Source organism: Actinoplanes sp. DH11, from assembly GCF_020873875.1.
Lineage (GTDB): Bacteria > Actinomycetota > Actinomycetes > Mycobacteriales > Micromonosporaceae > Actinoplanes.
The window spans coordinates 228495-285582 of record NZ_JAHWGU010000004.1; the positions used below are offsets into that span (position 1 = coordinate 228495).

At 71.1% G+C, this 57088-nt stretch carries 54 protein-coding genes (2 of these 54 only partly in view); 14 read left to right on the plus strand and 40 right to left on the minus strand.

Features of this window, described 5'->3' with window-relative positions; all coding sequences use genetic code 11:
* Positions 1-543, minus strand: the 5' portion of a protein-coding gene (locus tag LPA41_RS08160) for an LLM class F420-dependent oxidoreductase (RefSeq protein ID WP_229069327.1). The gene continues 384 nt to the left of window position 1, outside the view; the window shows 543 of its 927 coding nt (coding positions 1-543); the start codon lies at positions 541-543; the stop codon falls past the left edge of the window.
* A 73-nt stretch (positions 544-616) separates the two neighbouring features.
* Between LPA41_RS08160 and LPA41_RS08165 the strand changes: the two genes are divergently transcribed.
* Positions 617-1405: an S-adenosyl-l-methionine hydroxide adenosyltransferase family protein gene (locus LPA41_RS08165; protein ID WP_229069328.1), complete on the plus strand. Its 789-nt coding sequence runs from the start codon at positions 617-619 to the stop codon at positions 1403-1405.
* Positions 1406-1464: 59 nt separating this feature from the next.
* On the opposite strand, the gene LPA41_RS08170 is transcribed toward LPA41_RS08165, so the two are convergent.
* On the minus strand, positions 1465-2244 hold the full coding sequence (locus LPA41_RS08170) for an N-acetyltransferase (protein ID WP_229069329.1): 780 nt from the start codon (positions 2242-2244) through the stop codon (positions 1465-1467).
* 63 nt (positions 2245-2307) lie between these two features.
* Between LPA41_RS08170 and LPA41_RS08175 the strand changes: the two genes are divergently transcribed.
* Positions 2308-3105, plus strand: coding sequence for a DNA-formamidopyrimidine glycosylase family protein (locus LPA41_RS08175; RefSeq protein ID WP_229069330.1), 798 nt, complete (start codon positions 2308-2310; stop codon positions 3103-3105).
* Here the strand turns inward: LPA41_RS08175 and LPA41_RS08180 are convergent.
* From LPA41_RS08180 to rimO, 6 genes are all read right to left on the minus strand, one after another.
* Positions 3059-3856: a hypothetical protein gene (locus tag LPA41_RS08180; RefSeq protein WP_229069331.1), complete on the minus strand. Its 798-nt coding sequence runs from the start codon at positions 3854-3856 to the stop codon at positions 3059-3061. The genes LPA41_RS08175 and LPA41_RS08180 overlap by 47 nt on opposite strands.
* 25 nt (positions 3857-3881) lie before the next feature.
* Positions 3882-4742: a PspA/IM30 family protein gene (locus LPA41_RS08185; protein ID WP_229069332.1), complete on the minus strand. Its 861-nt coding sequence runs from the start codon at positions 4740-4742 to the stop codon at positions 3882-3884.
* Between the two features lie 303 nt (positions 4743-5045).
* Positions 5046-5429, minus strand: coding sequence for a helix-turn-helix domain-containing protein (locus tag LPA41_RS08190; protein ID WP_229069333.1), 384 nt, complete (start codon positions 5427-5429; stop codon positions 5046-5048).
* A 159-nt stretch (positions 5430-5588) separates the two neighbouring features.
* Positions 5589-6074 (minus strand): CinA family protein, encoded by a 486-nt coding sequence (locus LPA41_RS08195; protein ID WP_229069468.1) that lies wholly within the window; start codon positions 6072-6074, stop codon positions 5589-5591.
* A 16-nt stretch (positions 6075-6090) separates the two neighbouring features.
* On the minus strand, positions 6091-6681 hold the full coding sequence (pgsA, locus tag LPA41_RS08200) for a CDP-diacylglycerol--glycerol-3-phosphate 3-phosphatidyltransferase (protein ID WP_229069334.1): 591 nt from the start codon (positions 6679-6681) through the stop codon (positions 6091-6093).
* A complete protein-coding gene (gene rimO / locus LPA41_RS08205) occupies positions 6678-8135 on the minus strand; it encodes a 30S ribosomal protein S12 methylthiotransferase RimO (RefSeq protein ID WP_229069335.1) in 1458 nt (485 codons plus the stop codon). Before rimO ends, pgsA begins: the two co-directional genes overlap by 4 nt.
* A 194-nt stretch (positions 8136-8329) precedes the next feature.
* Here rimO and LPA41_RS08210 point away from each other — a divergent pair, with 194 nt between their 5' ends.
* Genes LPA41_RS08210 through LPA41_RS08220 form a run of 3 tightly spaced genes read left to right on the plus strand, consistent with a single transcriptional unit; the run spans position 8330 to position 10736 of the window.
* Entirely contained in the window at positions 8330-9565 is a 1236-nt protein-coding gene (locus LPA41_RS08210) for a glycosyltransferase 87 family protein (RefSeq protein WP_229069336.1), read from the plus strand.
* Entirely contained in the window at positions 9562-10203 is a 642-nt protein-coding gene (locus LPA41_RS08215) for a metalloregulator ArsR/SmtB family transcription factor (RefSeq protein WP_229069337.1), read from the plus strand. The genes LPA41_RS08210 and LPA41_RS08215 overlap by 4 nt, the downstream gene beginning before the upstream one ends.
* Positions 10204-10235: 32 nt before the next feature.
* Positions 10236-10736, plus strand: coding sequence for a DUF3291 domain-containing protein (locus tag LPA41_RS08220; RefSeq protein WP_229069338.1), 501 nt, complete (start codon positions 10236-10238; stop codon positions 10734-10736).
* On the opposite strand, the gene LPA41_RS08225 is transcribed toward LPA41_RS08220, so the two are convergent.
* A complete protein-coding gene (locus tag LPA41_RS08225; RefSeq protein ID WP_229069339.1) occupies positions 10681-13203 on the minus strand; it encodes a DNA translocase FtsK in 2523 nt (840 codons plus the stop codon). The genes LPA41_RS08220 and LPA41_RS08225 overlap by 56 nt on opposite strands.
* Positions 13204-13366: 163 nt before the next feature.
* Here LPA41_RS08225 and LPA41_RS08230 point away from each other — a divergent pair, with 163 nt between their 5' ends.
* Positions 13367-13780 (plus strand): YbjN domain-containing protein, encoded by a 414-nt coding sequence (locus LPA41_RS08230; protein WP_229069340.1) that lies wholly within the window; start codon positions 13367-13369, stop codon positions 13778-13780.
* A gap of 145 nt (positions 13781-13925) precedes the next feature.
* Here the strand turns inward: LPA41_RS08230 and LPA41_RS08235 are convergent, their stop codons facing one another.
* The 5 genes from LPA41_RS08235 to LPA41_RS08255 form a co-directional block, all read right to left on the minus strand.
* Positions 13926-15491, minus strand: a complete 1566-nt coding sequence (locus LPA41_RS08235; RefSeq protein WP_229069341.1) for a S1 family peptidase — start codon at positions 15489-15491, stop codon at positions 13926-13928.
* Between the two features lie 87 nt (positions 15492-15578).
* Positions 15579-17267, minus strand: a complete 1689-nt coding sequence (locus tag LPA41_RS08240) for a ribonuclease J (protein ID WP_229069342.1) — start codon at positions 17265-17267, stop codon at positions 15579-15581.
* Positions 17268-17280: 13 nt separating this feature from the next.
* Positions 17281-18174, minus strand: coding sequence for a 4-hydroxy-tetrahydrodipicolinate synthase (dapA, locus tag LPA41_RS08245; RefSeq protein WP_229069343.1), 894 nt, complete (start codon positions 18172-18174; stop codon positions 17281-17283).
* Positions 18175-18200: 26 nt separating this feature from the next.
* Positions 18201-18752 carry a DUF2752 domain-containing protein gene (locus LPA41_RS08250; protein WP_229069344.1) on the minus strand — a complete coding sequence of 184 codons (552 nt, stop codon included), beginning with the start codon at positions 18750-18752 and terminating at the stop codon, positions 18201-18203.
* A gap of 5 nt (positions 18753-18757) precedes the next feature.
* Positions 18758-19978: a winged helix-turn-helix domain-containing protein gene (locus LPA41_RS08255; RefSeq protein WP_229069345.1), complete on the minus strand. Its 1221-nt coding sequence runs from the start codon at positions 19976-19978 to the stop codon at positions 18758-18760.
* A gap of 40 nt (positions 19979-20018) precedes the next feature.
* Here LPA41_RS08255 and LPA41_RS08260 point away from each other — a divergent pair, with 40 nt between their 5' ends.
* The gene (locus LPA41_RS08260; protein WP_229069346.1) at positions 20019-20594 is read left to right on the plus strand and encodes a GNAT family N-acetyltransferase; all 576 of its coding nucleotides are present in this window, start codon (positions 20019-20021) and stop codon (positions 20592-20594) included.
* Between the two features lie 4 nt (positions 20595-20598).
* Positions 20599-20985 carry a DCC1-like thiol-disulfide oxidoreductase family protein gene (locus LPA41_RS08265; protein WP_229069347.1) on the plus strand — a complete coding sequence of 129 codons (387 nt, stop codon included), beginning with the start codon at positions 20599-20601 and terminating at the stop codon, positions 20983-20985.
* Between the two features lie 1120 nt (positions 20986-22105).
* Here the strand turns inward: LPA41_RS08265 and LPA41_RS08270 are convergent.
* The 18 genes from LPA41_RS08270 to rimP all read right to left on the minus strand — a co-directional run bounded on the left by LPA41_RS08270 (position 22106) and on the right by rimP (position 41491).
* A complete protein-coding gene (locus tag LPA41_RS08270; protein ID WP_229069348.1) occupies positions 22106-22945 on the minus strand; it encodes an MFS transporter permease in 840 nt (279 codons plus the stop codon).
* Entirely contained in the window at positions 22942-23379 is a 438-nt protein-coding gene (locus LPA41_RS08275; protein WP_229069349.1) for a hypothetical protein, read from the minus strand. Before LPA41_RS08275 ends, LPA41_RS08270 begins: the two co-directional genes overlap by 4 nt.
* Before the next feature lie 137 nt (positions 23380-23516).
* Entirely contained in the window at positions 23517-24275 is a 759-nt protein-coding gene (gene dapB, locus LPA41_RS08280; protein WP_308036526.1) for a 4-hydroxy-tetrahydrodipicolinate reductase, read from the minus strand.
* Positions 24276-24279: 4 nt separating this feature from the next.
* Entirely contained in the window at positions 24280-25248 is a 969-nt protein-coding gene (locus LPA41_RS08285) for a phosphatase PAP2 family protein (RefSeq protein ID WP_374238127.1), read from the minus strand.
* 15 nt (positions 25249-25263) lie between these two features.
* Positions 25264-26550: a pitrilysin family protein gene (locus LPA41_RS08290; RefSeq protein WP_229069350.1), complete on the minus strand. Its 1287-nt coding sequence runs from the start codon at positions 26548-26550 to the stop codon at positions 25264-25266.
* Between the two features lie 90 nt (positions 26551-26640).
* Entirely contained in the window at positions 26641-28983 is a 2343-nt protein-coding gene (locus LPA41_RS08295; RefSeq protein WP_229069351.1) for a polyribonucleotide nucleotidyltransferase, read from the minus strand.
* A 194-nt stretch (positions 28984-29177) separates the two neighbouring features.
* Positions 29178-29447 (minus strand): 30S ribosomal protein S15, encoded by a 270-nt coding sequence (rpsO, locus tag LPA41_RS08300; protein WP_229069352.1) that lies wholly within the window; start codon positions 29445-29447, stop codon positions 29178-29180.
* A gap of 114 nt (positions 29448-29561) precedes the next feature.
* Entirely contained in the window at positions 29562-30494 is a 933-nt protein-coding gene (locus LPA41_RS08305) for a bifunctional riboflavin kinase/FAD synthetase (RefSeq protein ID WP_229069353.1), read from the minus strand.
* 46 nt (positions 30495-30540) lie between these two features.
* Complete coding sequence (gene truB, locus LPA41_RS08310) at positions 30541-31428, minus strand: tRNA pseudouridine(55) synthase TruB (RefSeq protein ID WP_308036527.1); 888 nt, start codon at positions 31426-31428, stop codon at positions 30541-30543.
* 9 nt (positions 31429-31437) lie between these two features.
* Positions 31438-32751, minus strand: a complete 1314-nt coding sequence (locus LPA41_RS08315) for an MATE family efflux transporter (protein WP_229069354.1) — start codon at positions 32749-32751, stop codon at positions 31438-31440.
* Between the two features lie 510 nt (positions 32752-33261).
* A complete protein-coding gene (locus LPA41_RS08320; RefSeq protein WP_229069355.1) occupies positions 33262-34266 on the minus strand; it encodes a bifunctional oligoribonuclease/PAP phosphatase NrnA in 1005 nt (334 codons plus the stop codon).
* Positions 34263-34721, minus strand: coding sequence for a 30S ribosome-binding factor RbfA (rbfA, locus tag LPA41_RS08325; RefSeq protein WP_229069356.1), 459 nt, complete (start codon positions 34719-34721; stop codon positions 34263-34265). The genes LPA41_RS08320 and rbfA overlap by 4 nt, the downstream gene beginning before the upstream one ends.
* Before the next feature lie 72 nt (positions 34722-34793).
* Positions 34794-35087 (minus strand): DUF503 domain-containing protein, encoded by a 294-nt coding sequence (locus LPA41_RS08330; RefSeq protein WP_229069357.1) that lies wholly within the window; start codon positions 35085-35087, stop codon positions 34794-34796.
* Between the two features lie 33 nt (positions 35088-35120).
* Positions 35121-36143: a TRM11 family methyltransferase gene (locus tag LPA41_RS08335; protein ID WP_229069358.1), complete on the minus strand. Its 1023-nt coding sequence runs from the start codon at positions 36141-36143 to the stop codon at positions 35121-35123.
* 162 nt (positions 36144-36305) lie between these two features.
* Complete coding sequence (infB, locus tag LPA41_RS08340) at positions 36306-39383, minus strand: translation initiation factor IF-2 (RefSeq protein WP_229069359.1); 3078 nt, start codon at positions 39381-39383, stop codon at positions 36306-36308.
* 107 nt (positions 39384-39490) lie between these two features.
* Positions 39491-39817: a YlxR family protein gene (locus tag LPA41_RS08345; protein WP_229069360.1), complete on the minus strand. Its 327-nt coding sequence runs from the start codon at positions 39815-39817 to the stop codon at positions 39491-39493.
* A gap of 37 nt (positions 39818-39854) precedes the next feature.
* The gene (gene nusA / locus LPA41_RS08350) at positions 39855-40871 is read right to left on the minus strand and encodes a transcription termination factor NusA (protein ID WP_229069361.1); all 1017 of its coding nucleotides are present in this window, start codon (positions 40869-40871) and stop codon (positions 39855-39857) included.
* Entirely contained in the window at positions 40868-41491 is a 624-nt protein-coding gene (rimP, locus tag LPA41_RS08355; protein ID WP_229069362.1) for a ribosome maturation factor RimP, read from the minus strand. The genes nusA and rimP overlap by 4 nt, the downstream gene beginning before the upstream one ends.
* A gap of 170 nt (positions 41492-41661) precedes the next feature.
* Here rimP and LPA41_RS08360 point away from each other — a divergent pair, with 170 nt between their 5' ends.
* From LPA41_RS08360 to LPA41_RS08370, 3 genes are all read left to right on the plus strand, one after another.
* The gene (locus LPA41_RS08360; protein ID WP_229069363.1) at positions 41662-42162 is read left to right on the plus strand and encodes a hypothetical protein; all 501 of its coding nucleotides are present in this window, start codon (positions 41662-41664) and stop codon (positions 42160-42162) included.
* Positions 42163-42220: 58 nt separating this feature from the next.
* Positions 42221-42646, plus strand: a complete 426-nt coding sequence (locus tag LPA41_RS08365) for a ferritin-like domain-containing protein (RefSeq protein ID WP_229069364.1) — start codon at positions 42221-42223, stop codon at positions 42644-42646.
* 105 nt (positions 42647-42751) lie between these two features.
* Positions 42752-43468: a nucleotidyltransferase domain-containing protein gene (locus LPA41_RS08370; protein WP_229069365.1), complete on the plus strand. Its 717-nt coding sequence runs from the start codon at positions 42752-42754 to the stop codon at positions 43466-43468.
* A gap of 17 nt (positions 43469-43485) precedes the next feature.
* Here the strand turns inward: LPA41_RS08370 and map are convergent, their stop codons facing one another.
* A complete protein-coding gene (gene map / locus LPA41_RS08375) occupies positions 43486-44343 on the minus strand; it encodes a type I methionyl aminopeptidase (RefSeq protein WP_229069366.1) in 858 nt (285 codons plus the stop codon).
* A 67-nt stretch (positions 44344-44410) separates the two neighbouring features.
* Here map and LPA41_RS08380 point away from each other — a divergent pair, with 67 nt between their 5' ends.
* Positions 44411-44710: an STAS domain-containing protein gene (locus LPA41_RS08380; RefSeq protein WP_229069367.1), complete on the plus strand. Its 300-nt coding sequence runs from the start codon at positions 44411-44413 to the stop codon at positions 44708-44710.
* On the opposite strand, the gene LPA41_RS08385 is transcribed toward LPA41_RS08380, so the two are convergent.
* The 7 genes from LPA41_RS08385 to LPA41_RS08415 all read right to left on the minus strand — a co-directional run bounded on the left by LPA41_RS08385 (position 44697) and on the right by LPA41_RS08415 (position 54956).
* Entirely contained in the window at positions 44697-48227 is a 3531-nt protein-coding gene (locus tag LPA41_RS08385) for a SpoIIE family protein phosphatase (protein WP_229069472.1), read from the minus strand. The genes LPA41_RS08380 and LPA41_RS08385 overlap by 14 nt on opposite strands.
* An 82-nt stretch (positions 48228-48309) precedes the next feature.
* The gene (locus LPA41_RS08390) at positions 48310-49044 is read right to left on the minus strand and encodes a gamma-glutamyl-gamma-aminobutyrate hydrolase family protein (protein WP_229069368.1); all 735 of its coding nucleotides are present in this window, start codon (positions 49042-49044) and stop codon (positions 48310-48312) included.
* Complete coding sequence (locus LPA41_RS08395; RefSeq protein WP_229069369.1) at positions 49029-49751, minus strand: gamma-glutamyl-gamma-aminobutyrate hydrolase family protein; 723 nt, start codon at positions 49749-49751, stop codon at positions 49029-49031. Before LPA41_RS08395 ends, LPA41_RS08390 begins: the two co-directional genes overlap by 16 nt.
* Positions 49752-49920: 169 nt before the next feature.
* The gene (locus LPA41_RS08400) at positions 49921-50685 is read right to left on the minus strand and encodes a 3-oxoacyl-ACP reductase (protein WP_229069370.1); all 765 of its coding nucleotides are present in this window, start codon (positions 50683-50685) and stop codon (positions 49921-49923) included.
* 2 nt (positions 50686-50687) lie between these two features.
* The gene (locus tag LPA41_RS08405) at positions 50688-52043 is read right to left on the minus strand and encodes an aldehyde dehydrogenase (protein WP_229069371.1); all 1356 of its coding nucleotides are present in this window, start codon (positions 52041-52043) and stop codon (positions 50688-50690) included.
* 29 nt (positions 52044-52072) lie between these two features.
* On the minus strand, positions 52073-53419 hold the full coding sequence (locus LPA41_RS08410; protein WP_229069372.1) for a glutamine synthetase family protein: 1347 nt from the start codon (positions 53417-53419) through the stop codon (positions 52073-52075).
* Between the two features lie 13 nt (positions 53420-53432).
* Positions 53433-54956 (minus strand): amino acid permease, encoded by a 1524-nt coding sequence (locus LPA41_RS08415; RefSeq protein WP_229069373.1) that lies wholly within the window; start codon positions 54954-54956, stop codon positions 53433-53435.
* A 1261-nt stretch (positions 54957-56217) separates the two neighbouring features.
* Here LPA41_RS08415 and LPA41_RS08420 point away from each other — a divergent pair.
* Complete coding sequence (locus LPA41_RS08420) at positions 56218-56625, plus strand: MerR family transcriptional regulator (protein ID WP_374238128.1); 408 nt, start codon at positions 56218-56220, stop codon at positions 56623-56625.
* A 120-nt stretch (positions 56626-56745) separates the two neighbouring features.
* Positions 56746-57088: the start of a sensor histidine kinase gene (locus LPA41_RS08425; RefSeq protein ID WP_229069374.1), read on the plus strand. It continues 950 nt past the right edge of the window; 343 of the gene's 1293 nt are visible here — the first part of the coding sequence; the start codon lies at positions 56746-56748; its stop codon lies beyond the right edge, outside the window.

The window sequence follows — 57088 nt, forward strand, 5'->3', positions numbered from 1 at the left end:
CTTGCCGTGGCCACCGATGATCACCGGGAGGGGCGACTGGACCGGCTTGGGCAGGGCCGGGGAGTCGGTGAGCTGGTAGTGCTTGCCGGCGAAGCTGTAGGTCTCACCGGCCGGCGTCTTCCACAGGCTGGTGATGATCTCGAGCTGTTCCTCGAGCCGGTCGAAACGTTCGCCCAGCGCCGGGAACGGGATGCCGTAAGCCTGGTGTTCGGCCTCGAACCAGCCGCCGCCGAGGCCGAACTCGATCCGGCCGCCGGACATCGCGTCCACCTGCGCCACGGCGATGGCCAGTGGGCCGGGCAGGCGGAACGTTGCCGAACTGACAAGCGTGCCCAGGCGGATCCGGGACGTCTGCACGGCCAGCGCCGCCAGGGTGACCCAGGCGTCGGTGGGCCCGGGCAGACCGGACACGTCGCCCATCTTGACGTAGTGGTCGGAGCGGAAGAATCCGTCGAAGCCGCCGTCCTCGGCAGCCTTGGCCACCCGCAGGAGATCGTCGTGCGAGGCGCCCTGCTGGGGTTCGGTGAAGATCACGAGACGCATGGACCAACCCTGCCACGGCGGCGCGGCGCGCCTGCCCCGCACCCCGAAACAACAGGCAGTAACGTGACCGACCATGGCCGGTTATGAATGGATCAGTTTCACGACCGATTACGGCACGTTCGACGGTTTCGTCGCGGCCTGCCACGGGTCGATCGCGCGGGTCGCCCCGCAGGTCAGAGTGATCGACGTCACCCATCATGTGCCGCCGGCCGACGTCATCCGGGGCGCGGCGGTGCTGGCGCAGACCGCGCCCCACCTCCCGCCGTCGGTGCATCTCGCCGTGGTCGACCCCGGTGTCGGCACGGCCCGGCGCGGTGTTGTCCTCACCACCCCGAACGGTCTGCTCGTCGGGCCCGACAACGGCCTGCTGATCTGGGCCGCCGAAGCGCTCGGCGGCGTCGAGGCCGCGCACGAGCTGGGCAACAAGGACTGGGCGCTCGGCGAGGTTTCCCGCACCTTCCACGGGCGGGACGTCTTCGCGCCGGCCGCGGCCCGGCTCGCCGCCGGCACCCCCGCCGCCGAGGCCGGACCGGCGGTGGATCCGGCGACACTGGTACGCCTGCCGGACCCGCTCGTGACGGTCGGGGACGGCTGGATCGAGGCCGAGGTGCTGACCGTGGACCGGTTCGGCAACGTGCAGCTGGCCGCGGGCGGGTCCCTCCTGACCGGCCTCGGACCCGAGCTGACCTTGAACGGCAGCGTGCGGGCCCGGCGCGGCGCCACCTTCGCCGACGTGCACGCCGGCGAGCTGCTGGTCTTCGCGGACTCGGCGGACCGGGTGGCGATCGCGGTGAACAACGGCCGCGCCGTGGTGGTCCTCTCGGTCCGCCCGGGCGACACGATCCGGATCACCGAACGCTGAGATCAGGCCGGAACGCTGGGATCAAGCCGGGACACTGAGATCACGCCGGGACACTGAGATCACGCCGGGACCGGGCCACGCGAAGATCGGCCCGACACGGGCTGGATCGGGTGGTGGATCCAGACGTTCGGTTCCACGTAGACGGCGTGGTCCTGTTCGACGTCGCAGTGCACCGGCGACAACGCGCCCGGCACCTCCACCGGCCCGGTGGTGTCGAAGGGCAGGCCCGTCCAGGTACGCCACTGCGCGAGCGTCCCGCCGAAGACCACGCTGGTGTGTGCCACGTTCACGATGCGGCCGCCGGCGCGGACGTGCACCCGGAGCCACGGGTCGGCGGGGAGGCCGTTGGTGCGCTGCTCGTACGCGTACACGTCGATGGGCTTGGTGATCTGAGCGGCCTTGCCGCTGGGCCGCACCGGCGCCACCAGGTCGGTGTATCCGCGCTCGGCCGCGTTGTCCCGCATGGCGCCCAGCATGATGCCGGACAGGCCGGTGCCGCGCAGATCCGGGCGGATCAGGATCTCGAGGGCGGAGACGATCGTCGGCCGGGCGCTGGTGAGGCGGTCGTGCACGGCGGCCCGGATGGCCCAGTCCCAGCCTGCTTCGGGCAGTCCCGCGGTGATGTCGCCGTCGAAGGCGATCGGCACGGAATGCGCCTTGGCCACCGCGCGTCCCGTCTCCCGGTCCACGGCGAGCAGCGTGAACTCGGGCCAGAACTCTTCGGAGTAGCGGTAGTAGAAGGAGGCCGTGGGGTCTTTCGTCATGAAAACCGGCCAGCCACCGTCGAGGTCGTCGAGGAGCGCGGTCCGCTCCCCGACGGGGGCGATGTCGAGTTCCATGCGCGACAGGATCTCAATCGGGCGAGCAGGAGTCACTCGATTTGTACGGGGCACGATAGACGCATGCCGGAAGGGGACACTGTCTGGAACACCGCCCGCGTGCTGGAGAAGGCGCTCACCGGCGAGGTGCTCACCGGTTCCGACTTCCGGGTGCCGCGGCTGGCCACCACCGACCTGGCCGGGTGGACGGTGGCCGAGTCGGCGAGCCGGGGCAAGCATCTGCTGCTGCGCCTCACCCGGGACGGCCATCAGCCGCTCACCCTGCACTCGCATCTGCGGATGGAGGGCGCCTGGCGGGCGTACGCCCCGGGGGAACGCTGGACGGCGCGCCCGGCGCACCTGATCCGCGTGGTGCTGCGCAGTGCGCGGTCGGTGGCGGTCGGGTACCACCTGCACGAGGTGACGCTCGTCCCGACCGCCGAGGAGGTGTCACTCGTCGGGCATCTGGGGCCGGACCTGCTGGGCGCCGACTGGGACCCGGACGAGGCGGTCCGCCGGATCAGTGCGAAGCCGTCGGCGTCGATCGCGGAGGCGTTGCTGGACCAGCGGAACCTGGCCGGCGTGGGCAACCTCTACAAGGCGGAGACGCTGTTCATGCGCGGGTTGTGGCCGTGGACGCCGGTGGAGCGGGTGCCGGACCTGCGCGGAACCGTCGTGATGGCGCAGAAGCTGGTCGCCTCGAACCGCGGGCGGTGGACGCAGACCACGACGGGTTCGCTGCGGCGCGGGGAGACCAGCTACGTCTACGGCAGGCGCGCCAAGCCGTGCCGCCGGTGCGGCAGCGCCATCCAGAAGGCCGAGCAGGACGAGCGGGTCACCTACTGGTGTCCGCGCTGCCAGCCCGATCCGACGGGATCTTGATCTCGGTGGTGCGCAGCTCGGCGAGTCCTTCCGCGAAGCCGCGCAGCCGGTCGGTCGCCTCGATCAGGCCGAAGTAGGCCGGGTGGCGGCTGTCCGCGACCGGGTGCCCGTCCTCCGCGACGTAACTCGCCGCCGCCGCCACCAGGCGCTCGTATTCGGTGACGCCCTCGGTGAACTGCACGGTCAGGCCGGCGTGCGACTGCTCCAGGCCGTCCCGTTGATCGGCCGGGCTCAGTGGGATGGCCCGTTCGACGCTGGCGACCCGCTGCCCGAGGTCGCGCAGCCACTCCTCGGCGGTGGCGCCTTCCAGCAGGGCGGCCTCGCCGGGACCGGTCATCCGGCCGGCGAGACCCGCCATCGTCTGCGAGGCCCGGTCCAGCCGGTCCCAGGCGTCGGCGATCGCGGAACCGCGCAGGGCGTAGCGGCCGCGCTGCCGGCGGACCTCCTGCATCACCGTGCGACCGGCCGGGAAGCGTTCCAGCGCCGCCGCCAGTTTCGGCGAACCCATCACCGGGGGCGGCGGCGGGGGCGCGGGAGTGGCGGCGAGCTCACGGTGGTCACTCCAGCGGAACCAGGCGAGCACGGCCGAACCACCTGCCGCGGCCGCCCAGGCCGCGTCGGCGATGCCGATCCCCGCGTACGGCGTGAGGACCACCGCGGCACCGGTCAGGCCGCCACCGAGCACACTCCACCGGCGCGCGGCGCCCTTCAGCCGCCTGAGCCGCCGGAAGTACCTGGTTCGCTCGTCCACCCGTCGCTCCTTGCGTCGATGACCCTCAGCCTGCGGCGGTGGTGTCGCCCCGCTTCTGGTTCATGCTGGCCCGGATCTCGTCGAGCCGCGCCACGCTCGCCGGGTCGGCGGCCGGCGCGGTGTTCTGGCTGACCGCCGGCTGCGCCGCGGTGCCGCCCAGCTTCTCACCGGCCATGCTGGCGCGGATCTGCTCCAGGCGCGACGAACCGGCCAGGTCCAGACTGGATTTCTGCACCTCCAGCATCCGTCCCTCGACGGAGTTGGAGGCGAGCTCGGCGCGGCCCATGGCGTTCGCATACCGCTGCTCGATCTTGTCGCGCACCTGGTCCAGCGACGGGGTGTTGCCCGGCGCGGCGAGCTGCGACATCGACTCCAGCGACTTGGCGACGGTCTCCTGCATCTTGGCCTGCTCGAGCTGGCTGAGCAGGCGGGAACGCTCGGCGATGCGCTGCTGGAGCACCATCGCGTTGTTCTCCACCGCCTTGCGCGCCTGGCCGGCCGCGGCAAGCGCCTGGTCGTGCAGGGTCTTCAGGTCTTCCATCGACTGCTCGCCGGAGACCAGCTGGGTCGCGAGCGTCTGGGCGGTCGCCTCGTACTTCTGAGCCTCCGCCTCGTCGCCACCGGACCGGGCCCGGTCGGCGAGGACGAGCGCCTGGCGCGCCATGCCCTGCAGCTTCTCGACCTCGGTCATCTGGCGGGACAGCTTCATCTCGAGCTGCCGCTGGTTGCCGATGACGGCGGCGGCCTGCTGCACGAGCGCCTGGTGCTGTCGCTGCGCGTCCTCGATGGCCTGCTGGATCTGGACCTTGGGATCGGCGTACTCGTCGATTTTCGCGCCGAAGAGCGCCATCACGTAGTGCCAGCCCTTGACGAACGGATTCGCCATATCGTGGTGTCCCCTCAAATGTCGCTCGGCCGGACGGCCCCCGGCTGACGGCAAGTCCGCCGGTGGCGCAGAACCCATCGTGTCAGCCCGACGCCAGTGACGTCACGTGACCTACGGGGGATCTCAGGGTCTCCCCTGGCTTCGAGGCTACGCTGCCCCGAGCCGTGTCGGCACGCGCTGAACGCCCCCAAGACGCCGACCGGCACGCGCTGAACGCCCCCAAGACGCCGACCGGCACGCGCTGACGGCCTGGAATGCACGCAGGGCCGCCCGCAAGGACGGCCCCGGTCACGTTCAGCATGATCAAGCGGCGTAGACGACGTCCCGCTTCTTACGTGTGGCGTGCAGGGTCGCCTTGAGCGGCGAGTCCTGGCGCACCGAGACGGAGACGTTCCCGTTGGTGGCCACGGGCTGCGGCTGGTCGTCGACCGGCACGAGCACGCCCTCCATGTTCTCCGCGAGGGACAGGGTGTTGCTGACCTCACTGAGCAACTCGGAGAGCCGGGCGCCGAGAGCGTCGCAGATGGCCGCCAACAGCTCGCTGGATGCCTCTTTCTGACCGCGCTCGATCTCGGAGAGATAGCCCAGACTGACGTTCGCGGCCGTCGACACCTCGCGCAGCGTGCGGTGCTGTCCCTGCCGGCGCGCACGAAGAGCATCACCGATGACGCGGCGTAGCAGGACCATGGCACCTCCTCCTGCGGGCGGGGCCGCCGGCACACGCCGGAGGCTTCCCGCAACCGTACCTGGCGCGAGCCATGCCGACATCCCGCCCCGCCGAATTCCCGATCCCATCGGCCGGCGGCATTACCGGACAACGATCACCATAGGGCGGAAATTCCCAGCTCACACCGAAGCGGAGGTGCTGCGCAGGGAGTCGGTGAGCAATTGCAGGACGGCCGTCACACTTTCGGTGCGCACGTCCGTGCGGTTACCACTCAGGTGCAACTCGCGCACCTCCACCCCGGCCGGACCGGCGACCGCGACATAGACCAGCCCCACCGGCTTGCCGTCCTGCGGCTCCGGGCCCGCGACACCGGTGGTGGCCAGGCCCCAGTCGGCGGCGCAGCGTTCGCGCGCCCCGGACGCGAGCGCTGCGGCCACGTCCCCGTCGACCGGGCCGCGTTCTTCGAGCAGATCCTCGGGTACGCCGGCGAGCAGCGCCTTGAGCTCGGTCGCGTACACCACCATCCCGCCCCGGTAGACCGAACTCACCCCGGCGATCTCCACGATGGTCGCGGCCACCAGCCCGCCGGTGAGCGACTCCGCGGTCGCCAAAGTCTCCCGCCGTTCCACCAGCGCATGTACCGCCGCCGCAGCGGCCACCGACATCTCCACGACGAAACTCCTACCTCTGAGCACTCGCGCGGAGGCGCACCGCCTCCACCAGGTAAGCCACGCCGGTCACCACGGTGACCACGAGCGCGGCGCCCATGAGGCATACCCCGATCCAGTGCGCCGATTCCGGGACCGGCCACAGATACCAGGCGATCGCCACGATCTGCAGGCCGGTCTTGAGCTTGCCACCCCGGGAGGCCGGGATGATGCCGTATCGGATCACCCAGAACCGCAGGGCGGTGACTCCCCACTCGCGCACCAGGATGGCCACCGTGACCCACCAGGGCAGGTGGTCGTAGGCGGAGAGCAGAACCAGCGCCGTGCCGGTCAGCGCCTTGTCCGCGATCGGGTCGGCGACCTTGCCGAACGAGGTGACGAGCGACCACCGGCGGGCGATCCAGCCGTCCACGAAGTCGGTCGCCGAGGCCACGCAGAAGGCCAGGCACGCCACGATCCGCCAGTCCGGGTCGGTCATCTCGGAGACGACCACCAGCGCCAGGAACACCGGGACCAGCACGATCCGGACAACGGTCAGCGCGTTCGCCGCGTTGTAGAGCGAGACCACGCGCGGCGCGGGCACCGGAGCCGGCTCGTGGGTCACCGCGGCACCGGGGCGGCGGAGATCATCTCCATCGGGACCGCGATCAGGTCGACCCCCTCGGTGCCGGTGACCCGGGCCCGGACCAGGTCGCCGGGGCGCAGGGCGGAGACGTCCACCCCGGCCTCACCGGCGACGAGCGTGGTGGAGCCGTCGACCTCGGGCGCCTGGTGCCCGGCGCGGCCCTCGACCTCGCCGTCCTCGACCGTGTCGACGAGCACCTCGACGGTGCTGCCGAGCCGCTCCTCGGCGCGCTGGGCACACAGCTCCTCGACGAGCGCGGTGACCCGGTCGTAGCGCCGCTTGATCGCGGCCTCGCTGACCTTGCCGGGCAGACCGGCGGCCTCGGTGCCGTCCTCGTCCGAGTAGTCGAAGATGCCGACCGCGTCCAGGCGGGCCTCGGTGAGGAAGCGCATCAGCTCCTCGACGTCCTGCTTGGTCTCGCCGGGGAAGCCGACGATGAAGTTGCTCCGGGCACCGGCCGCCGGGGCCAGCTTGCGGGCCGAGTCGAGCAGTTCGAGGAAGCGCTCGGTCGAGCCGAACCGGCGCATCCGGCGCAGCACCGGCTCGCTGGAGTGCTGGAAGGAGAGGTCGTAGTAGGCGGCGACGCCGGGCGTGGTCGCGATCGCCTCGACCAGGCCGGGCCGGGTCTCGGCCGGCTGCAGGTAGCTCGCGCGCACCCGCACGATGCCCTCGACCGCGGCCAGCTGGGGCAGCAGCTTCTCCAGCAGGCGCGGGTCGCCCAGGTCCTTGCCGTACGACGTGCTGTTCTCGCTCACCAGGACGAGCTCCCGGACGCCGGTCTTGGCCAGCCACTCCGCCTCGGCCAGCAGCTCCTGCGGGTCGCGGGAGACGAAGGCACCGCGGAACGCTGGGATCGCACAGAACGCGCAGCGCCTGTCGCAGCCGCTGGCCAGCTTCAGCGACGCCACCGGGCCGCTGTCCAGCCGGCGACGCAGCACGGTGCGCAGGTGGGCCGGGGTGTGCTCGTCGACCGTCGCGTGGCCGGGCACGACCACCTTGGCGGTGTGCCGCTTCACCGGGGTGATCGGGAGCAGCTCGCGGCGGTCCCGCGGGGTGTGCGCGTCCAGGCTCTCGCCGCGCAGGACGGCGTCGAGCCGGTCGGTGATGTCGGTGTAGTCGTCGAAGCCGAGCACCGCGTTCGCCTCGGGCAGGTTGTCGGCGAGCTCCTTGCCATAGCGCTCGGCCATGCAGCCGGCGGCCACCACCTTGGCGCCGGTGTCGGCGGCGGCGAGCAGGGTGTCGATCGAGTCCTGCTTCGCCTTCTCGACGAACCCGCACGTGTTCACCACGACCACGTCGGCGCCCTCGGCGTCGGTGCCCACCTCCCAGCCCCCGGCGTCGAGACGGGCAGCGAGTTCTTCCGAGTCGACCTCGTTACGGGCGCAGCCCAGGGTCAGGAGGGCGACACGGCGGGAGGATGGGGTTTCGGGCACCTGGCAAGGTTACCGGGCGGCAGGCGGGTGCCCGTCGTCCGCTCGGCTGGTAACCGGGACACCCGGACGTCTGTGACCCGGACGTCCGGGTTCGGCAATTCCGACGTCTGCGCCCGGTAACCCTGATGCCCTACACTCCCCGGCTCGTGACGAGATTCCTTACACGGGGGAAGAATCCCGAAACGTTGCTGCTGGTGGCTTTGATCGGTGTTGCCGCCGCCATCCGCTGGGTCGGGTTCAGCAACGAGACAGGCGACTGGGTGTCGTTCCTTCGCCCGTGGAGCATTTATATCGCCGAGAACGGCTATTTCGGCGCGCTCGCCGACGAGTTCGCCAACTACAACATGCCGTACCTGTATCTGCTGACCGCCCTGACCTGGCTGGACCCGCACGTACCGGGGACCGTTCTGCCCCTCATCAAGCTCAGTTCGGTGTTCTTCGACGCCGTCACGGCCTTCTACGCCGCCCGGATCGTCGGATTGCGCTGGCCGGACCGCCGGGTCGGCCTGATCGCCGGCGTGGGGGTGCTGCTGCTGCCGACCGTGGTGCTCAACGGCTCCTGGTGGGGTCAGTGCGACACCGTTTACACCGCGTTCACCGTGGCCGGCGTCTACTACCTGCTGCGCGAGCGGCCGTGGCTGGCCGCGCTGCTGTTCGGGATCGGCGTCTCCATCAAGCTCCAGGCGTTCTTCCTGTTCCCGGTGCTTTTCGTGCTGCTGATGGCCGGCCGCATCATCAAGCTGCGGCACCTGCTCGTCATCCCGGCCGTATTCCTCGGCCTGCTGGTGCCGGCCTGGCTGGCCGGGCGGCCGTTCCGCGATCTGCTGATGATCTACGCGGAGCAGGGCGGCCAGTACGACGCGCTGACGCTCGGGGCACCGTCGATCTACGCGTTCGTCAACCCGCAGCCACAGTTCCTCAGCCTGATCCGTACCGGTGGGCTGGTCTTCACGGTGGCCGCGGTGCTCGTCCTGACCTACGTCGTCCTGATCCGCCGGACCGTTCTCGACGCCAAGCGCATCGTGCTCCTCGCCGCCGCCTTCAGCATCCTGGCGCCGTTCCTGCTGCCCGGCATGCACGAGCGCTATTTCATGCAGGCCGACGTCTTCACCCTGATCGCGGCGTTCTGGGTGCCCGTCCGGCTCTGGTTCGTGCCGCTGCTGGTGCAGGTGGCCTCGATCTCGAGCTACATCCCGTACCTGTTCATCGCGCGCGCCAATCCGCCGATGGACAAGCGGATCCTGGCGCTGATGATGTTCGCCTCGCTCCTGGTCCTCGTGATCACCCTGCTGCGCCGCGACCCGGCGGAGCCGGTGGTGCCGCGGCAGGCGGCGCCGGTGACCCGGGTGCCCGAGCCTCGGCCGGCGGACGAGCCGGAGACGCTCTCGCTTCTAGTGCCAAAGCCGGTTGGCAATACGATTGCCGGGTGACGACCCCGGATGACCTGACCGATCTCGCGGCCGTGGCCGCCCTGACCGACGGCGTGCGCCGCAACGCCTACCGGGTGGTGGCGGCCGCGCGCCCCGGTCCGATCGGACGCGACGAGGTGGCCGAGGCGCTCGGCATCGGCCGCACTCTCGCCGCCTTCCACCTGGACAAACTGGTGGACGCGGGACTGCTGGAGATCTCGTACGCCCGCCGCTCGGGCCGCACCGGTCCGGGCGCCGGGCGGCCCGCCAAGCTGTACCGTCCGGCCGCCGCCGAGCATGCGGTGAGTGTGCCGCCGCGCGCCTATCGCGCCGCGGCGGAGTTGCTGGCCGAGGCCCTGGAGCGGGTGGGCGCCGACGAGGCCCTGGCCAAGGTGGCGCGGGCACACGGTCGGTCGCTGCGGGACGGTGACGTGGCGGAACGACTCGCCGGCCACGGTTACGAACCCGACTTCTCCCAGGACATCGTCACATTCCGGAACTGTCCTTTCCACCGCTTGGCGGAGCAGTTCCCCCCACTCATCTGTGGCATGAACCTGGCCCTGATCGACGGCCTCGTCGAGGACAGCGGGTGGACCGCCCGGATGGACGCCGCTCCCGGCCGCTGCTGCGTGACGCTCTCTAAAAAGCAATCTGATTGACATTAGAAGGCGCGCCTGGTGAGCTGAGTGCCATGACCGACTTCCACCTGGCCCAGATCAACACCGCGCGCCTCCGAGCCCCGCTGGAAGACCCGTCCATGGCCGAGTTCGTCACCGGCCTCACCCTGATGAACGCCCTCGCCGACCGCTCACCCGGCTTCGTGTGGCGGCTCGAAGGCGAGAACGGCGACGGCACCATCGCGGCGCCCGCCGACCCGATGCGGATCTACACGCTCTCGGTCTGGGAGTCACCCGAGCACCTGCGGGCGTACGCCTACCAGAGCGAGCACCTCGACTACCTGCGCCGCCGCCGCGAATGGTTCGTCCCGCACGGGCACGAGGCCGCACTGGTGATGTGGTGGATCCCCGCCGGTCGCACCCCGACCCTGCGGCAGGGCATCTCCCGGCTGGGCCGGCTGGCCGCCGCCGGGCCGACGCCGGAGGCCTTCACCTTCCGGCAGTCGTTCCCGGCGCCCGTCAGTCCCCGTCCACTCGCAACGACGCCAGAGTCTCCTCGAGCTCGTCCGGCTTGATCAGCACGTCCCGGGCCTTCGAGCCCTCGGACGGTCCGACGATGCCGCGGGTCTCCATCAGGTCCATCAGCCGGCCCGCCTTCGCGAACCCGACGCGCAGCTTGCGCTGCAGCATCGAGGTGGAACCGAACTGGCTGGTCACGACGAGCTCGATGGCCTGGATCAGGAGCTGAAGATCGTCGCCGATCTCCTCGTCGATCTCCTTCTTCTTGCTCGGCGGCGCGTCGGTGACACCCTCGGCGAACTCCGGCTCGCGCTGGTCCTTGCAGAACTTGACGACCGCGTGGATCTCTTTCTCGTCGACCCAGGCGCCCTGGATGCGGACCGGCTTGGACGCGCCCATCGGCAGGAAGAGACCGTCACCGCGGCCCAGCAGTTTCTCCGCACCCGGCTGGTCCAGGATGACCCGCGAGTCGGCGAGGCTGGAGGTGGCGAACGCCAGCCGGGACGGCACGTTCGCCTTGATCAGACCGGTCACCACGTCGACCGACGGGCGCTGCGTGGCGAGCACCAGATGGATGCCGGCGGCCCGGGCCAGCTGGGTGATCCGGACGACCGAGTCCTCCACGTCGCGCGGCGCCACCATCATCAGGTCGGCCAGCTCGTCGATGATCACCAGCAGGTACGGGTACGGCTTCATCTCGCGCTCGACACCGGGCGGCGCCGTGATCTCGCCACTGCGGACCTTGCGGTTGAAGTCGTCGATGTGCCGGACCCCGTTGGCCGCGAGATCGTCGTACCGCTTGTCCATCTCGGCGACGACCCACTCGAGAGCGTCGGCGGCCTTCTTCGGATTCGTGATGATCGGCGTGACGAGGTGCGGAATCCCCTCGTACGCCGTCAGCTCCACCCGTTTCGGGTCGACCAGCAGCAGCCGCACCTCGTCCGGCGTGGCCCGGCTGAGCAGCGACACCAGCAGCGAGTTCAGGCAGCTCGACTTGCCCGCGCCGGTGGCGCCGGCGATCAGGATGTGCGGCATCTTCGCCAGGTTCGCCACCACGAACCCGCCCTCGATGTCCTTGCCGAGCGCGACGAGCATCGGGTGGTGATCGGCGGCGGCGGCGCGCGAGCGCAGCACGTCACCGAGCGACACGTTCTCCGGGTCGGTGTTCGGGATCTCCACGCCGACGGCGCTCTTGCCGGGGATCGGGCTGAGGATCCGCACGTCCGGCGACTTCACCGCGTACGCGATGTTGCGCGACAGCTGGGTGATCCGCTCGACCTTGGTGCCCGGGCCGATCTCCACCTCGTAACGGGTGACTGTCGGCCCCCGGGTGAAGCCGGTGACCAGGGCGTCCACGTTGAACTGCTCGAAGACACCGGTGAGCGCTGCCATGATCTCGTCGTTGGCGCGGCTGCGGGCCTTCGCCGGCGGGCCGGTGGCCAGGATGTTCGCCGGCGGCAGGCGGTAGTCGCCCTTGACCGCCGAGATCTCCAGCTGCTCGGCCCGGGTCGGCGGCATCGGCGTGTGCTCGGGCGGCGGCTTCTTCCGGCTCACCGGAACCTTCGGCAGCGCCACCGTGTCGTGCAGGATGATCTCTTCGTCGAAGTCGTCCGGCGGCTCCGGAGCGACCTCGGCGGGTTCCGCGAGGGCGGCCTGGCGGCGGCGCGGCGACGGCCGGCGCGGTTTCGGCGCGGGCTCCTCGTCCTCCTCCTCGATCACCGGCGCCGGCTGGTGCGGCGCGGCGCGGCCGGAGACCAGGTCGAGCACCTGGACGATCCGCTCCGGGATCCGCGCGATCGGCGTCGCGGTGATCACCAGGAAACCGAAGACGAAGAGCAGGACCAGCAGCGGTACGCCCACCCAGGCGGTCACCGCTCGTTCCAGCAGGCCGCCGACGCCGTACCCGAGAAGGCCTCCGGCCTGGTCCACGGCGAGACTGTCGGCCGGCCGCTCGGAGATGTGCATCAGTGACGCGGTGGCCACCGTGATCGCCGTCCAGCCGACCAGGGTGCGCCCCCGGTGGTCGGGGTCGGCGGGTTCCCGCATCAGCCGGATCGCGCCGTAGAAGAGCAGCAGCGGGAACAGCGCCGCCAGGCTGCCCAGGAAGAGCCGGATGGTGTCGGCCAGCCAGATGCCGACCGGCCCGCCGCTGTTGGCCCAGACCGCCACCGAGACCAGGATGGCGAAGCCGAGCAGCAGCAGCCCGGCACCGTCACGGCGGTGCTCGGGGTCGATGTTGCGCGCGGTCGCTGCCTGCCGGCCCACCCCGCGGAACACCCAGCCGACGCTGTGCGCCGCCCCCATCCAGACCGCGCCGACGCCGCGGCCGAGGCCGGATGCGAGCGTGGCGCCGGCCGTGGAGCGGCGCGCGACCGGGCGCTTACGGGGCGCGGTCGCCTTACGTGTGGTGCCGGTGCGTGCCGCCGGCTTGCGTGCCGCCGGTTGCCGGGCACGGTTGACTGCGGCGCCGCGCGGTGTCGACGCGGCACGGCCCCGGCTCGCCGGAGGAGTACGGCCCGCCATGGATGTCACCGTAGCCCGCCCGAGCCATCCTGCAGAGAAGGCGCACCGTGACAGCTTCTCGCTTTCCGGTGCCCGGGATTGCCCGGTGCCGAGGCCGAGCCGCTGACCTGCGGCTGAGCGCAACTCGGGGTAGGCACTGATCAACCCTCGATACCATCACGAGGTGCAGCCTCTCGATAACGACATGATTAAGGCCGCGCTGGACGCGCGTGGCTTCTCGTACTTCGTCGATGCCGACGGGGACATCGCCGGCAACTTCCAGGGCAACCTCATCTACTTCTTCCGGCTGGGCGAGCGCCAGGAGATGCTCCAGATCCGGGCGATGATGCAGCACGTCTTCTCGGTCGAGGACGTACCGAAGCTGTACGAGTTCTGCAACGCCTGGAACCGCGACCAGCTGTGGCCGAAGTCGTACGTGCAGGTCACCGACGACGGCAAGGCGATCGTCATCGGTGAGGTCTCCGCCGACTGGGAGCGGGGCGTGACCCCGGAGCAGCTGGACCAGGTGCTGCTCTGCGGCATCGCGACCGGCTGCCGGATGGGCGAGGCGCTCGGCGAGCTGAAGTCCGGCTCCTGACCCCGGGCACCTGAAGGACCTCCGTACCGCCGGCGTCCCGGGCACCTCTCGGGCACACGACAAGGGCCCCGCTCGTGCGAGCGGGGCCCTGATCGGTGCTGCCGGACCCGGTCACCCGGCCGGGTGGAGGTGCCGGGGACGGCCGTCAGGAGACGTTGAACCCGAGCTGGTAGGCGCCGGAGCCGGCGGTGGCCACGACCACGTACCGGTAGGTGCCGGACCGGCCCTCGAAGGTCAGCGTCTTGTCGCCCGCACCGGTCGCGCGGGCCACCGCCCGGAACTGGCCGCGGCTGTTCTGCCGCTGGAGCACCAGGTCGAAGTCGGCGCCGTCCGGCGCGTCCAGGCAGGCGGTGTGCGTGCCGGCGCGGGCCCGGTAGGCCCCGCCGTCCGGCTGTGCCTGCGCCGAACCGGCACGGGAGACGCTGCCCTGGCGCTGAACCGGGAGCGCGTCACAGGCGGACGCGGCCGGCTCCTCCTCGGCGGGCGGCTCCTCGGCCCCGCCACCGGCGGGAGGCTCAGCACCGGCGGGCGGCTCGGCACCGCCACCGGAGGTGACAAGGGTCAGGTCGCTCGCCGCCAGGATCTCGTTGAGCGGCTGGAAGAACGTCTCGCCGCCGGACGTGCAGTCGCCGGAACCGCCCGAGGTCACGCCCTGGGCCTGGTCGCCGGAGAGCCACGGACCACCCGAGTCGCCACCCTCGGCGCACACGTCGGTACGGGTCAGACCGGTGACCGCGCCCTCCGGGTACCGGACGGTCTGGTTCTTCGCGAGAATCGTGCCGCAGAACGTGCCGGTGGTGGAACCCGACCGGCAGATGGCCGCGCCGACCGGCGCCTCGGTGTTGCCGGCCACCGGTAGCTCGTTGCCCCGGAAGTCGTTGACCACCGCCCGGGGCGTCCAGTCGCCGTTCACCGCGACGAAGCCCATGTCCGCCTCGCCCGGGAAGACCGACGCCTCCACGGTGCCCTGCGCCGCGTTGTTGAAGCCGGTCGTCTGCGAGCCCTCGGCGCCGCAGTGTCCGGCGGTCACGAAGCCGCCCTCCACCGAGAAACCGATGGAGCAGCGGGCCTGCCCGCCACCCACGTTGATGAAGTAGGGGTCACCGCCCCGCACGTCGAAGAGCGGCTTCGGCTGCGCCTTGCTGACCTTGACGGTCACCGCGGCGGCCGGCACCCCGGCATCGGTGGCGAACTCCAGGGCCTCGTCCTTCGCGCCCGGCTTCGCCACCACGACGACCTTGTTGGTGGCGACGTCGACATACCAGCCGGTCAGCTCGTCGGCCTCGGCGACCGCCGCGTCCAGCTTGGACTTCGCCGCGTCGAGTTGCGCCTCGCTCCGCTTCACAAGCACCGGCACCGCACCGGCGGCCTTGACCGCCTTCGCCGCGCCCGAACCGGTCACCGCGACCTTCAGCGTGGTGCCGTCCTCGGCCAGCCAGGCGCCGCCGAAGCCGGCGCCGGTCTGCATGGCCAGCGTGGCCGAGACACCGCCGGCCCACTCGGAACGGGCAAGCCGGGTACGCGCCTGGTCACCGTCGAGGCCCATGTCGCGCTTCATCGCCGCGAGCAGTTCCGGTGCGACTCCCCCGGAACTCACCCGCGCCGGTTCGTCCGGCTCGTTGGTGCCGGCCATGGACGGCAGGGTGAAAGCCACCGCCGCCCCGGCCGCCACCACCACCGCCGCCGTCACGGCGATCGGTCTGCGCTGCATCTGGAGAACTCCCTCCGCCACGGGTGCCGTGGGGGCGGCACCGGTGACTGGGAATACGCAGCTCGACCGAGAACGGTTTAAAAAGTGTCAGACTTCCACCACAGTGGGGACAATCATCGGCCGCCTGCGATATGCGTCGTTGACCCAGCGGCCCACCGTCCGGCGCACCACCTGCTGCAACTGGTGCGGGTCGGTGATGCCGTCCTCCGCCGACCGGTGCAGCGCCGCGGTGAGCAACGGGATCACCGGGTTGAAGGCGTCCGGGTCCTCGGAGAAGCCCTTGGCCGAGATGCTCGGCTCCCCGACCACCTTGCCGGTCACCGAGTCGATCACCACGGTGGCTGCGATGAAACCGCCGTCACCGAGGATCCGCCGCTCGGTCAGCAGCGACTCGCTGACGTCGCCGACCGCGAGACCGTCGACGTACACATACCGGCTCTTGACCCGGCCGACCACGCGGGCGTGGCCCTCGACCAGGTCCACCACGTCGCCGTCCTCGCAGAGCACCACCCGGTCCGGCGCGACGCCGGACTCGATGCCGAGCTGGGCGTGGGCGCGCAGGTGCCGCCACTCGCCGTGCACCGGCATCAGGTTGCTCGGCCGGACCACGTTGAGCAGGTAGAGCAGCTCCCCGGCGGGCGCGTGCCCGGAGACGTGCACCTTCGCCGTCTCCTTGTGCACCACTGTCGCGCCGGCCCGGGCCAGCTGGTTGATCACCCGGTAGACCGAGGTCTCGTTACCCGGGACCAGCGAACTCGCGAGCACCACGGTGTCGCCGGACGTGATGCTGATGTGCCGGTGGTCGCCGGTGGACATCCGGCCGAGGGCGCTCATCGGCTCGCCCTGTGAACCCGTCGACATGAAGACGATCTCGTCGGGCGGGAGCCGGGTCGCCTCGTCGAGACTGACCAGCAGGCCGTCCGGGATGCGCAGCAGGCCCAGGTCACGGGCGATGCCCATGTTCCTGACCATGGAGCGGCCGATCAGGGCGACCTTCCGGTCGTACTCCCAGGCGGCGTCCATCACCTGCTGGACCCGGTGCACGTGCGAGGCGAAGCTGGCCACGATGATCCGGCCGCGGGCCTTGCCGAAGATCGAGCTGAGCACCGGGCCGATGTCCCGCTCCGGGGTCACGAACCCGGGGACCTCGGCGTTGGTGGAGTCGGAGAGCAGCAGGTCGACGCCCTCGGCACCGAGCCGGGCGAACCCGGCCAGGTCGGTGATCCGGCCGTCCAGCGGCACCTGGTCCATCTTGAAGTCGCCGGTGTGCAGGACCAGACCCGCCGGCGTGCGCACGGCGACCGCCAGCGCGTCCGGGATCGAGTGGTTCACCGCGAAGAACTCGCACTCGAACGGGCCGAGGCGCTCGGTCTGGCCCTCCCGCACGGTGAGCGTGTACGGGTCGAGGCGCCGCTCCGCCAATTTCGCCTCGATCAGCGCGAGCGTGAACTCCGACCCGACCAGCGGGATGTCCGGCTTGTGGGCCAGCAGATAGGGCACCGCACCGATGTGGTCCTCGTGCCCGTGGGTCAACACGATCGCCTGAATGTCGTCGAGCCGGTCCAGGACGGGCGCGAAGTCGGGCAGGATCAGGTCGACGCCGGGCTGCTCGACATCGGGGAACAGCACCCCGCAGTCGACAACGAGCAGTTTCCCGTCGTACTCGAAGACCGTCATGTTGCGGCCGATGGCGCCGAGTCCGCCGAGCGGGACGACGCGCAAGGCGCCTTCCGGCAGTGGCGGCGGCGGACCCAGCTCCACGTGAGCTTGACTCATTCGCCTCTTCCTGTCAGAGAACGATGCCGGCGGCGGCGGCGTCCTGGCGCAGTTGGTTAAGTTCGTCCTCGCCGGCGTCGACCAGCGGCGACCGGACCGGCCCCGCAGGCAGGCCGGAGGCGTTCAATCCGGCCTTGACCAGCATGGTCCCCGGCGATCGGAAGATGCCGGTGAACAGCGGCAGAGCCTGCCGGTGCCGGGCCAGCGCGGTGGCGGTGTCGCCCCGCTCGAAGGCCTCGATCAGCTCCTTGGCGAGCACACCGGTGAAGTGCGTCGACGTGCCGACCAGGCCGACACCGCCGATGGAGAGCAGCGGCAGCGTGGCCGCGTCGTCCCCCGAGTAGTAGGCCAGATCGGTCCGGGACAGCACCCAGGACGTCGCGATCAGGTCACCCTTGGCGTCCTTGACCCCGACGATCCGCTCGTGCTCGGCGAGCCGCACCAGCGTCTCGGTGTCGATCGCCGTGCCGGCCCGGTGCGGAATGTCATACAGCATGATCGGCAGCCCGGAGGCGTCGGCGACCGAGCGGAAGTGCCGCTCGACGCCCGCCTGCGGCGGCTTGTTGTAGTACGGCGTGACGACCAGCAGGCCGTGCGCCCCCGCCTTCTCCGCGACGTGCGCGAGCTCGATGGTGTGCGCGGTGCTGTTGGTGCCCACCCCGGCGACCACCTTGGCACGATCGCCGACCGCGTCGATGACGACCCTCAGCAGGGTCTCCTTCTCCGCGTCGGTCGTGGTGGGTGACTCCCCGGTGGTCCCGCTGACCACGAGCGCGTCGTTGCGCTGCTCGTCGACGAGGTGTGCGGCCAGCCGGGCCGCGCCCTCGAGGTCCAGGGAGCCGTCCGGGGTGAACGGTGTCACCATGGCGGTCAGCAGCCGTCCGAAGGGCCGCGGGTCGTGCGTCATACCTGACAACCTATCGGACGCCCCGGTCACACGTAGAAAGCGGTGAACGGGACCCAGGGCAGGTTACGCAAGACGCTCCAGACAGCCCAGACCCCCATGAATCCGATCATGGCGGCCGGACTGACGGACAACTGGGGCAAGCGCCACCGGAACAGCCGGCGCCCGGCCCACGCCACGTAGACATAGAGCAGGAACGGCACCGCGAAGACGAAGAGGGCGTGGTGCCGGGCCGCCGCCGGCAGGTCGCCGTGCAGCAGGAACCAGGCGGCACGGGTGCCGCCGCAGCCCGGGCAGACGAAGCCGGTCGCGTATTTCAGCAGGCACGTCGGCTCGGCACCGGCCTGCGCCGACGCCGGATCGCTGACGAGCGTGTAACCCGCGGCCGCGCCCATGCAGGCGAGCAGTGCCACCGGGGCGAGCCAGATCGGCGACCGGGCCGCGACGCGCTCCACGAACCGGGTGATCCGGTCCTGCTGGGGCGGCGGGTAGGGATAGGCCAGCCACTCCGGCGGCAGCGGCGGGCCCTGCACCGGCTGGTCGGCCAGCCACGGCGGGAGCTGACCGGCTGTGCTGCTCATGGCCGTCACGCTACACCCGCGAGGCTCGCCTTCAGCGGGGCCGCGAGGTCGCCCCGCTCCGGCATCCCGACGCTGGTCAGGCCCAGCCAACCGGCCAGCCGGACCAGCTCGGCGGCGAGCGCACCGGCCGTCTCCTCCGGGTCGGCGCCCGGCTCCAGCCAGGCCGCCGGGATCTGCAGCTCACCGGTGCGCCGCTCGGCCTTGAGGTCGACCCGGGCCACGAACCGGTCACCGAGCAGGAAGGGCAGGACGTAGTACCCGTACACCCGCTGCGGTTTTGGCACGTAGATCTCGATCCGGTAGGTCATGTCGAACAGCCGCTCGGTGCGGGCCCGCTCCCAGATCAGCGGGTCGAACGGGCTGATCAGCGTGGCCGCCCGCACCCGGCGCGGCAGCCGCGCCTCGGCGTGCAGGTAGGCCCGCGGCCGCCAGCCCGCGACCGTCACCGGCAGCAGCACCCCGGCCGACACCAGGTCCGCGATCGCGTCCCGGGTCGCCTGCAGCGGCAGCCGGAAATAGTCACGCAGCTCCGTCTCGGCCGCCACCCCGAGCGCCCGCGCCGACAACTCCACCAGGGACCGGAACGACTCCTCGGGTGACGGCGTCGGCGCCTCCAGCACGGCCCGGGGCAGCACCCGCTCCGGCAGGTCGTAGCGGCGGGCGAACGAACTCGTCCGCTCCGACGCGGTGACCTGACCGGAATAGAACAGCCACTCGAGGGCCTGTTTCACCACCGACCAGTTCCACCCCCAGTGGTCCTTGCTGCGCGGGGCGTCGTGCTCGATCTCGGCGGCCGTGATCGGCCCGCGCTCGCGCACCTCGTCGAGCACCCAGGCCACCAGGTCGGGCTGCTCCACCACGATGCGCCTCATGTTGCCCCACGCCAACTCGCCGGCCCGGGCCATCCGCCAGCGGAACAGCGGCTGCAGGTCGGCACGGATCAGCGACGCCTCGTGCCCCCAGAACTCGAACAGCTCCCGGGGCCGGCGGTAGGCCGCCCGCTCCAGCAGCCCGGCCGGGTAGGGCCCGAGACGGCTGTAGAGCGGCATGAAGTGGGCGCGCTGCAAGACGTTCACCGAGTCCATCTGGATCAGGTGCACCCGGCGCAGCACCCGGCGCAGGTGGCGCAGGTCGGTGACGCCACCCGGCGCGGGGTCGGTGAAACCCTGCGCGGCCAGGGTGATCCGGCGGGCCTGTGCGACGGTGAGCGAATCGGGGACAGCCACGTGAAGCACCGTAGGACACGGGTGTGACAAAGTTGCGGCCATGGCTCTCGGCTTCGTCCGCCCCGCGCGTCCCGAGGACGCCGCGGAGATCGCTCGCATCCAGCTCACCACCTGGCGCACCGCCTACCGGCGGATGTTCCCGGCACACGTGCTGGCCAACCTCGACGAGTCCTACCTGGCCCGCGGCTGGACCGAGGCGATCACCGCGCCGCCGTCGGCCCGCCACCGCGTCCTGATCGCCGTCGAACAGGGCGAGACGACCAAGACCGTGGTCGGTTTCGCGGCCGCCGGCCCGGCCGACGAGCACGCCCTCGCCCCGTCCGAGAAACCGCTCGCCGACGACGTCGCCGCGATCACCGACCTGCTGGTCGAGCCGCGCTGGGGACGACGCGGCCACGGCAGCCGGCTGCTCGCCGCCGCGGTCGACCACTGGCGCGAGGACGGATTCGGATCAGCGGTCGCCTGGGCCTACGAGTCCGACGACGTGATGCGCAAATTCCTCGAATCCACCGGCTGGGCGCAGGACGGCGCGAGCCGGGCGCTCGACGTGGACGACCTGCTCGTACCCCAGATCCGCCTGCACGTCGCACTCGACCTCGACCCCGCCGGAGAATAGAAGAGTGACAACCTCCGCATCCGCCCCCGCCACCTTCGTCTTCGACGGCGACTGCTCCTTCTGCTCCCTCTGCGCCGAGTTCATCGAGCGCCGGATCCCCACCACCGCCAAGGTCGTCCCCTGGCAGTTCGCCGACCTCGACGCCCTCGGCCTCACCGCCGAACAGGCCGAAGCCGCGGTCCAATGGGTCGGCGCCGACGGCGTCATCGCCTCCGGCCCCGACGCCATCGCCCTGATGCTGAAAGACGCCGGCCGATTCTGGTCACTCCCCGGCGCGGTCCTCGGCCTGCGACCGGTCAGCCGGCTGGCCTGGCCCGCCTACCAGTGGGTGGCCGACCACCGCCACCTCATGCCCGGCGGCACGGCGGCCTGCGCGGTCCCCCGACGCTGAATCCCCTCGGGTACGCCTCTCGCAGCACCCAACCCCAGCCACCCCGTCCCCCACCCTCAAACACTGACGTCCATGCCCCGGCGCACCCCGCCGCCGGCCCCGGCGCAACCGGACGCGGAACCGGACGCGGAACCGGGCGCGGAACCGGGCGCGGAACCGGGCCCGGCGGCCCCCTCGACCGGCCGCGAACCACCCGCCGGGACCGAGCCGACGCGGACGCGGACGCGGACGCGGACGCGGACGCGGTGACCCTCGAACGCCGCACCCCGGGTCGCCAGCCCGCCGATACCGCCCGCGCATCAGCCGCGCGTCCCCCGGTTCCGCCCCGGTAGCGCCGGACACACCGTGCATGCCGAGATGTTGATCTGCTAGCGCTACGAAATCGCTGTGATCAAGGGGTCTAAACCACGATTTCGCACCGCTAGCAGATCAACAACGCCACGCGGACCCACCCCAGCGGGACACGGCTGGCCATCCATTGGCCGCAGACGGGACGAAAGCCACGAAACCCAAGTCACCGCCGGCCCCAGTTCCAGCCCTTTCGCCCGGGTATTCCCCGCCTGCCGCCGGCCCGACATCCTGCGCACCGAAGCTCCGGACCGCGCCCTGGCCAGAACAAAGCATCGGGAAAGCGGCAAACGATGCTTCACTGGTCACAGGGACGGCCCGGATCGGCGCCGCGGCCGTCGACCGGACAAGCGCAAAGGATTTGGTGCGCCACCGAACGCGCGGACAGGAGCCGAGCCGCCAGGAACGCGGTCTGCGCTGGACGGGGCACTGGAACGACGCGCAAGCGAGACAACGGTCACCCGGCTCGTGCCATCGACGCGCAGCGAGCCCGGCTCGTGCCATCGACGCGCAGCGAGCCCGGCTCGTGCCATCGACGCCCAGGCGAGCCCGGCTCGTGCCATCGACGCCCAGGCGAGCCCGGCTCGTGCCATCGACGCCCAGGCGAGCCCGGCTCGTGCCATCGACGCCCAGGCGAGCCCGGCTCGTGCCATCACGGAGGCCGCACCGACCGGCGGATTCCGGCCGCCCTCCCACCCAGCGCCGAAGAGACATCGCCGCAGTGGACGGCCGTGATGGACGGGAGGGGCGGAAGCCGTACGCCCGGAAGCTCTCAGGGCGGGGACGGAGTCCTGTGGCGGCGCCGGAGACGGGCCGGCGGGCGCAGTTTCTCGAGTGGCAGGAAGCTTGCCATCGCCACCAGGTGGGGGGCGAACGAGATCGTGATCGTGGCGAAGGTGATCACGTGGAAGGAGTAGAAGAAGGCGACGATGGCGTTGCGCCAGCGCTGCGGGACCAGGAAGACGGCCGGGCTGAGGAGTTCGAAGGCGATGATGCCGAACTGGGCGAGGATCAGCAGGCCGGGTACGACGGCGATGGCGTCGGCCAGGTCGGTGCCGCGCCGGATGATCGCCTGGGCGAGGACCGAGCTGGTCAGCCAGTCCAGGCCGCCGAACCGCAGTTTCGCCAGCGCGGCCAGGAAGTAGGTGCAGACCACCGCGATCTGGGTGACGCGCAGGGCCCAGCCACCGGCTTCGGTCCGCTCCTGATCGCCGTGCCGGGCCCGGCCGGCGGTGGGCAGGACCGCCAGTGCCACAAGCAGGCCGACCCGGTCGTGGTCGACCTTGCCGTAGCTCATCGCGACGATCATCCACTCGAAGTAGAGCAGGAAGACCGCCCAGCCGAGCAGGCGTGGCGCACGGCCGGTGGCGGCGGCCGCGGCGAGGACGAGCAGAGTCCAGAAGATGCCGTGCACCAGCAGCGGGGTCGGGGTCGGCAGGTGCAGCAGACGGCCGATCAGCAGGGGCTCGTAGAGCTCGCCGGGAGTGTTCGCGTGCGAGCGCACCCACGGCGTGAAGATCACCAGGTCGGCGGCGACGAAGAGGTAGACGAGGGTACGGAAGGCGGCGATCCGCCCCTTCGGTACCGGTTCGAAGAGCCAGCGCATGATCATGGGCGGATCCAGTCGGCGACGACCTCGTCGGTGAACGTGCCGGTCGGGCGGCTGTCGCGCACCGGGTGCCAGCGGACCACGATCCGTACCTCGCGCAGCGCGGGTGCGCCGGGCGTGTGCTCCTCGTACGCCTGCGCGACCTGTTCCAGGCGGGACGGGTCGGCCTCGTACGCCCCCTGCTGTCCTTCGATCTCGGCGCGGCGGATGCCGCTGTTCGCCTCGGTGATCGCCACGACGGCGCCCGTCACGTCGACGCCCTCGACTCGGGTGTCCTTGGCGGCGCCGTTCGGGTCGGGGGCTGTCGCATACATCCGGAAGGGGCCGAACGGGAAGTCGTCGTCCGCACCCCAGAACGTGCCGGCGAGCAGCAGCAGGAACGCGGTGCCGGTCGCCAGGACCCGGACCCGGCGGCCACGTGTCGTCAGCTCGGTCATCGACGACAAGGTAGCCGCCCACTCCAAGCCGGCGCAGCACCGGGTCGAAACCCGGGCCGGCGGCTCAAAACAGCACCGGGTCGGAAACCCGGGCCGGCGGCTTGAACCAGCACCGGGTCGGAACCGGGGCTGGCCGCTCAGCCCAGCAGCGGGTCGAGCCCGATGGTCAGGCCGGGCCGCTGCCGCACGTTGCGGACCGCCAGCAGCACACCCGGCATGAACGAGGACCGGTCCAGCGAGTCGTGCCGGATGGTGAGGGTTTCGCCGGTGGTGCCGAACAGCACCTCCTGGTGCGCCACCAGGCCGGAGGCGCGGACCGAGTGGATCCGGACGCCGTCGACGTCGCTGCCGCGGGCGCCCAGCTGCTCCTCCTTGGTGGCGTCCGGCATGGGCGGGCAGTTCGCCGCCGCGCGGGCCTCGGCGATCACCTTGGCGGTGTGCATGGCGGTGCCGCTGGGCGCGTCCAGCTTGCGCGGGTGGTGCTGCTCGATGATCTCGACGGACTCGAAGTAGCGGGCGGCCCGGGCGGCGAACTGCATCATGAGTACGGCGCCGATGCCGAAGTTGGGCGCGATCAGGACGCCGACGCCGGGCTTCTCGGCGAGCCAGCCGCGGACCTGGTCGAGCCGCTCCTCGCTGAAGCCGGACGTGCCGACGACCACGCTGATGCCCTGCTGGATCGCCCACCGCAGGTTGTCCATCACCACGTCGGGGTTGGTGAAGTCGACGAGGACCTGAGCACCCGTGTCGGAGGCCTGGAAGAGCAGGTCCCCCTGGTCGATCATGGCGACCAGATCGAGGTCGGCGGCGGTGTCGACCGCCTTGCACACCTCGAGGCCCATGCGGCCCCGGGCACCGAGAACACCGACACGAATGGGTTCAGCCACGTCTGTCACACCGTCAATTTACTGTACGGCGACGCGCCTCCCACCACCGCTCCGCGACCCCCACGACCAGGAAGACCACCCCGACGTACGCCCAGCCGACGAGCACGTCGATCACCCAGTGCTCGGCCGAGTAGACGAGCGTGAACGTCATCGCGAGGGGGTAGGCCAGGAGCAGCGGCCACCATCGCCGGCGGACCACCGGCAGGAAGAAGACCACTGCCATGAACGCGAAGCCGGTGTGCAGCGACGGCATCGCGGCGACCGGGTTCGCCGCCTCCACCTGGAGGGCGTTGAGGGTGTTGCCAGCGCCGTGCAGGCCGATCGCGTCCCAGCCGTTCGTCGAGATGCGGGTCGCCGTGATCAGTGAGCCGTGCTGGGGCTCCGCCGCCCACCAGGGCGGGGCGGCCGGGTACAGGAAGTAGGTGATCAGGCCGAAGACGCAGAGCGTGAACCAGCGGCGCATGAACCGTGCCCATTGCGGGCGCGACCGCATCCAGAGCACCACGGCGATGGTCGGCAGCGTCAGGAAGTGCGAGAAGTAGACGATCGACGTCACCACCTCCCACCACTGGACCGTGTCCGGCTGGTAGAGGTGGTTCTGCAGCCACTCGGTCGGGGTGAGGCCGCCGGTGAACCAGCCGAACATCCACTTGTCGAAGGCGATCAGCTCGGTGACGTGCGGCGCGAACAGGCCGTCGGCGTAACCGCGGGACACGTTGTAGATCACCAGGAGCAGGCAGATCGGCAGCCAGTCCCGCAGGAACCGCAGGTGCGTCTTCCACGGCTCGTAGTTGCGCCACGCGATGGTGGCCAGCCACAGCCAGCCGAAGGCGATCAGCGGATCGCTGGTGGGCACGCCGGTGAACCAGACCCCGACGGCGAAGACCACCGCCCAGATCAGCATCCCGATGATCCGCCGCTTCCGGAGTTCCGGTGGTGGCGGGGTCGCGGATGTCTCGGGCGGTGTCTCCAGGGTCGTCACGGGGTCCAAGGGTAGCTACGCGGGAAAGTCGTCCTCGCCGAACGGTCCCACCACGGCCAGCGAGCGCTCCCCACCGAAGAGTTCGGCAGCTATCGCGTTCACTTCGTCGACGGTCACCGCATCGACCCGGGTGAGCAGTTCGTCCACGGTCATCAGGTCGCCGTGCAGCAGTTCTGACTTGGCCAGCCGGCTCATCCGGGAACCGGTGTCCTCGAGGCCCAGCACGTAGGCGCCCTTTACCATCCCCTTGCCGCGGGACAGTTCCTCCAGCGTGATGCCCTTCTCCGCCACCCGGTCCAACTCCACCCGGATGAGATCGAGCACCTCGGCCGCTTTGGCCGGCGCACAGCCCGCGTAGACGCCGACGAGGCCGGCGTCGGCGTGCTGGCTCGCGTACGAGTAGACCGAGTAGGCCAGGCCGCGCTTCTCCCGGATCTCCTGGAACAGCCGGCTCGACATGCCACCGCCGAGCACGTTGTTCAGCACGCCCAGCGCGAACCGCCGGTCGTCGTGCCGGCCCAGCCCGGGCCCGCCCAGCACGATGTGCGCCTGCTCGGTGTCCCGGTGCACGACCGCGGTCCGCGGCTTGCCGGAGCGGACCCGCCGGTCGGAGCGGCGGGTGGCGGCAGGTGCGGCCGGCCCGGTGTCCAGCGGGCTGCCGGCGAGGGCCTTGCGCACCAGCTTCACGACGGTGGCGTGGTCCAGGTTGCCGGCGGCCGCGACCAGGATCTCCGGGGCCGTGTAGTGCTTGCGGTAGAACCGGTTGATCTGGTCCCGGGTCATCGGCGTGATCGACTCGGGGGTGCCCGAGATCAGCCGGCCGAGCGGGTGATCACCGAAGATCACCTCGGCGAAGACGTCGTGCACCTCGTCGCCGGGCTCGTCCTCGTGCATGGCGATCTCCTCGAGGATCACGCCACGCTCGGTTTCCACGTCCGCCGGCTCCAGGATCGAGTCGGCGACCGCGTCCACCAGCACGTCCACCGCGAGCGGCAGGTCGGCGTCGAGCACCCGCGCGTAGTAGCAGGTGTACTCCTTCGTGGTGAAGGCGTTCGTCTCGCCGCCCACGGCCTCGATCTCCGCGGAGATGTCCAGCGCGGAGCGCTTGTGGGTGCCCTTGAAGAGCAGGTGCTCGAGGAAGTGCGAGGCGCCGTGCAGCGACGGCCGCTCGTCCCGCGAGCCGATGCCCACCCAGATCCCGAGCGAGGCGCTGCGGGTGGTCGGGATCGCCTCGGTGACGATACGCAGGCCCGAGGGGAGAACGGTGCGGTGCACGCCCTCTTGGAGGGAGGCGGTCCTCATCCGTTTCGGGGCGGCGGTGGGGTGGTTGGACGGGGTTATGGCGCGGGCCGGCCTCTCGGCCGGCCCGCGGTCATTCGCTGTCACTGAGGATTACTCGCGGCGCTCGCCACGGTCACTGCGCTCGCCCGCCGGGCGCGACCGGCGGCGGCGGGGCTCGCCACCACCCTCACGCGGACCGCGGTCCTCACGCGGCGCCCGCTCGGGACGGCCCTCGGCGGACTCGGCGGCCGGCGCGGCCGGTGCCTCCTCGCCCTCCGGGCGGACCTTGTCGAGGTAGATCTTGCCGCGGGCGTCGATGTCCGCGATCGAGACCTCGACCTTGTCGCCGACGTTGAGGAAGTCCTCGACCTTCTCGACCCGCTTGCCGTCGCCCACCTTGGAGATGTGCAGCAGGCCGTCGCGGCCGGGCAGCAGCGAGATGAACGCGCCGAACGCGGCCGTCTTCACCACGGTGCCGAGGAACTTGTCGCCGGCCTTCGGCATGGTCGGGTTGGCGATCGCGTTGATCCGCTCGACGGCGGCCTCGGCGGCCGGGCCGTTCGTCGCACCGACGTAGATCGTACCGTCGTCCTCGATCGAGATGTCGGCGCCGGTCTCGTCCTGGATCGCGTTGATGGTCTGACCCTTCGGGCCGATCACCATGCCGATCTTGTCGACCGGGATCTTCACGCTGGTGACGCGCGGCGCGTACTCGCTCATCTCGGCCGGGGCCTCGATCGCCGCGTTCATCACGCCGAGGATCGTCGCGCGAGCCTCGTGCGCCTGCTGGAGCGCACCGGCCAGCACGTCCGACGGGATGCCGTCGAGCTTGGTGTCGAGCTGCAGCGCGGTGACGAACTCGCTGGTGCCGGCGACCTTGAAGTCCATGTCGCCGAACGCGTCCTCGGCGCCGAGGATGTCGGTGAGCGCGACGTACTGCGTCTTGCCGTCGACCTCGTCCGAGATCAGGCCCATCGCGATGCCGGCGACCGGCGCCTTCAGCGGGACACCGGCGGAGAGCAGGGCCAGCGTCGAGGCGCAGACCGAGCCCATCGAGGTGGAGCCGTTGGAGCCGAGGGCCTCGGAGACCTGGCGGATCGCGTAGGGGAACTCCTCACGCGACGGCAGGACCGGGACCAGCGCCCGCTCGGCCAGCGCGCCGTGACCGATCTCGCGGCGCTTCGGCGAACCCACCCGGCCGGTCTCACCGGTCGAGTACGGCGGGAAGTTGTAGTTGTGCATGTAGCGCTTGGTCTTCTCCGGGGAGAGGGTGTCAAGCGCCTGCTCGAGGCGGAGCATGTTCAGCGTGGTGACGCCCAGGATCTGGGTCTCGCCACGCTCGAACAGCGCCGAGCCGTGCACCCGCGGCAGCACGCCGACCTGGGCGATCAGCGGGCGGATGTCGCGCGGGCCGCGGCCGTCGATGCGGACCTGCTCGCGCAGGACCCGCTGACGCACCTCGGACTTGGTGATCGAGCGGAAAGCCGCGCTGACTTCCTTCTCCCGGCCCTCGAACCGCTCGGCGAGCAGCTCCTGAGCCTTCGCCTTGACCAGGTCGAGGGACTCCTCGCGCTCCTGCTTGCCGGCGATCTTCAGAGCCTCGGCGACCTCGGCCCGGACGGCCTCGCTGACGGCCTGGAACACGTCGTCCTGGTAGTCCAGGAAGACCGGGAAGTCGGCGACCGGCTTCGCGGCGACCTCGGCCAGCTCGCTCTGCGCGCGGCAGAGCTCGCGGATGGCCGGCTTGGCGGCCTCGAGACCGCTGGCGACGACCTCCTCGGTCGGCGCGGTGGCGCCGGCCGCGATCAGCTTGATCGCGTGCGGGGTGGCCTCGGCCTCGACCATCATGATCGCGACGTCGCCCTCGGCGGTGACCCGGCCGGCCACGACCATGTCGAAGGTGGCCCGCTCGAGCTCCTCCAGGGTCGGGAAGGCGATCCACTGGCCGTCGACGTGCGCGACCCGGGTCGAGCCCACCGGGCCGCTGAACGGCAGGCCGGAGAGCTTGGTGGACATCGAGGCCGCGTTCATGGCGACCACGTCGTACGGGTGGGCGGGGTCGAGGGCCAGCACGGTCTCGACGACCTGGACCTCGTTGCGCAGGCCCTTGGTGAACGACGGGCGCAGCGGCCGGTCGATCAGGCGGCAGGTCAGGATGGCGTCCTCGCTGGGACGGCCCTCGCGGCGGAAGAACGAGCCGGGGATCCGGCCGGCCGCGTACATCCGCTCCTCGACGTCGACGGTCAGCGGGAAGAAGTCGAAGTGTTCCTTCGGCTGCTTGCTGGCGGTCGTCGCGGAGAGGACGGTGGTGTCGCCCAGCTGGACGATCACGGAACCGGCGGCCTGCTTGGCGAGGCGGCCGGTGGAGAAAACGATCTCGCGGGTGCCGAACGATCCGTTGTCGATGACGGCGGTGCGGGACTCGGTGCCGAGAGCGGTGTTCTGCTCTGTCATGAAGTGCGGTACTCCTTCGTCGAGGACCCGGCGGTCAACAGCGCGGTTTCAGTCGAGCCGGTCTTCGATCGAAGTGCCCAGGACGTTGGCCTGGGAACCACTACCGAGGACCGGTGCTTCGGACGGTGGTGATCCGCGCGGGTCCGTGGGGTGGAAATGTGAGGGAGCGACCAGCGGCCGCTCCCTCGGTAAAACTATCGGCGCAGACCGAGGCGCTCGATGAGCGTCCGGTAACGCGCGATGTCCTTCTTCTGAACGTAGTTCAGCAGGCGACGACGCTGACCGACCAGCAGCAGCAGGCCGCGCCGGCTGTGGTGGTCGTGCTTGTGCACCTTGAGGTGCTCGGTCAGGTCGGCGATCCGCTTGGTCAGCATCGCGACCTGAACCTCGGGCGAACCGGTGTCGCCGTCCTTGGTCGCGTACTCACCCATGATCTTGGTCTTGGTCTCTTGATCGAGCGCCATACTCTCCGGACTTCTGTGTTGCCGATTGCACGGTTACCCCGCGACCCGCGGCGTCGGGCAGGCATGCGGGACCGGTGTCGGATATTCCAACGACCATTCCACCCTACCAGCAGGTCAGGTGAGCATCGCCCGGGTCTGTTCGACGTCGGCCTCGATCTGCGCGATCAACGGCTCGATGCCGTCGTATTTGCGCTGCTCACGGAGGTGCGCGACGAAATCGATGCTGACCCGCTCACCGTACAGGTCGGCGGAGAAATCGAGCACGTACGCCTCGACGCGACGCTCCCGCCCGGAGAAGGTGGGATTCGTGCCGATCGACACGCTGGCCGGCCAGCGTCCCGCGTGCTCCCCGGTCCGGGTCAGCCAGGCCGCGTAGATGCCGTCGGCCGGGACCGCCGCGTACCGGTGGACCATCAGGTTGGCCGTGGGGTACCCCAGCTCCCGGCCGCGCGCGTCACCGCGGACCACCACGCCGGAGAGGCGGTGCGACCGGCCCAGCGCGACCGCCGCGGCGCGCACGTCACCGGCGTCGACGCAGCTGCGGATGTAGGTGGAGGAGAATACCAGCCCGCTCTCGGCGACCAGCGGCGCGTCCTCCACGGTGAAGCCGAAGGTGCGGCCGAGCGTCTCCAGCATCGTCAGGTCACCGGCCGCCCGGTGGCCGAAGCGGAAGTTGTCGCCGACCACCACGACCGCCGTGTGCAACGCCTCCACCAGCACGTCGTGCACGAACTCGTCCGGCGACAGCTGCGAGAAGGCCGGCGTGAACGGCACCACGCAGAGGGCGTCGACGCCCAGCTCCTCGATCAGCTCCGCCTTGCGCACCGGCTCGGTCAGCACGGCCGGGTGCGAACCGGGCCGGACCACCTCGGCCGGGTGCGGATCGAAGGTCATTACCACCGACTGGAGGCCGAGGTCACGGGCCCGCTTCACCGCGTGCCCGATGATCGCCTGGTGCCCGCGGTGCACGCCGTCGAAGACGCCGATCGTCACGACCGACCGGCCCCAGCCACCGGGGACCGACTCGAAGCCCCGCCACCGCTGCATCGAAAACACTCCCGTCGACGTTCGTTGCCCGGCCTACAGTATCGATTCAGGCCGGTGCCAGGACGATCTCGGCCCGGGCCTTTCCGTCCCGCTCGCTCACGATCGCGAGAAGGGTGCCCTCCGGGTCGAAGACGGCGTACGGCCCGTCGATGCCTGCCGCCGGAAGCGGACCGCCGTGCCGCAGCGTCCTGGTCTCCTCAGGATCCGCGACACGCTGCGGGAACGCCCGCCGGGCCGCCTCCGCCATCGGCAGCGACACCACGTCCGGCGCGCGCTCCTCCAGCTCGGCCAGGGTAGCGGCGGCGTCCAGGGTCATCTCGCCGACCGCGGTGCGGCGCAGCGCGGTGAGGTGGCCGCCGACACCGAGCGCGGCGCCCAGGTCGCGGGCGATGGCCCGGATGTACGTCCCGGAGGAGCAGGTCACGTCGATGTCCACGTCGACCACGTCCCGGCCCTCGGGGCGCCGGATCGCCAGCACGTCGAGCCCGAAGACGGTGATCCGCCGTGCCGGGATCTCGACGGCCTCGCCGTCGCGCACCCGCTTGTACGACCGCACGCCCTTGATCTTGATGGCGCTCACCGCGCTCGGCACCTGGTCGATCTCGCCGACCTGCGCGGCCAGCCCGGCCCGGACGGCGTCGTCGGTGACGGCGCCGGTTCCGAAGACCGCCGTGACGTCGCCCTCCGCGTCGTCGGTGACCGTGTTCTCACCGAGCCGGATCGTCGCGGAATAGCTCTTCCGGGCGCCGATCACGTAGGTGAGCAGCCGGGTCGCCCGGTTCACCCCGATGATCAGGACGCCGGTGGCCATCGGGTCGAGCGTGCCGCCGTGCCCCACCCGCCGGGTCTTCGCCAGCCGCCGGATCCGGGCGACGACGTCGTGCGACGTCATGCCGGCCGGTTTGTCCACCACGATCAGTCCGTCCGCGTTCACCGGAAAACCCTAGCGGGTGGCTCCGACTACCACCCATCGCGGCGAGCGCCATCGCCACATCAGGGTCACGAAGCGGGCCAGGGTGAACAGTCCCAGGCCGGCCCAGACGCCGCCGAGGCCCAGGTCCAGCGCGTACGCCAGCCAGATCGCCGGCAGGAAGCCGAACAGCGCGGACAGCACCGTGACGGTCCGCAGGAACGCCACGTCACCGGCGCCGATCAGCACGCCGTCGAGCGCGTAGACGACGCCGGCGAACGGGAGCAGCGCCACGAACCAGGGCCAGACGACCGCGGCCTGCTCCAGCACCGCCGGGTCGTCGGTGAACCAGCCCGGCACCACCCCGGCGCCGGCCAGTGCCAGCAGCGCGAACGCTACCGCGGACACCCCGCCGGCCAGGGTGACCCGGCGGGCCACGTCCCGGGCCTGGTCCGTGTCGCCGGCCCCGAGGGCCGCCCCGACCAGCGACTGCGCGGCGATCGCCACCGCGTCCAGGGCGAGCGCCGCGAAGAACCAGAGTTGCAGCCCGATCTGGTGGGCGCCGACGGCCGCGATGCCGAACCGGGAGGCGACGGCGGTGGCGGAGAGGAAGCACGCCTGGAAGGCCGCGCCGCGGATCAGCAGGTCCCGGCCGAGGACGACCTGACGCAGGATGATCGACGGGACGGGCCGCAGCGCCCGGGTCTCGCGGATCAGGGCGATCAGGAAGAGCGCGCCGCCGATGCTCTGCGCGGTGACGTTGGCGATCGCCGAGCCGGTCAGGCCCAGACCGAGCGGGTAGACCAGGATCGGGCAGAGGACCGCGGAGAGCACATTGGCCCCGAGCACGATCCAGAGTGGTCGCCGGGTGTCCTGCACGCCGCGCATCCAGCCGTTGCCGGCGGCGGCCAGCAGCAGGCCGGGCGCACCGAACGCGGCGATCCGCATCCAGCCGGCGGCCGCCTCGGCGGTCTGCTCGTTGCCGGCCAGCAGGTTCGCGACCGGGCCCGCGCCGACCAGCCCGAGCAGGGCCAGCAGCAGGCCGGCGCCGAGTGCCAGCCAGGACGCCTGCACGCCCTCGGCGACGGCGGCCGGCCGGTCACCGGCGCCGAAGCGGCGGGCGGCGCGACCGGTCGTCCCGTACGCCATCAGGGTGCCGAACCAGGCGGCCACCGACATGACGGTGCCGCCGACGGCTATCGCGGACAGCTCGACCGGGCCCAGATGGCCGACCACCGCGGTGTCCACCAGGACGTAGAGCGGCTCGGCGGCGAGCACCACGAGCGCCGGCAGAGCCAGGGCGGCGATCCGCCTCGGTGTGGCGGTGGAGACGGCAGGCGGGCTCATGGTGTCCCATGATGCCCGCCCCGCCGTAAGGGCCGCAACGCGACCCGTCACTTACAACTACTGGCGCGTGCCCGGCTTGGGACCGTCGGCGCGCGCCGGGCGAGCGACTACTGACGCGTGTCCAGCGAGGCCTGCAGGGCGCGGCGCGCCTGCTCGCGGGCGTCGTCGGATGGCTTGGGCTGGGGCTTCGGCTTGGCAGCCATGACATTCCTCCACGGTGGGTGTGGGCGCTCCGCCCACGCGGGCGCCCGGAATCGGTCGAGCGGGGCGTCACGGGAACCGATCCGGGATCGCCGGATCTCTGGCGGCGTGACGCGACCCGGGGCGGTGGACCCGGGTGGCTCGAGGTCTCACGGAGAGGCGGTGGTGGCAGCCGCGTGAAACCAAATCACCGTTCAGCACCCAAACTAACGTTCACTCACCGCCACCGTTCGGCGATCCCGTCATACGGGACAACGAAGATAGGGGCCACCCGTTCGGGTGACCCCCATTCAACTGGGAAAACGTCGATCAGTTCAGGAAATCGTCCAAAAGGCGGCGCACACCGGCGACCACGTCGGCCGGCTCGCCGTACCCGGTGAAGCCCGCCGCCAAGCGGTGACCGCCGCCGCCCTGGGAGATCGCCACCCCGCTCACGTCGACCGCGCCCTTGCTGCGCAACGACACCGCCCACTCGTTCGCGGCGACCTCTTTCACCAGCACCGACACGTCCGCCTCGGCCACCGAGCGGACCGGGTCGATGAGGGTGTCCAGCACGTACGGCGGCTGGGCGTGCCGTTCCAGGTCCGCCAGCGTCGCCCAGGTCCAGACCATGCCGCGGCCACCGGCCGCCGCCGGGTCCAGCACCGCGCGGCCCAGCACCTCACCGGTCAGCTTCATGGCGCCGAACGGCCTGGTGTCGAAGACCCGCCGGGAGATGTCGCCGGGCCGGATGCCGGTCGCGATCAGCCGGGCCGCCAGCTCGTGCACCGCCACCGTGGTCATGTCGAACTTGAACGAGCCGGTGTCGGTGGCCAGCGCCACATAGAGACACTCGGCGATCTCCGCGTCCAGCGGCACGCCGAGCCGGTCGAGCAGCTGCTCGGCCACCACCGAGGTGGCCGCCGCCAGCGGGTCCACCAGCCGCACCTGGCCGAAACCGGTGTTCGTCGCGTGATGGTCGAGCACCACACTGCACGGCGCGCCGGTGAGGCGCCCGGCCAGCGCGCCGAGACGCGACTCGGCCGCCACGTCGAAGACCAGGACCAGGCGCGGGTCGGCGAACGCCGCCGACTCCGGCACGAGAAGATCAAGGCCGGGGAGCGACGCGTACGGCTCGGGGACGTCGAACCGGCCCGGGAAGGTGGCCTGGAGCCGGGTCAGCCCGAGCCGTCGCAGACCCAGGCCGAGGCCAAGCATGCTGCCGAGCGCGTCCCCGTCCGGGTTGACGTGGCAGATCAGCAGGACCTCGTCGTCGGGCCCGGCCGAACGGACCGCCGCCACCGCGGCGGCCCATTGCTCGGCAGTCGGACTCACCCCTGATCCTCAGCGGCGCCCACCCGCTCGTCCTCGTCCTCGTCCTCGCTCTTGTAGGGGTCCGGGTCGCCGGCGTACTTCTTGCCGGCCGCCAGCCGCTGGACCTCCTCGTCGCGGTGCTTCGCCGCGGCCAGCAGATCGTCGATCTCCTTGGCGTGGTCGAGGACGTTGTCCATCACGAACGCCAGGCTCGGCGAGTGCCGCAGGCCGAGCGCGTGACCGACCCGGCTGCGCAACATGCCTTTCGCGCTCTCCAGGGCGGCCGCCGTCGAGGCCTGCTCCGTCACGTCCCCGAGCACCGTGTAGTAGACCGTCGCCTCGCGCAGGTCGCCGGTGATCCGGGCATCCGTGATCGTCACCATGCCGAGCCGGGGATCCTTGATCTCCCGCACCAGCGAAGCCACCAGTTCACGGACACGCTCCGCGTGCCGCCGTGTCTTGGCCGGATCCGACATCTCGCCCACCTCCGACTGTGGTTCCCGCGGGTCAGCACCGCCCCCGCTCTCAACTGCGCAAGCCTACCTACGTCAGTCATCGTCCCCGTAGAGCCGTCGCTTGACGGAGAGCAATTCGATCTCGGGGCGGCCGGCCATCTGGTGCTCGCAGGTGTCGATCACGCTGCGTGCCTGTGCGGGATCGCCGGCCACCGCCGCGACGCCGATCTGCGCCCGGCCGTGCAGATCGTGGAAACCGACCTCGGCGACGCTCACCTCGAACTTCTTCAGCATCGCGATGATCGGCCGGACGTAGGAGCGCTTCTGCTTCAGCGAACGCGAGTCACCGGGCAGGAGCAGGTCGAAGACTGCGGTCTCGGTATACATCAGCGAGCAGGTTACGCCCCGGCGCGCCGGGGATCAGCCGGTTTTCCGGGCGACCAGCACATCGCGGTCGATCCCCTGGTCCACCCGGTGCTCCAGGGGCAGATGCTCGACCAGGGTCAGGCCGTTCGCCAGCAGGATGTCCTCGGCCAGCTCGCGCTTGGCAACCTTGGTGTTCCAGGAGAGGCCGATCGCGCCACCGGGACGCAGCAGCGGCAGCCACTGCGGCACCGCCCGCTCCAGCAGGTCCAGCGGACGCCGCGAGATGCCGCCGGCGTCGTCGTAGCTGCCGTGCGCGACACCGTACGGCAGGTCGGCCACCAGCACGTCCGCCACGTTGCCGCGGATCAGCCCGTCCAGCCCGGTGGTGTCGGCGTGCAGCACCGTCAGCTTCTGCACCGCGCCGGCCTTGTGGTCGTCCTTACTCGGCGCCAGCGTCACCTCGAGCCGGCGGGCAGCCCGGCGGCCCTGCCGGCGCACCGGGACCAGCTCCGCGGTGTGCTTCAGCCGCTTGCGCTTCAACCAGGTCTGGAGGAACAACTTGTACGCCTCGACGTCCTTGCCGTCGATCTCCACGCCGATGCCGTCGTAGCCGTACATCAGGGCCTGGTTGAGCGTGGTGCCGCGGCCGCAGAGCGGGTCGAGGACGGTCAGCCCGCCGCCGAGCATCCGGCCGGCCGAGGCGGAGGCCAGCAGGGTCAGGTTGAGCACCAGCTTGGTGAACTGCTCGTTCGTCTTGCCGGCGTACTTCGGGATGGTGATCAGGTCACTGTCGTACCGGGCCAGCGGCGTGAGCGTGAGCGGCCGCAGCAGGTCGTCGACGAGTTCGAAGAGCGCGTACGCGGCGGACAGGTTCGACAGGTACGCGATGTCGGCGGTGGAGAGGCCGGCGGTGAAGGTGAGGTACTCCACCCCGCCGATCGTGGTGACGTCGATCTCGTCGAGCGGCGTGGAGAGCACCGGAGCGAAAGCGGCCAGTTCCGCCTGGGACATGCGCGACGCCTGATCGGCGTAGACGCGGTTGGCGGACGGAGCGAGCAGCATGGCATACCGGGACATGCCGACATCCTCCCAGTCCATGACCTGCCGCCGCGCCGCGGCCTCGGCCCGGCATTCTGCCGGTGCGCGTCCGGGAGGCACGGTGCGCGTAGCCCGTACTCCGGTGCATGAAAGAGCGGCCCCCACGCAAGCGTGGGGGCCGCTCTCAGCTCAGCCGGGGGATCAGGCCCGCGGCTTCTCCCGCATCTCGAACGTCTCGATGACGTCGCCGATCTGCGGCGAACCGTAACCGCTCAGGGTCAGACCACACTCGAAGCCCTCGCGGACCTCGGTGGCGTCGTCCTTGAACCGCTTCAGCGAGCTGATCGTGACGTTGTCGGCCACGACCGTGCCCTCGCGGATGATCCGGGCCTTGGCGTTGCGCTTGATCAGGCCGGACCGGACGATACAACCGGCGATGAGACCGATCTTGGACGAGCGGAAGACCTCGCGGATCTCCGCCGTTCCCTGCTCGACCTCTTCGTACTCCGGCTTGAGCAGGCCCTTGAGCGCCGCCTCGATCTCCTCGATGGCCTGGTAGATCACGCTGTAGTAGCGGATCTCCACGCCGGCGCGGTCGGCCATCTCCTTGACCTTGTTGCCGGCCCGGACATTGAAGCCGATGATCGTCGCGGTCTGCTCCGAAGAGGCCGACGCCAGGTTGACGTCGCTCTCGGTGATCGCACCGACGCCGCGGTGGATGACCTTGAGCTGGATCTCCTCCGGAATCTCGATCTTGAACAGCGCCTCTTCGAGGGCCTCGACCGAACCGGAACCGTCACCCTTGATGACCAGGGTGAGCGACGCCTTCTCGCCCTCCTTGAGGTCACGCATGAGCTCGTCGAGCGACTTGGCGCGACCCGAGTTGGCGAAGGTCGCCGCACGACGGCGAGCCTGCCGCTGCTCGGCGATCTGCCGCACCGTGCGGTCGTCCTCGGCAGCGAGGAACGTGTCACCGGCACTCGGCACCGAGGTGAGACCCAGGACGAGGACCGGACGCGCCGGACCCGCCTCGGGCACCTGGTTGCCGTTCTCGTCGAGCATGGCCCGGACGCGACCGTGCGCGCCACCCGCCACGATCGAGTCACCGGCACGCAGCGTGCCCTTCTGCACCAGGACGGTGGCCACGGCACCGCGACCCTTGTCCAGGTGCGCCTCGACCGCGACACCCTGGGCGGGACCGTCGATCGGGGCGGTCAGCTCGAGCGCCGCGTCGGCGGTCAGCAGGACCGCCTCCAGGAGCTCGTCGATGCCGATGCCCGGCTTGGCCGCCACGTTGACGAACATGGTCTCGCCGCCGTACTCCTCGGCGAGCAGGCCGTAGTCGGTCAGCTGCTGACGGACCTTGTCCGGGTTGGCATCCGGCTTGTCCACCTTGTTGACCGCGACAACGATCGGCACCTCGGCGGCCTTGGCGTGGTTGAGCGCCTCGACCGTCTGCGGCATCACGCCGTCGTCGGCAGCCACCACCAGGATGACGATGTCGGTCACCTGGGCACCACGAGCACGCATGGCGGTGAACGCCTCGTGACCCGGGGTGTCGATGAAGGTGATCGCACGCTCTTCGCCCTGGTGCGGCACGACGACCTGGTAGGCACCGATGTGCTGGGTGATGCCACCCGCCTCGCCGGCGACCACGTTGGTCTTGCGGATCGCGTCGAGCAGCTTCGTCTTACCGTGGTCGACGTGACCCATGACGGTCACGACCGGCGGACGGGTGACGAGGCGATCCTCGGCGACCTCCGCGTCGAGGTCGATGTTGAACTGCGCCAGCAGGGCGCGGTCCTCGTCCTCGGGGCTGACGATCACCACGGTGAAGCCCAGGTGCTCGCCCAGCAGCTGGAGGGTGTCGTCGGACACCGACTGCGTGGCGGTCACCATCTCGCCCAGGTTGAACATCTCCTGGACGAGCGAGCCCGGGTTGGCGTTGATCTTGTCGGCGAAGTCGGAGAGCGATGCGCCGCGGGAGAGCCGGACCTCCTGGCCGTTTCCGCGCGGAGCACCGGAGCTCATCTGCGGAGCGGACAGGTTGTCGAACTCTTGACGCCGCTGCTTCTTCGACTTGCGGCCACGGGTCGGCCGGCCGCCGGGACGCCCGAAGGCACCCGCCGCGCCACCGCCGCGACCACGACCGCCGCCACCGGGACGACCCGGAGCACCGGCGCCGACCGGGCCGCCGCCACCGCCACCGGGACCGCCGGGACGGAAGCCACCGCCGCCGCCGCCGCCGCCACCGGGACGGAAGCCACCGCCACCGCCACCGCCGCCACCGGGACGGAAGCCGCCACCGCCGCCGCCACCGCCACCGCGGTAACCGCCGCCGCCACCGCCGCCACCGGGACGACCTGCGCCGCCACCGGGACCGCCGGGACGACCTGCGCCGCCACCGGGACCCGCGGGACGACCCGGGCGCTGCGCCGGCATGGACGCCGGGCTGGGCCGCGGGGGCATCGACGCGGGGCTGGGCCGCGGCGGCATGCCGGGCTGGTTGGGACGCGGCATCGACGCCGGGCTCGGACGACCGCCCGAGGCACCGCCGGAGACACCGAACGGGTTGTTGCCGGGACCACGCGCCGGCGGACGGGGTGCGCCACCGGCGGGGCCGGGACGGGGACCACCGGGCGCGCCGGGACCGGGGTTGGGGTTACGACCGGCGGCGGGCGAACCCGGCCGCGGCGGAACCATGCCCGGACCCGGACGCGGTCCACGCGGGCCACCGTCGGCCGGCGGCTGCCGGCGCTCGGCGTCCCGAGTGGTGCGTGCGGCCTGGGCCGCCTTGACGGCAGCCTCCTGCTCGGCCTTCAGCGCCGAGGCGCGCGCCTCGGCGGCGGCCACCTCGATGTCGTGCGCGCTGGCCGGCTTGGCGACCGGACCGGGCGTCGGGCCCGGACGGCCGGGGGCCGGCTTCGGCCGGGCGAACTGCCCGGGCGAGGGAGCCGGCGAAGTAGGGGCGCTGCTCGGCGCACCGGTCGGGGGCCCGGGCCGGCGTGGCGGCTGAGGCCGCCCCATCGGGGGACCCGGACGCGGCGCCGAGGAGCCGCCCGGGGCGCTGGTAGCGGAGGGACTGGGCGCCGGGGCAGCGGACGCCGGAGCGGAACCGCCGGCCTCCAGGGCGCCACGGAGCCGCCGGGCCACCGGGGCCTCGACGGTGCTGGATGCGGACTTGACGAACTCGCCCATTTCTTTCAACTTGGCGAGCACGGTCTTGCTGTCGACCCCGAGCTCTTTGGCGAGCTCGTGAACGCGGGCCTTGCCTGGCACTGCACTCCTCACTTCGAGGTCGTGCGAGCAGTACCCGCACAGACCTCACTCGTGCACTAGAAGCCTTGTCATTTCAGGGACTTCATCGTGTGCTCATCTGAGTCGTCCTACCTTGCTGGGTCGTGACGAGACGCTGACGCCTCGTCATCGGTGGGTCCGGGCGGCACGGAGACCGCTCGGATGTGCTCGGCAAGCAACTCGGTGTCAGCAACACCGGTGAGACGTAGCGCACGCCCGAAGGCGCGACGCCGCTCTGCTTGCGCAAAGCAGGCCGGATCGGGATGCAGATGCGCTCCCCGTCCCGACAATCGGCGGCCCGGATCGGGCAGGAGCCGGAGATTAACCCCGGATCCGGCCGCGACGAACCGCAGCAATGATGCGGCCGGCGCGCGATTACGACAGCCGACGCAGGTTCGCGTCGGGCCGACCGTCATTGAGTCTACCCCTCGATCGCGCCGGACGCGTATCCGGTCAGTTCCCCGCCTCGGCCGCACCACGGTCCGAGACTCCGGCAGGTTCGTTGTCCGGCCGGATGTCGATGCGCCATCCGGTCAGCCGGGCGGCCAGCCGGGCGTTCTGTCCTTCCCGGCCGATGGCCAGGGAGAGCTGGAAGTCCGGCACTGTCACGCGGGCCGTCCGGGTGGCCGCGTCGACCACCTCGACCCGCAGCGCCTTGGCCGGCGACAGCGCGTTGCCGACGAACTGGGCCGGATCGTCGGACCAGTCGATGATGTCGATCTTCTCGCCGTGCAGCTCGCTCATCACCGCGCGGACCCGCTGGCCCATCGGACCGATGCAGGCGCCCTTGGCGTTCACGCCGGAAACCGTGGACCGCACCGCGATCTTGGTGCGGTGGCCGGACTCCCGGGCGATCGCGGCGATCTCCACGGTCCCGTCCGCGATCTCCGGCACCTCGAGAGCGAACAGCTTCTTCACCAGCGCCGGGTGCGACCGGGACAGGGTGATCTGCGGGCCGCGGAAACCCTTCGCCACGTGCACCACGATGCAGCGGATGCGGGAACCGTGCTCATACGTCTCGCCGGGCACCTGCTCGGACTGCGGCAGCACCGCCTCGAGCTTGCCGAGGTCGACGATCACGATGCCCTTCTCGGCGCGGGCCGCGTCCGCCTGCACCACGCCGGTGACCAGGTCGCCGTCGCGTCCCGCGTACTCACCGAAGTGCTGCTCGTCGGTGGCCTCCCGCAGCCGCTGGAGGATCACCTGCTTGGCGGTCATCGCGGCGATCCGGCCGAAGTCGTGCGGGGTGTCGTCCCACTCGCGCACCACCGAACCGTCCGCGTCGAGCTCCTGTGCCAGGACGGAGGCCACACCGCTCTTGCGGTCGATCTCCACCCGGGCGTGGCTCTCGGCGCCCTCGGTGTGCCGGTACGCGGTCAACAGCGCGGTCTCGATGGCCGCAAGGATCGTCTCGAACGGGATCTCCCGCTCGCGCTCCAGGGCGCGCAGCGCCGCGAGGTCGATGTTCATTCCTCGCCCTCCCCTTCGTCGTCGTCATCTTCGTCGTCGTCTTCGTCGCCGAAGTCGGCCTCGTCCAGTCGTTTGAACTCGATCTGGACCTTGCCCGGTCCGAGCTCGGCGAAAGCCAGCTCGCGCTCCGTGCCGTCCACATCGAGCACCACGCCGGTGTCGGTGGTGCGGACCACCCGGCCGGTCAGCCCGTTCACCGCGACCAGCCGGCCGGCGTTGCGCCGCCAGTGCCGGGGCTCGGTGAGCGGCCGGTCCACGCCCGGGGAGCCGACCTCCAGCTGGTATTCGCCGGCCAGCAGCTCGCCGCCGGTCTCCTCGGCCGCGTCGAGCGCGTCGGAGATGGCCCGCGAGACGATCGCCACGTCGTCCAGGCTGATCCCGCCGTCGGTGTCCACCAGGATCCGCACCACGAACCGGCGGCCCGCCCGGGAGAGACCGACGTCCTCCAGGTCGTAACCGGCGTCGGCGACCACCGGCTCGATCACGGCGCGGAGCCGGGCGCGGGCCGCGGTCAGGTCGATGCGGGGAACCGGAGGGTCCTGGGTCTCGGCCTCCGGCCGGGAACGGCGGCTGCCGGGGCGCCCACCGGGCCGGGCCCCGGCGCGACCACGCTGCGTCATCGGGCTCGACCTCTCGCTAGCTTTGCGCTGGAACGACTATATGCCGCCGGGCAGCATGCGGCCCCGCGGCTGACGCAGAGCGTAACGCGCCCGGGCCCCGGCCGGAGCGGCGCCGCTCCGATTCCACCCCATCCGCAGGTCAACGGCCGGTGCCGGACACCCTCGAACGGATGGTGTTGACTGGCCCGGTGCGGATGAGCGATTCGGGACACACTCGCCGGCGGATACTGACCGCGACCGGCGCGATCATGGCGGGTGCCACCCTGGCCGGCTGTGGGCTCCTCGACGACGAGCCAGACCCGGTCCCGGCCCCCGACCCGCTGGAGCCGCTGCTGGCCGAGGCCCTGTCGCTGGCCGGCGCGTTCGATGCGGCGATCCTCGCCCAGGCGGCCCTGGCCGAACGCCTCACGCCTCTCGCCGAGGACCACCGGGCGCACGCCGCCGAGCTCGCCAAGGTGATCGGCAAGCCGCTGCCCTCCGGCGGGGCAGCGGGGCCGTCGGCGGCGGCACCGCCCGGATCGGCGGCCGAGACGCTCACCGCCCTGCGCACGGCGGAGCAGGCCGCGCAGAAGACGGCCGTGGCCGCCTGCGTGGCGGCGCCGGCGGAACGGGCCGCGCTGCTCGGCTCGATCGCCGCGTGCCGGGCCATCCACGTCCTCGCCCTCCGCTGACTGCCGGCCCCTTCTCGAGTCCCTGTCCCGATCCCCCCTTTCGGAACGAGGAAACCACGTGAACGAACAACTGGCCGGGGCGCTCGCTGCCGAGGAGGCGGCGATCTACGCGTACGGGCTGATCGGTGTGCACCTGACCCGGGTGAGCGAGGTGAGCGGCGCCCGGGACAGCGAGCAGGAGCACCGGCGGCGGCGTGACTACCTGGTCGACCGGCTGGACGAACTGAAGACCGGCGCGCCGCCGGCGCCCGCGGGTTACCGGCTGCCGTTCGAGGTCACCAACCGGGCCAGCGCGCTCAAGCTCGCGGTGCACGTGGAGGACGGCGTGGCACAGGCCTGGCGGGCCGTGCTGCCGGTCACCGAGAAGAACGCGCGCAACGACGCGCTGTCCGCCATGACGGATTCGGCGGTCCGCGCGACAGCCTGGCGCCGGTTCGCCGGTATCACGCCACTGACCATGGCCTTCCCGGGCCGGCCGAGCTGAGCCGACCAGGCCGGCCGAGCTGAGCCGACGGGATCGCGGCGGCCGGGAAAGGTGGGCACCGGGCGATCGGAAAGGGGCGCACGGACCGGGCGTTCGTGTCGGACAATGGGGCACGTGATCGGCGAGCTCGACCCCTCCTCAGTCCGCGGATCGCTGGCGATCCGGCTGCGCGACACCGTCCAGCAGCGGTGGCCGGCCGAGGTGCAGGCCGTCGGGGTGCGCGGGTCCGTCGCGCACGGCGACGACGTGGCCGGCAGCGACATCAACCTGATCGTGGTGACGTACCGGCCGAAGACCGGGCCCAAACCCGCCCGCCGCAAGGTTGACGGCGTGCCTGTCGACCTCGCGGTGATCACCGGCGAGGACGGGCTGGGCCAGGCCCGGGCGCTGACCGCGCGCTGGCCCCTCGTCGCGGACACGTTCCTCACGACGCTGCCGCTCTACGACCCGCACGACTGGTTCGCCGACCAGCGCGAGGCGCACCTGAGCCTGCTGTCCGAGGCGCGCCCGGTCGAGTTCACCCGGCTGGCCCGGGACGACTGGGCCCTGGCCAGCGCCGCGCACGCACGGGCGGTGCGGCTCACCGAGTGGTACGACACCGACGCCGCCCTGGTCCTGATGGCACAGGCCCGGGTGTACGCGGCCCTGGTCACCGGCCTGCTGACCAGGACCTATTTCCGCCACGAGGCTGATGCGGTGAAACGTACCGGCGTCGCGATGGCCGACATGCAGGAGCTCGACGCGATCCTGCGGTACCAGGCGGAGGAGCTCACCGCCCGCGGCCGCCCGGTCGACGGCACGCTGGGCGAGCTCTTCGACTGACACCCCCGCGGAACCGCTCAGGGCAGGGTGAGGATCTCGTACCCGTCCTCGGTGACCACGAGGGTGTGCTCGAACTGGGCGGTCCACCGGCGGTCCTTGGTGACGACCGTCCAGCCGTCCTTCCAGATGTCGTACTCGTGGGTGCCGAGAGTGATCATCGGCTCGATGGTGAAGGTCATGCCCGGTTCCATGACGGTGTCCAGGCGCGGGTTGTCGTAGTGCGGGATGTAGAGACCGGAGTGGAACGTCTCGCCGATGCCGTGACCGGTGAAGTCACGGACGACGCCATAACCGAAGCGGCGCGCGTACGCCTCGATGACCCGCCCGATCGCGTTGATCGGCCGGCCCGGGGCGACCGCGCGGATGCCGCGCATCATCGCCTCATGGGTGCGCTCGACGAGCAGGCGCGCCTCGTCGCTCACCTCACCGACGCAGAAGGTGGCGTCGGTGTCGCCGTGCACCCCGTCGAGGTACGCCGTGACGTCCACGTTGATGATGTCGCCGTCCTCCAGCACGGTGGAGTCCGGGATGCCGTGGCAGATCACCTCGTTGAGTGAGGTGCAGCACGATTTCGGGAAGCCCTTGTAGCCGAGCGTCGAGGGGTACGCGTGGTGGTCGAGGATGAACTCGTGGACCACCCGGTCGATCTCGTCGGTGGTCACGCCGGGCTTGCAGTGCTCACCGGCGAGCTGGGTGGCCTGCGCGGCGATCCGGCCGGCGACCCGCATCTTCTCGATCGTCTCGGGTGTCTGGACGTGGGAGCCGCGCCACTCGCGCGGTTTCTTCTTGCCCACGTACTCCGGGCGGACGATCTGTGCCGGGACGGAACGCCACGGCGACTGCTTTCCCGGCTTGAGTGGGGCACGTACGGACATGTGGACAGCCTATCCGCCCGGTGGCCCCGTCCTTGCCGCCCTCGGGCCCCTGTGAAAACCTGTTCAGGTGGATCAAGACTTCTCGGCAACCGGTGAGGTGGACGGTGAGCACGTCACCGTCACGGTGACCGGCGAGGTCGACATGGCCACGGCCGACGAGCTGTTCCGGGCCGCGACGCCCGCGACGGTCGCGGCCGCCACCGTGGACCTGCGCGCCGTCACCTTCTTCGACTCGGCCGCGATTCACACGCTGATCCGGCTGGCCGACCGCTACCCGGGCCGGCTGACCGTCGTCCCGTCGTCCCGGGTGCTCCGGGTCCTGGAGATCTCCGGGCTGGCCGGGCAGCCCTGGCTCAAGCCCGAGTGATCGGCCGCCGGAGGGTGACCGCGGTCCCCTCCGGTGAGCGGTGCACCGACAGCTCGGTCAGTGCCCCGATCAGGGCCAGGCCGCGCCCGCGGAAACCGGCGTCGGTGGCCGGCCGCCAGCTCCCGGTGTCCCGCACCGTGACCACCACCGCGCCCGTGTCCGCCGCGTCCGGGTCTCCCGCGCCCGGATCCAGCGACGCCTCCACGACGATCATCGGTTCGGCCGGTTCGAGCGGGTGCTCGATCGCGTTGGCGGCGGCCTCGGAGACCGCGACGACCAGGTCGAAGGCATCCTCGTCGGGGACCGTGTGCGCGGCCAGGAAGTCCTCGAGGCGGCGGCGCAGCACGGTGAGCCGGTTCGGGTCGGCGGGCAGCCGCAGCACGAATTCGCGGGGCTCGGTCGCTTCCAGGGCCAGGAGCGCGATGTCGTCGCGGCGGGCGCGCCGGGTCGCCTTGGCCAGCAGCGTGTCCAGGAGGTCCTCCACGTGGTCGGTGGGCCGGGCGGCGTCCACGGTCAGTTCGCCGAGGCCACTGTCGATGCCCTGGTGCCGGTCCTCGATCAGGCCGTCGGTGTAGAGCAGGAGACGGCTGCCGGGAACGAGTTCCCGTTCCCGGGTCGGGTACCTCACATCGCCCAGGGCGCCGATCGGCGGACCCATGGCGGCGGAGTAGAGGAATTGTCCCGATTCACCTGATTCATCGGGTGAGACCACGATAGGTGACGGATGTCCGGCGGAGGAAAATCGCAGGCGCCGGGTACGGGGATCGAACGCCACACAGATCACCGTCGCGAACTGGCGTCGCCCGAGCGTGTCGACCAGCCGGTTCAGACGGGTCAGCGCGGCGCCGCAGTCGAAGCCCTCGAGCACGTACGCCCGCAGCGCGTTCCGTAGCTGGCCCATGCCCGCCGCCGCCTGCACACCCTTGCCGACCACGTCGCCGATCACCAGGAACAACTCGCCGTCGGGGGCGGCGATCGCGTCGTACCAGTCGCCGCCGACCCGCGCCTCGCTGCTGCCCGGCACGTACCGGCTCGCCACGATCGCGCCGGGCACCCGGGGCAGCGACTGCGGCAGCAGGCTGAGCTGGAGGGTGCCGGCGATCCGGTGCTCGGTCTCGTAGAGCCGTGCGTTCGCCAGCCGCAGCCCGATCAGCCGGGCCAGCTGGGTGAGCAGCGCCGGTTCGTACGGCCCACCGGTGCCGTCCCAGACCCGCAGCTCCCCGAGGGGCGGTCCGGCGGTGTCCGGCAGCGGCAGCACCACGTCCGGGCCGGTGCCCGCCGCGGCGCCGCCGTCCCGCTCGGCACGGGCCTCCGGCACGGCCACCACGACCCGGCCGGCCGAGGTCATCGCGAGCACGTGCCGGGCCGCGACGTCGAGCACCTCGGCCGTGGTGTGCACGGCGTTCAGCGCGGCCGCCACGTCGACCAGCCCGCGCAGCCGGTTCACGATCTCCCGCCGCAGCTTGCCCAGCTCCAGGTTCGCCCGCACCCGGGCCAGCAGCTCCCGGGTGGAGAACGGCTTGACCAGGTAGTCGTCGGCACCGGCCGCCAGGCCCTCGACGGCGGCTTCCTCGCCGGCCCGGGCGGAGAGCACCACGATCGGCACGTCCCGGGTGCGCTCGTCGGCGCGCAGGGCGGCGATCAGGGCGAACCCGTCCAGCACCGGCATCATCACGTCAGTCAGTACCAGGTCGAAGGCGTGCTCGCGGGCCAGGGTGAGCGCGTCCTGGCCGTCCTTCGCGGTGACGACCGTCCAGTGCGGACCGAGCAGCCGGGCGACGTGCTGACGCAGGTCGGCGTTGTCGTCGGCGAGCAAGATCCGGCCGCCGCCCGGTTGCCGGGCCGGCTCGGGCAGGTCCGGGCCGTCGCCGGCCCACCAGGTGGCCTCGTCCACCCAGAGCCGCGACTCCGGCTCCTCCGGCGGTGCGGGTTCGTCGGTGACCCGGTCGGCCGGCAGGTGTGCCGTGCCGAACGGGATCCGGACGGTGAACTCACTGCCCCGTCCGGCCTCGCTGCGCACCGCGACGGAACCGCCGTGCAGCTCGGCGAGTTCCCGGATCAGGGCGAGGCCGATGCCGGTGCCCTCGTGGCTGCGCGCCCAGGCGCCGACGACCCGGTGGAAACGGTCGAAGAGCAGCGCCTGCTCGGCCGCCGGGATGCCGACACCGGTGTCCCGGACGGTCAGCTCGGCGTACCCGTCCACGGCGCCGACCCCGACCTCCACCCGCCCCTCGCGAGTGAACTTCACCGCGTTGGAGAGCAGATTGAAGACGATCTTCTCCCAGGACTCCTGATCGACGTGCACCGGCGCGTCGAGCGGCGGCGCGTCGACGACCAGCTCCAGGCCGGCGCGCTCGGTGGCGGCCCGGAACGTGCCGGCCAACCGGGCGGTGAGCCCGGCCAGGTCGGTGGGCCGGAAGACGGCCCGCAGCCGGCCCGACTCCAGCCGGGCGAAGTCGAGCACGGTGTTGACCAGCTTGAGCAGGCGCATCGCGTTGCGCTGCAGCGGGCGCAGCCGGTCGGCCACGGCCGGGTCCAGCGCCGGGTCGCCGAGCAGGTCCTCCAGCGGGCCCAGGATCAGCGTGAGCGGGGTACGGAACTCGTGGCTGACGTTGGAGAAGAAGTTGGTCTTGGCCTTGTCCAGGGCGGCCAGCTCGGCGGCCCGCCGGTGTTCCTGCTCGAAGGCCCGCGCGTTCGACACCGCCCGGGAGATCTGCGCCGCCGCCAGGTCCAGGAAGTCCCGGTAGTCGTCGTCCAGGGCCAGGTGCCGGTTGACCCCGGCCACCAGGGCGCCGGCCGTGTCCGCGCCGGTGCCGATCGGCAGCACCAGCGCCTCCGGGGCCGCGGCCGGGTCCGGGTCGGTGAGCTCGGCCAGCGGGATCCGGCCGGGGCGGCCACCCGTGATCACCGCGCGGATCGCCGGGTGCGGATCCGGCTCGCCGGCCGGCACCAGCGTGGCGAACGGCAGGTCGGCCGGGTTCTCGCCGAGGACCGCGACGGCCTCGGCGAGGAGTGCCTGCTGGTCCGGCGAGTCGGCCAGCCGGCGGCCGAGGGAGCTGAGAGTACGCAGCCGGCGCTCACCGAGGACCCGCCCGGTGGTCTCGGTGACGATGCAGAACACCCCCGCCGGCCGGCCGTTCGCGTCCCGGATCGGGTCGTACGACGCGTCCGAGAAGGTGGCCTCGAGGAAGCCGTACCGCTCCATCATCAGCAGCAGGTCCCGGGCGTAGAAGGGCCGGTCGCCGGTGATCACGCCGTCGAAGAGCTCGCGCAGCACGTCCCAGGTCTCGGCGAAGAGCTCGCGCCCCGGCCGGCCGATGAAGCCGGGATGCTTGCCGCCCAGCGCCGCCGTGTAGGCGTCGTTGTAGAGCGCCGCGTACTCCGGTCCCCAGAAGATGATGATCTGGGCGCGCGAGGCGAGCATCCGGACCACCGCGTCGACCAGTTCGTCCGGCCAGGTCCCGGGGTCACCGATCGGCGTCGCCGACCAGTCGAGGGCGGACATCCGCGCGCCCATCTCGCCGCCGCGCTCGAAGGCGAGACGCAACCGGCTCGGCAGGCCAACCACTGCACGTCCCCCCACGATCCAGGCGAGTCCTCTATGCCGGAATGATCGCACCGACCGACGCGGCCTCGGTAAGCGCGGTGAAGGTCCGCAGATCCGTGGTCCGCTCCGGGTGCCACTGCACGCCCAGGGCGAAGCTGCGGCCCGGGTGCTCCACGATCTCCACCACCCGGTCGTCCGGGCACCAGCCCACCGGGACGAACTCGCCCGGGTCGGCGACCGCCTGGTGGTGGAAGGAATTGACCACGAGGGTACGGCCGAACAACTCGTGCGCCCGGCTGTTCTCGTCGACGACGACGTCGTGCCGGCCGTAGTCGGAGGCCCCGGCGGCGAGCGGGTCGGTGCCCGCGGCGGCCCGGTGACGTTCGTGGCCTACCAGGTCCGGCAGGTGCTGGTGCAGCGAGCCACCGGTGGCGACCGCCATCACCTGCATGCCCCGGCAGATGCCCAGGACCGGCAGGTCGGCGTCGAGGGCGGCGCGCATCAGCATCAGCTCGGCGGCGTCCCGCACCGCGTCCACCTCGGTGGCCGGGTGGTGTTCGGCGTTCCAGGCGTCCGGGCTGACGTCACCGCCACCGGTGAAGACGATCCCGTCCAGGGCTTCCAGCACGTCGGTGCCCGGCTCGTCCGGAGTGATCAGCACGGCCCGTCCGCCGGCGGCGTGCACCGCCCGCACATAGGTCATCGGGAGCATCGCGGCCATCAGGTCGTTCCGGCCGTACTGGACCTCCGTCGCGTACGAGGTGAGTCCGATCAGCGGTCTGCGCATGTGGTGCCGTTCTCCTTCATCCCGGTGCGTGCGGCGTCCACCAGAGCCCCGAAGAGGCGCTGGTCCCGGCGGTACTCCGGGTGCCACTGGACGCCGAGGACGAACCGACGCGCCGGATCCTCGACCGCTTCGGGGAGGCCGTCCTCGGCCCGCCCGGTGACGGTCAGCGAGCCCGCGTCGGCGACGCCCTGATGGTGGAAACAGTGAATGGCGCGGTCCGTGCCCATCAGCCCGGCGATCCGGCTACCCGCGGTGAAGACGGCCTCGTGCTCGCCGTACACGCCCGGCCCGGGCCGGTGCCGTTCGTGGCCGAGCACGTCCGGCAGGTGCTGGTGCAGGGTGCCGCCGGCCGCGACGGTGAGCAGTTGCATCCCCCGGCAGACGCCCAGGACCGGCAGGTCGGCGTCGAGGGCGGCACGCAGCAGCACCAGCTCGCCGGCGTCCCGCTCGATCACGAATTCGCTCTCCGGCGCGCAGGCGGCGCCGTAGAGGGCGGGGTCGACATCCGGGCCACCGGCCAGCACCAGGCCGTCCAGTGCCCGGAGCACGTCGGCGTCCCGGTCGTCCGGCGGCAGCAGCACCGCCCGGCCACCGGCGAGCGTGACCGCCTCGACGTAGTCGTGCGGGACCAGCGTGGAGGGCAGATCGCGCCAGACACCCCAGGTTGCCGGAACCACATAGGACGTTATGCCGATGATCGGACGCATCGCACCACCGTAATCACAGGCGCGCGGCGCCGGAGAACCGGCGCCGCGTCACGGGCCCGTCTTTCCCACCTACACGGGGATCGACCCGCGCCGGCAGGGATTCGACCCCACACACCTCGCTGAACTGGGCGTACAAGGTTCCTTCCCGACGCCGGAGGTCTCCAAACATCTACAACGGAGTCACGTAGGCGCCGGTGATGCCGCCGTCGACGACGAACTGCGACGCGGTCATGAACGACGCGTCGTCACTCGCCAGGAACGCCACCGCCGCCGCGATCTCCGCCGGCTCGGCGAACCGGCCCATCGGCACGTGCACCAGGCGGCGGGCGGCTCGCTCCGGATCCTTCGCGAAGAGTTCCATGAGCAACGGGGTGGCCACCGGCCCCGGGCAGAGCGCGTTGATCCGGATGCCCTCGCGAGCGAACTGCACGCCGAGTTCGCGGGTCATCGCCAGCACCCCGCCCTTGCTGGCGGTGTAGGCGATCTGCGAGGTGGCGGCGCCGAGCAGGGCCACGAACGAGGCGGTGTTGATGATCGAGCCCTTGCCCTGCCGCTGCATGTGCGGGATCGCGTACTTGCAGCAGAAGAAGACGCTCGTGGTGTTGACCTTGAGGACGCGCTCCCACGCGTCCAGGCCGGTGACCAGGATGGAGTCGTCGTCGGGCGGCGAGATGCCGGCGTTGTTGAAGGCGATGTCCACCCGGCCGTGCCGTTCGGCGACACCGTCGAAAAGTGCCTTCACCTGCTCCTCGTCGCTGACGTCACAGGCGACGAACTCGCCGCCGACCTCCTCGGCCACCGCCTTGCCGGACGCCTCGGAGACATCGACACAGACGACGAAGGCACCCTCGGCGGCGAACCGCCGTGCCGTGGCCAGCCCGATGCCACTACCGGCACCGGTGATCACGGCGATCCGGTCCTGCAGACGCTCCACTCTCACTCCCCCATAGCCAGGAACACGTTCTTCACATCGGTGAACGACAGCAGGGCGTCCGGGCCCAGCTCCCGGCCGAGGCCGGACTGCTTCATCCCGCCGAACGGCGTCCAGTAACGCACCGACGAGTTGCTGTTGACGCTGAGCGCGCCGGTCTCCACGGCCCGCGACATGCGCAACGCCCGGCCGACGTCCCGGGTCCAGATCGAGCCGGAGAGGCCGTACTCGGTGTCGTTGGCCAGCCGGACCGCCTCGGCCTCGTCGCGGAACGGCAGCACGCTCACCACCGGCCCGAAGATCTCCTCGCGCCAGTGCCGGTCCCCCGTGCCGCTCGCCAGCAGGACCGTCGGCGGGAACCACCAGCCGCCGCCGTCCACCGTGCTTCCGCGGAACGCCACGTCCGCGTCGTCGACATAGGACTGCACGGTCTCCCGCTGACCGGATGAGATCAGCGGACCCATCTGCGACATCTCACTCGCCGGATCCAGCACCCGGAACGCCCGGACGGCCGGTTCCAGCAGCGCCAGGAACCTGTCGTAGACCGAGGCCTCGACCAGCAGCCGGGACCGGGCACAGCAGTCCTGACCCGCGTTGTCGAAGACGGCGCCGGGCGCGGCAGCGGCCGCCGCCTCCAGATCGGCGTCCGCGAAGACGATGCCGGCGCTCTTGCCACCCAGCTCCAGCGTCACCCGCTTCACCTGATCGGCACAGCCCGCCATGATCGATTTGCCGACCTGGGTCGAGCCGGTGAAGCACACCTTGCGGACCGCCGGGTGCGTGACGAACCGCTGCCCCACCACGCTGCCCTTGCCGGGCAGCACCTGGAAGACGTGCTCCGGCAGACCGGCCTCCAGGGCGAGCTCGCCGAGCCGGATCGCGGTGAGCGGGGTCAGCTCGGCCGGTTTGAGCACGACGGTGTTGCCGGCCGCCAGAGCCGGTGCGAAACCCCAGGCGGCGATCGGCATCGGGAAGTTCCACGGCACGATGATGCCGACCACGCCAAGCGGCTCGTGGAACGTCACATCCAGCCCGCCGGCCACCGGGATCTGCCGGCCGGCGAGCCGCTCCGGGGCGCCCGCGTAGTAGTTCAGGACGTCCCGGACGTTTCCCGCCTCCCAGCGCGCGTTGCCGATCGTGTGACCGGCGTTGCGTACCTCCAGCCGCGCGAGTTCCTCGATGTGCTCGTCCACCACCGCCGCGAACCGGCGCAGCAGCCGCGCCCGGTCACCGGGCGCCACATCACGCCAGGCGGGGAACGCCTTCTGCGCCCGCGCGATCGCCGCGTCGGTCCCGGCAAGATCGAGCGGGGGTACGGTCGTGAGCACATCCCCGGTCGACGGGTTGATCACTTCGGTCACGTGTCGATCATCCCCTGTTCCACGGCCCCTCAGAGCCGTTCGAATCCACGGCGCAACTCCCAGTCGGTGACCACCGCGTCGTAGGCGGCCAGTTCCACCCGTGCCATGTTCGCGTAGTGCGCGACCACGCCGGCCCCGAACGCCGACTCCGCCACCCCGCTCGCCGACCACAGCTCCGCCGCGTCCCGCAACGTCCCCGGCACCCGGCCGGCGGTGTCGTCGTGGTACGCGTTCCCGGTGAACTCGTCCTCCAGCGGCAACTCGTTCTCGATGCCGTGCAGCGCGCCGGCGATGAGGGCCGCGATCGCCAGGTACGGGTTGACGTCCCCGCCCGGCACCCGGTTCTCCACCCGCATCCCCTGGCCGTGACCGGCGATCCGCAGCGCACACGTCCGGTTGTCGACGCCCCACCGCAGCGCTGTCGGCGCGAACGACCCCGGCTGGTACCGCTTGTACGAGTTGATGTTCGGCGCGAAGAGCAGGCTGAACTCCCGCATCGTGGCGAGCAGCCCGGCCAGCACCCGTTGCCCGGTGACGCTGAGGTGGGCGGGCCCGTCACCGAGCATCGCCGACCTGCCGTCCTCACCGCGCAACGAGAAGTGGATGTGGCAGGAATTGCCCTCCCGCTCGTTCGGCTTCGCCATGAAGGTGAGCGCCATGCCCTCCTGCGCGGCGATCTCCTTCGCGCCGTTCTTGTAGATCACGTGACCGTCGGCGGCGGTGAGCGCGTCCGCGTACCGGAAGGCGATCTCGTGCTGGCCGAGGTTGCACTCGCCCTTCGCGCTCTCCGGGATCAGGCCGGCGCCGTACATCTCGTTCCGGATCCGCCGCAGCAGCGGCTCCACCCGGGCCGTGCCCAGCAGCGAATAGTCCACGTTGTACTGGTTCGCCGGCGTCAGGTCGCGATAGCCCTTCGACCACGCCTGCTCGTAGGTGTCCTGGTAGAGCACGAACTCCAGCTCGGTCCCCGCGAACGCGGTCAGGCCGTGCGCCGCCAGCCGGTCCAGCTGGCGGCGCAGGATCTGACGGGGCGACGGCGCCACCGGCTCCCCCGCGGTGTCGAACAGGTCGGCCAGCACCATCGCGGTGCCCGGCTGCCACGGAACGCGGCGCAGAGTGCCGAAATCCGGCCGCATCACGAAGTCGCCGTACCCGGTGGACCAGGAGGACATCTCGTACCCGTCGACCGTGTTCATGTCGACGTCCACGGCCAGCAGGTAGTTGCACCCCTCACTGCCGCCGGACACCACCTCGTCCAGGAAGTAGCGCCCGTGCAGCCGCTTGCCCTGCAACCGGCCCTGCATGTCGGTCACCGCCAGCAGGACGGTGTCGATGCTGCCGTTGTCGACGGATACATCGAGTTCCTCAAGATCCATGTTCGTCATCCCATCAGTCGACGGACTCGCCGTGGTGTGCCTTCTCGATCAGGTTCTGCTTCGGTCCGGTGAACCACTTGCGGGCGCTCGCGAACCACCAGATCGCGGCCGCCCCGAGCACCACGGCCACCGCGACGATCGTGTAGTTGAAGTTCGACGCGGTGATCGGGCTCGCGGTCGGCAGCACGAACAGAACACAGATGACACCTACCCAGACGATCGCGATCCAGCCGATCGGGGCACTCCACTTCCCGAGATTCCACGGGCCGGCCTCGAACTCGCTGCCGAGACGGCGCCGCAGCAGCACCGGACCGACGTACGCGATGTACAGGCCGATCACCGCGATCGACGTCGCCGCCAGGTACGCCGTGGTGTTCCACAGCGACGGCAGCACCAGCAACGTGGAGAGGGTCACGCACAGCCAGATCGAGTTGGTGGGCGTACCCGTGCGGGAATTGACCTTCTTCCAGAACCGGGAACCGGGCAATGCGTCGTCACGCGCGAAGGCGTACGACATCCGGGAGTTCGCGGTCACCGACGCCATGCCGCAGAACCACTGCGCCACCATGCAGATGAACAGCAGGAACGTCCCGGTGTCGTGCCCCACCGCGTCGATGAAGATCTGCGCGGGCGGCAGACCCAGGTCACTGGTCCGGGCGCCCTCGTAGTCCTGGATGGACCACGTGATCGCGAAGAGCAGCACGAACCCGGCGACCACCGAGACCACCACCGACAACACGATCCCGCGCGGCGCGGCCCGGGCCGCGTCATGGGTCTCCTCGGCGACGTGCGCCGAGGCGTCATAGCCGGTGTACGTGTACTGCGCCATCAGCAGGCCGACCAGCACCGCGTAGACGCCCGCACCGGCGAACGTGAAGCCCGTCGCGTTCTGCACCTCGAAGAAGACCTCCGAGATCGGCTTGTGCTGGTCCGGCACGATCGCCAGCACACCGACGATCACCGCGACACCGGCCAGGTGCCACCAGGCGCTCACATCCGAGAGCACCCGCACCAGGTTCACGCCGAACGTGTTCAGCAGACCGTGCACGATGATGATCACCAGGAAGATCAGGAACGTCCGGCCGGTGGTCACCTCCATGTCGAAGGCAAGACTGAGGAACGCCGACGTCGTGATCGCCGCACCGAAGTCGATGGCCGCGGTCACCGCGACCTCACCGAGGAAGTTGAACCAGCCCACGAACCAGGCCCACGCGGCCTTGTTCTGCTTGGCCAGGGCGGCGGCCCACCAGTAGAGCGCACCCGCAGTCGGATAGGCCGAACAGACCTCGGCCATCGCGAGCGCCACGAACGTCACCATGATGCCGACGAACAACCAGCCCAGCGTGATGGCCATCGGACCACCCGCGGTCATCGCGATCCCGTAGGACGTGATGGCGCCGGCCAGAATCGAGATGATCGAGAAGGAGACGGCAAAGTTGGAGAAACCGGAGAGCCGCCGATGCAGCTCCTGCTTGTACCCGAGTTGCGCGAGCCGTTCTTCGTCCGAAGTAGGTGTGGTGCCTGGATCAGCGCTCATCTGAGTGCTCCCTTGCGCAGGGGTGTGACGTGAGCCACGCGATGCCCGTGATGATCTCGCCGTCCTGTTACAGGCGTCAATGACAACGGTTAATTGATCTCACCCATCGGCAAGTCCCGGCAGACCCGGCCGAGGCATGCGCCGGCGCGGGCGATGCTCGTAATTGCGTTGCCCGGCCTCGGCACCGGTGCGAGCCTTGACGGCAGGCGAGCCAAGCTCGCAGGTCCAGGGCCACTCGGAGGCCCTCCCGCGGCGGCGCGGGGTGCGGTCACCTCTCTCTTCGGCGCGCCCCCACGCGCAGCGCCCACCCCGCGCCGCCACCCCAATCCCCATCCCCCCTCCCCCTCGCCCTCGCCCCGAGGCGCCGCGTGCCCGGCCCGTCCTCCACTGCGCCGAACCGCCACGCCCGCACCCGGGACGCCACCGTCCACACGAATGCGCGTAACCGTCGGGCCCAAGTCGAGCCCGGCTGTCACCGACGGTCGCTCAGACCGCTCTACAACAGCCACCACTGACAGCCGACCGCACCCAGCTGTCACCGACGGTCGCTCAGACCGCCCTCCGACAACCACCAGTGACAGCCGGCGCTGACCGGCCTCGCCCAGCCCCCTGCCGGGCCACGAAGTCGGCGCGAGTCGAGCGGCCGGATACGAGCGAAAGGGCGCCATATCGGGACGGCGGGGCCTGGCGATCCGTCGCGTGTGCGCCCGACGTACGCCGAACCACCGCGGGGCTCGCCTGGCGCACACGCCCGGCTCGGCCGGAGACACCGGGCACGCCGCGCCGCAGTGCCTCTGACGCATCGACCGCCTACAGCATCTTCGCAGGTCAGTCCGACTTTTCCCAAAAAAATCTACAGTGGCGAGGGTAGAAATCCGGCTCGCAGAGGAATACATTCGAGTGGTCGGTCACGGCCGACGGAGCCGGCTCCGGCCGGTTAGCAACTGGCACAGTCGCTGAGTTGGAGGAGGAGGACGAGATACCGCAGCAACGCGAAATCGCAACGTCCCCGGCCCGACAAGAGGTGATCGCAGCCGATGCCCAACACTCCGGTCGACTGCTAGCGGCACGCAGCCGGTCGACCACATGCGCCGACAGAGATCGGCACCAGAATTGAAAAGCCAGGGCCCCGGTTACCCGCCGGGGCCCTGGATCATGTCCGACGCCAAAGAATCCGGCACCCGGAATCCGGCACCCGGAGTGCTGCACCCGGAGTCCGGCACCCGGAGTGCGGCCAATCGTCCGGCACCAGGAGATCAACGTGCGGAAGGGGAGCATGAGCGCCGAGCCGAACGACGTGCCGGCCTTCACGATGGGCCGGGCGGCCGCGTTGATCGGGGTGACCGCGGCCTTCCTGCGCAGCCTGGACGAGATCGGGCTGATCGAGGCGGGGCGTTCGTCGGGCGGGCACCGCCGTTACTCCCGTCATCAGCTGGATCTCGCGGCCCGGGTGCGGCAGCTGCTCGACGAGGGTTTTCCGCTCGCCGCCGCCTGCCGCGTCGTGACGCTGGAGGACCGTCTCGCCGCGGCGCATCAGCGGATCGTCGAGCTCGGTGGCACGCTCGGCCCCGGCGAGGACGCCACCATTCCCACGCAAACCCGCCGTGACCTGAGCAAACCTCGCTACTACCCCTCGCCGCGCACGGATCGGTCGGCATCCGCGCCCTGAGGGCGTGTGGTGGTTGCCGCGCACGGATCGGTCGGCGTCCGCGCCCTGAGGGCGTGGTGGTTGTCGCGCACGGATCGGTCGCCGTCCGCGCCCTGAGCGGTGGTGACTATCGTCGCTGCTATGCGCCCAGCCACCTGGACCCGGATCGAGGAGTGGCGGCGGCCCGGTCCGACCGCCCGGCAACGCCGGACCGACCTGTGGATCGGGCTCGCGGTGGTCGCGGTCGCCGTGCTCAACCTCTTCCTGTCCCGCAGCTTCGGGATGTTGCACACCGAGGAGGCGCCGGCCCGCGTCGAGCAGATCGCCTGGGCGGTCGGCACCACGCTGCCGCTGGCCTGGCGGCGGCGGTGGCCGGACGCGGTGGCGGTCGTCATGTCGGTGCTGTTCATCGGCGGTCAGTTCCGCGGTGCGCAGGAACAGCAGGTCACGACGTACGCCCTGTATGCCGCCATCTATACCCTGG

Coding starts and splice junctions, on each gene's coding strand:
- LPA41_RS08165 (WP_229069328.1), top strand. CDS start 617: ATGGCCGGTTATGAATGGATCAGTTTCACGACCGATTACGGCACGTTC.
- LPA41_RS08170 (WP_229069329.1), bottom strand. CDS start 2,244: ATGGAACTCGACATCGCCCCCGTCGGGGAGCGGACCGCGCTCCTCGAC.
- LPA41_RS08175 (WP_229069330.1), top strand. CDS start 2,308: ATGCCGGAAGGGGACACTGTCTGGAACACCGCCCGCGTGCTGGAGAAG.
- LPA41_RS08185 (WP_229069332.1), bottom strand. CDS start 4,742: ATGGCGAATCCGTTCGTCAAGGGCTGGCACTACGTGATGGCGCTCTTC.
- LPA41_RS08190 (WP_229069333.1), bottom strand. CDS start 5,429: ATGGTCCTGCTACGCCGCGTCATCGGTGATGCTCTTCGTGCGCGCCGG.
- LPA41_RS08195 (WP_229069468.1), bottom strand. CDS start 6,074: ATGTCGGTGGCCGCTGCGGCGGCGGTACATGCGCTGGTGGAACGGCGG.
- LPA41_RS08220 (WP_229069338.1), top strand. CDS start 10,236: ATGACCGACTTCCACCTGGCCCAGATCAACACCGCGCGCCTCCGAGCC.
- LPA41_RS08225 (WP_229069339.1), bottom strand. CDS start 13,203: ATGGCGGGCCGTACTCCTCCGGCGAGCCGGGGCCGTGCCGCGTCGACA.
- LPA41_RS08235 (WP_229069341.1), bottom strand. CDS start 15,491: ATGCAGCGCAGACCGATCGCCGTGACGGCGGCGGTGGTGGTGGCGGCC.
- LPA41_RS08240 (WP_229069342.1), bottom strand. CDS start 17,267: ATGAGTCAAGCTCACGTGGAGCTGGGTCCGCCGCCGCCACTGCCGGAA.
- dapA (WP_229069343.1), bottom strand. CDS start 18,174: ATGACGCACGACCCGCGGCCCTTCGGACGGCTGCTGACCGCCATGGTG.
- LPA41_RS08250 (WP_229069344.1), bottom strand. CDS start 18,752: ATGAGCAGCACAGCCGGTCAGCTCCCGCCGTGGCTGGCCGACCAGCCG.
- LPA41_RS08260 (WP_229069346.1), top strand. CDS start 20,019: ATGGCTCTCGGCTTCGTCCGCCCCGCGCGTCCCGAGGACGCCGCGGAG.
- LPA41_RS08270 (WP_229069348.1), bottom strand. CDS start 22,945: ATGATCATGCGCTGGCTCTTCGAACCGGTACCGAAGGGGCGGATCGCC.
- LPA41_RS08275 (WP_229069349.1), bottom strand. CDS start 23,379: ATGACCGAGCTGACGACACGTGGCCGCCGGGTCCGGGTCCTGGCGACC.
- LPA41_RS08290 (WP_229069350.1), bottom strand. CDS start 26,550: ATGAGGACCGCCTCCCTCCAAGAGGGCGTGCACCGCACCGTTCTCCCC.
- LPA41_RS08295 (WP_229069351.1), bottom strand. CDS start 28,983: ATGACAGAGCAGAACACCGCTCTCGGCACCGAGTCCCGCACCGCCGTC.
- rpsO (WP_229069352.1), bottom strand. CDS start 29,447: ATGGCGCTCGATCAAGAGACCAAGACCAAGATCATGGGTGAGTACGCG.
- LPA41_RS08305 (WP_229069353.1), bottom strand. CDS start 30,494: ATGCAGCGGTGGCGGGGCTTCGAGTCGGTCCCCGGTGGCTGGGGCCGG.
- LPA41_RS08315 (WP_229069354.1), bottom strand. CDS start 32,751: ATGAGCCCGCCTGCCGTCTCCACCGCCACACCGAGGCGGATCGCCGCC.
- rbfA (WP_229069356.1), bottom strand. CDS start 34,721: ATGTCGGATCCGGCCAAGACACGGCGGCACGCGGAGCGTGTCCGTGAA.
- LPA41_RS08330 (WP_229069357.1), bottom strand. CDS start 35,087: ATGTATACCGAGACCGCAGTCTTCGACCTGCTCCTGCCCGGTGACTCG.
- LPA41_RS08335 (WP_229069358.1), bottom strand. CDS start 36,143: ATGTCCCGGTATGCCATGCTGCTCGCTCCGTCCGCCAACCGCGTCTAC.
- LPA41_RS08345 (WP_229069360.1), bottom strand. CDS start 39,817: ATGACGGTCGGCCCGACGCGAACCTGCGTCGGCTGTCGTAATCGCGCG.
- nusA (WP_229069361.1), bottom strand. CDS start 40,871: ATGAACATCGACCTCGCGGCGCTGCGCGCCCTGGAGCGCGAGCGGGAG.
- rimP (WP_229069362.1), bottom strand. CDS start 41,491: ATGACGCAGCGTGGTCGCGCCGGGGCCCGGCCCGGTGGGCGCCCCGGC.
- LPA41_RS08360 (WP_229069363.1), top strand. CDS start 41,662: ATGGTGTTGACTGGCCCGGTGCGGATGAGCGATTCGGGACACACTCGC.
- LPA41_RS08370 (WP_229069365.1), top strand. CDS start 42,752: ATGGGGCACGTGATCGGCGAGCTCGACCCCTCCTCAGTCCGCGGATCG.
- map (WP_229069366.1), bottom strand. CDS start 44,343: ATGTCCGTACGTGCCCCACTCAAGCCGGGAAAGCAGTCGCCGTGGCGT.
- LPA41_RS08385 (WP_229069472.1), bottom strand. CDS start 48,227: ATGGGCGCGCGGATGTCCGCCCTCGACTGGTCGGCGACGCCGATCGGT.
- LPA41_RS08390 (WP_229069368.1), bottom strand. CDS start 49,044: ATGCGCAGACCGCTGATCGGACTCACCTCGTACGCGACGGAGGTCCAG.
- LPA41_RS08395 (WP_229069369.1), bottom strand. CDS start 49,751: ATGCGTCCGATCATCGGCATAACGTCCTATGTGGTTCCGGCAACCTGG.
- LPA41_RS08410 (WP_229069372.1), bottom strand. CDS start 53,419: ATGGATCTTGAGGAACTCGATGTATCCGTCGACAACGGCAGCATCGAC.
- LPA41_RS08415 (WP_229069373.1), bottom strand. CDS start 54,956: ATGAGCGCTGATCCAGGCACCACACCTACTTCGGACGAAGAACGGCTC.